General features: G+C 65.8%; 48 protein-coding genes and 1 pseudogene (2 of these 49 only partly in view). 24 read left to right on the top strand and 25 right to left on the bottom strand.

From position 1 onward, the window contains the following. The 3 genes in view from ACOOHB_RS09820 to ACOOHB_RS09810 are tightly spaced (at most 46 nt apart) and all read right to left on the bottom strand, a layout consistent with a single transcriptional unit that may run on beyond the window. Positions 1–232, bottom strand: the 5' portion of a protein-coding gene (locus ACOOHB_RS09820; protein WP_420444604.1) for a type II toxin-antitoxin system VapC family toxin. Its footprint begins 191 nt before the window's first position; the window shows 232 of its 423 coding nt (coding positions 1–232); the start codon lies at positions 230–232; the stop codon falls past the left edge of the window. A gap of 6 nt (positions 233–238) precedes the next feature. Beyond that, on the bottom strand, positions 239–499 hold the full coding sequence (locus ACOOHB_RS09815; RefSeq protein WP_420444603.1) for a type II toxin-antitoxin system Phd/YefM family antitoxin: 261 nt from the start codon (positions 497–499) through the stop codon (positions 239–241). 46 nt (positions 500–545) lie between these two features. Continuing rightward, a complete protein-coding gene (locus tag ACOOHB_RS09810) occupies positions 546–683 on the bottom strand; it encodes a hypothetical protein (protein WP_420444602.1) in 138 nt (45 codons plus the stop codon). Between ACOOHB_RS09810 and ACOOHB_RS09805 the strand changes: the two genes are divergently transcribed. Next, positions 682–885, top strand: coding sequence for a hypothetical protein (locus ACOOHB_RS09805; RefSeq protein WP_420444601.1), 204 nt, complete (start codon positions 682–684; stop codon positions 883–885). The two genes, ACOOHB_RS09810 and ACOOHB_RS09805, sit on opposite strands and share 2 nt — an antisense overlap. After that, positions 882–1271 carry a type II toxin-antitoxin system death-on-curing family toxin gene (locus ACOOHB_RS09800; RefSeq protein ID WP_420444600.1) on the top strand — a complete coding sequence of 130 codons (390 nt, stop codon included), beginning with the start codon at positions 882–884 and terminating at the stop codon, positions 1269–1271. The genes ACOOHB_RS09805 and ACOOHB_RS09800 overlap by 4 nt, the downstream gene beginning before the upstream one ends. Here ACOOHB_RS09800 and ACOOHB_RS09795 read toward each other — a convergent pair. Further along, positions 1245–1508 carry a HigA family addiction module antitoxin gene (locus ACOOHB_RS09795; RefSeq protein WP_420444599.1) on the bottom strand — a complete coding sequence of 88 codons (264 nt, stop codon included), beginning with the start codon at positions 1506–1508 and terminating at the stop codon, positions 1245–1247. The genes ACOOHB_RS09800 and ACOOHB_RS09795 overlap by 27 nt on opposite strands. Positions 1509–1695: 187 nt before the next feature. On the opposite strand from ACOOHB_RS09795, the gene ACOOHB_RS09790 reads away from it, so the two are divergent. The 5 genes from ACOOHB_RS09790 to ACOOHB_RS09770 all read left to right on the top strand — a co-directional run bounded on the left by ACOOHB_RS09790 (position 1696) and on the right by ACOOHB_RS09770 (position 8284). Continuing rightward, entirely contained in the window at positions 1696–4518 is a 2823-nt protein-coding gene (locus tag ACOOHB_RS09790; RefSeq protein ID WP_420444598.1) for a DEAD/DEAH box helicase family protein, read from the top strand. 190 nt (positions 4519–4708) lie between these two features. Then, a complete protein-coding gene (locus ACOOHB_RS09785; RefSeq protein ID WP_420444597.1) occupies positions 4709–4990 on the top strand; it encodes a hypothetical protein in 282 nt (93 codons plus the stop codon). Continuing rightward, positions 4987–5361 (top strand): clan AA aspartic protease, encoded by a 375-nt coding sequence (locus tag ACOOHB_RS09780; protein ID WP_420444596.1) that lies wholly within the window; start codon positions 4987–4989, stop codon positions 5359–5361. The genes ACOOHB_RS09785 and ACOOHB_RS09780 overlap by 4 nt, the downstream gene beginning before the upstream one ends. Before the next feature lie 22 nt (positions 5362–5383). Continuing rightward, positions 5384–6655, top strand: a complete 1272-nt coding sequence (locus tag ACOOHB_RS09775) for a restriction endonuclease subunit S (RefSeq protein WP_420444595.1) — start codon at positions 5384–5386, stop codon at positions 6653–6655. Between the two features lie 165 nt (positions 6656–6820). Continuing rightward, positions 6821–8284, top strand: a complete 1464-nt coding sequence (locus ACOOHB_RS09770; protein WP_420444594.1) for a hypothetical protein — start codon at positions 6821–6823, stop codon at positions 8282–8284. Between the two features lie 20 nt (positions 8285–8304). Here ACOOHB_RS09770 and ACOOHB_RS09765 read toward each other — a convergent pair whose 3' ends face one another. Beyond that, the gene (locus tag ACOOHB_RS09765; protein WP_420444593.1) at positions 8305–9654 is read right to left on the bottom strand and encodes a DNA cytosine methyltransferase; all 1350 of its coding nucleotides are present in this window, start codon (positions 9652–9654) and stop codon (positions 8305–8307) included. Position 9655: 1 nt separating this feature from the next. Next, on the bottom strand, positions 9656–11698 hold the full coding sequence (locus tag ACOOHB_RS09760) for an ATP-binding protein (protein ID WP_420444592.1): 2043 nt from the start codon (positions 11696–11698) through the stop codon (positions 9656–9658). 433 nt (positions 11699–12131) lie between these two features. On the opposite strand from ACOOHB_RS09760, the gene ACOOHB_RS09755 reads away from it, so the two are divergent. From ACOOHB_RS09755 to ACOOHB_RS09740, 4 genes and pseudogenes are all read left to right on the top strand, one after another. Next, positions 12132–13091, top strand: coding sequence for an AAA family ATPase (locus ACOOHB_RS09755; protein WP_420444591.1), 960 nt, complete (start codon positions 12132–12134; stop codon positions 13089–13091). A gap of 14 nt (positions 13092–13105) precedes the next feature. Continuing rightward, complete coding sequence (locus ACOOHB_RS09750) at positions 13106–14107, top strand: hypothetical protein (RefSeq protein ID WP_420444590.1); 1002 nt, start codon at positions 13106–13108, stop codon at positions 14105–14107. 895 nt (positions 14108–15002) lie between these two features. Further along, entirely contained in the window at positions 15003–16448 is a 1446-nt protein-coding gene (locus tag ACOOHB_RS09745) for an N-6 DNA methylase (RefSeq protein ID WP_420444589.1), read from the top strand. Next, a pseudogene (locus tag ACOOHB_RS09740) lies at positions 16445–16585 on the top strand (DUF5131 family protein); the annotation flags it as partial. The gene ACOOHB_RS09745 and the pseudogene ACOOHB_RS09740, both read left to right, overlap by 4 nt. A 101-nt stretch (positions 16586–16686) precedes the next feature. On the opposite strand, the gene ACOOHB_RS09735 reads toward ACOOHB_RS09740, so the two are convergent. The 9 genes from ACOOHB_RS09735 to ACOOHB_RS09695 form a co-directional block, all read right to left on the bottom strand. Beyond that, positions 16687–17670, bottom strand: a complete 984-nt coding sequence (locus ACOOHB_RS09735) for a DNA-processing protein DprA (RefSeq protein WP_420444588.1) — start codon at positions 17668–17670, stop codon at positions 16687–16689. Further along, positions 17667–19736 (bottom strand): RecQ family ATP-dependent DNA helicase, encoded by a 2070-nt coding sequence (locus tag ACOOHB_RS09730; RefSeq protein ID WP_420444587.1) that lies wholly within the window; start codon positions 19734–19736, stop codon positions 17667–17669. The genes ACOOHB_RS09735 and ACOOHB_RS09730 overlap by 4 nt, the downstream gene beginning before the upstream one ends. Then, positions 19736–20059, bottom strand: coding sequence for a type II toxin-antitoxin system PemK/MazF family toxin (locus tag ACOOHB_RS09725; RefSeq protein ID WP_420444586.1), 324 nt, complete (start codon positions 20057–20059; stop codon positions 19736–19738). Before ACOOHB_RS09725 ends, ACOOHB_RS09730 begins: the two co-directional genes overlap by 1 nt. Beyond that, complete coding sequence (locus ACOOHB_RS09720; protein WP_420444585.1) at positions 20053–20298, bottom strand: ribbon-helix-helix protein, CopG family; 246 nt, start codon at positions 20296–20298, stop codon at positions 20053–20055. The genes ACOOHB_RS09725 and ACOOHB_RS09720 overlap by 7 nt, the downstream gene beginning before the upstream one ends. Positions 20299–20356: 58 nt before the next feature. Beyond that, entirely contained in the window at positions 20357–20803 is a 447-nt protein-coding gene (locus tag ACOOHB_RS09715; protein ID WP_420444584.1) for a type II toxin-antitoxin system VapC family toxin, read from the bottom strand. 3 nt (positions 20804–20806) lie between these two features. Next, a complete protein-coding gene (locus ACOOHB_RS09710) occupies positions 20807–21070 on the bottom strand; it encodes a type II toxin-antitoxin system Phd/YefM family antitoxin (RefSeq protein WP_420444583.1) in 264 nt (87 codons plus the stop codon). Between the two features lie 142 nt (positions 21071–21212). After that, positions 21213–21473 (bottom strand): type II toxin-antitoxin system RelE family toxin, encoded by a 261-nt coding sequence (locus ACOOHB_RS09705; protein ID WP_420444582.1) that lies wholly within the window; start codon positions 21471–21473, stop codon positions 21213–21215. Next, positions 21451–21672 (bottom strand): YlcI/YnfO family protein, encoded by a 222-nt coding sequence (locus ACOOHB_RS09700; RefSeq protein ID WP_420444581.1) that lies wholly within the window; start codon positions 21670–21672, stop codon positions 21451–21453. Before ACOOHB_RS09700 ends, ACOOHB_RS09705 begins: the two co-directional genes overlap by 23 nt. Before the next feature lie 62 nt (positions 21673–21734). After that, positions 21735–21875, bottom strand: a complete 141-nt coding sequence (locus tag ACOOHB_RS09695) for a hypothetical protein (RefSeq protein ID WP_420444580.1) — start codon at positions 21873–21875, stop codon at positions 21735–21737. 116 nt (positions 21876–21991) lie between these two features. Here ACOOHB_RS09695 and ACOOHB_RS09690 point away from each other — a divergent pair, with 116 nt between their 5' ends. Further along, positions 21992–22312 carry a hypothetical protein gene (locus tag ACOOHB_RS09690; protein ID WP_420444579.1) on the top strand — a complete coding sequence of 107 codons (321 nt, stop codon included), beginning with the start codon at positions 21992–21994 and terminating at the stop codon, positions 22310–22312. 41 nt (positions 22313–22353) lie between these two features. Here the strand turns inward: ACOOHB_RS09690 and ACOOHB_RS09685 are convergent, their stop codons facing one another. Both ACOOHB_RS09685 and ACOOHB_RS09680 read right to left on the bottom strand, forming a co-directional pair. Continuing rightward, on the bottom strand, positions 22354–24102 hold the full coding sequence (locus ACOOHB_RS09685) for a replication-relaxation family protein (protein ID WP_420444578.1): 1749 nt from the start codon (positions 24100–24102) through the stop codon (positions 22354–22356). A gap of 266 nt (positions 24103–24368) precedes the next feature. Beyond that, complete coding sequence (locus tag ACOOHB_RS09680) at positions 24369–25589, bottom strand: fibronectin type III domain-containing protein (RefSeq protein ID WP_420444577.1); 1221 nt, start codon at positions 25587–25589, stop codon at positions 24369–24371. Positions 25590–26194: 605 nt separating this feature from the next. Here ACOOHB_RS09680 and ACOOHB_RS09675 point away from each other — a divergent pair. Together ACOOHB_RS09675 and ACOOHB_RS09670 are read left to right on the top strand one after the other, a co-directional pair. Then, positions 26195–27427 (top strand): Fic family protein, encoded by a 1233-nt coding sequence (locus tag ACOOHB_RS09675; RefSeq protein ID WP_420444576.1) that lies wholly within the window; start codon positions 26195–26197, stop codon positions 27425–27427. 189 nt (positions 27428–27616) lie between these two features. Then, positions 27617–27970, top strand: a complete 354-nt coding sequence (locus tag ACOOHB_RS09670; RefSeq protein ID WP_420444575.1) for a DUF2442 domain-containing protein — start codon at positions 27617–27619, stop codon at positions 27968–27970. On the opposite strand, the gene ACOOHB_RS09665 is transcribed toward ACOOHB_RS09670, so the two are convergent. Further along, positions 27923–30283 carry a fibronectin type III domain-containing protein gene (locus ACOOHB_RS09665; protein ID WP_420444574.1) on the bottom strand — a complete coding sequence of 787 codons (2361 nt, stop codon included), beginning with the start codon at positions 30281–30283 and terminating at the stop codon, positions 27923–27925. The genes ACOOHB_RS09670 and ACOOHB_RS09665 overlap by 48 nt on opposite strands. 385 nt (positions 30284–30668) lie before the next feature. After that, on the bottom strand, positions 30669–31952 hold the full coding sequence (locus ACOOHB_RS09660; protein ID WP_420444573.1) for an acyl-CoA dehydrogenase family protein: 1284 nt from the start codon (positions 31950–31952) through the stop codon (positions 30669–30671). Between the two features lie 92 nt (positions 31953–32044). Here ACOOHB_RS09660 and ACOOHB_RS09655 point away from each other — a divergent pair, with 92 nt between their 5' ends. The 5 genes from ACOOHB_RS09655 to ACOOHB_RS09635 all read left to right on the top strand — a co-directional run bounded on the left by ACOOHB_RS09655 (position 32045) and on the right by ACOOHB_RS09635 (position 44139). Then, positions 32045–32335: a hypothetical protein gene (locus ACOOHB_RS09655; RefSeq protein ID WP_420444572.1), complete on the top strand. Its 291-nt coding sequence runs from the start codon at positions 32045–32047 to the stop codon at positions 32333–32335. Between the two features lie 423 nt (positions 32336–32758). Continuing rightward, positions 32759–33646 carry a hypothetical protein gene (locus ACOOHB_RS09650; protein ID WP_420444571.1) on the top strand — a complete coding sequence of 296 codons (888 nt, stop codon included), beginning with the start codon at positions 32759–32761 and terminating at the stop codon, positions 33644–33646. A 78-nt stretch (positions 33647–33724) separates the two neighbouring features. Beyond that, entirely contained in the window at positions 33725–41569 is a 7845-nt protein-coding gene (locus tag ACOOHB_RS09645) for a cadherin domain-containing protein (RefSeq protein WP_420444570.1), read from the top strand. 154 nt (positions 41570–41723) lie between these two features. After that, complete coding sequence (locus ACOOHB_RS09640) at positions 41724–42503, top strand: hypothetical protein (RefSeq protein WP_420444569.1); 780 nt, start codon at positions 41724–41726, stop codon at positions 42501–42503. After that, positions 42493–44139 (top strand): DNA polymerase Y family protein, encoded by a 1647-nt coding sequence (locus ACOOHB_RS09635; protein WP_420444568.1) that lies wholly within the window; start codon positions 42493–42495, stop codon positions 44137–44139. The genes ACOOHB_RS09640 and ACOOHB_RS09635 overlap by 11 nt, the downstream gene beginning before the upstream one ends. A 45-nt stretch (positions 44140–44184) precedes the next feature. Here ACOOHB_RS09635 and ACOOHB_RS09630 read toward each other — a convergent pair whose 3' ends face one another. The 5 genes from ACOOHB_RS09630 to ACOOHB_RS09610 form a co-directional block, all read right to left on the bottom strand. Next, complete coding sequence (locus ACOOHB_RS09630) at positions 44185–45546, bottom strand: D-alanyl-D-alanine carboxypeptidase family protein (protein WP_420444567.1); 1362 nt, start codon at positions 45544–45546, stop codon at positions 44185–44187. Positions 45547–45768: 222 nt separating this feature from the next. Further along, positions 45769–46620 carry a fumarylacetoacetate hydrolase family protein gene (locus ACOOHB_RS09625; RefSeq protein WP_420444566.1) on the bottom strand — a complete coding sequence of 284 codons (852 nt, stop codon included), beginning with the start codon at positions 46618–46620 and terminating at the stop codon, positions 45769–45771. A gap of 71 nt (positions 46621–46691) precedes the next feature. Continuing rightward, positions 46692–47201, bottom strand: coding sequence for a hypothetical protein (locus ACOOHB_RS09620; protein WP_420444565.1), 510 nt, complete (start codon positions 47199–47201; stop codon positions 46692–46694). Then, positions 47198–48691, bottom strand: a complete 1494-nt coding sequence (locus ACOOHB_RS09615; RefSeq protein WP_420444564.1) for an amidase — start codon at positions 48689–48691, stop codon at positions 47198–47200. The genes ACOOHB_RS09620 and ACOOHB_RS09615 overlap by 4 nt, the downstream gene beginning before the upstream one ends. A 10-nt stretch (positions 48692–48701) precedes the next feature. Continuing rightward, the gene (locus tag ACOOHB_RS09610) at positions 48702–50198 is read right to left on the bottom strand and encodes an amidase (protein WP_420444563.1); all 1497 of its coding nucleotides are present in this window, start codon (positions 50196–50198) and stop codon (positions 48702–48704) included. Between the two features lie 142 nt (positions 50199–50340). Between ACOOHB_RS09610 and ACOOHB_RS09605 the strand changes: the two genes are divergently transcribed. The 3 genes from ACOOHB_RS09605 (at position 50341) to ACOOHB_RS09595 (ending at position 54525) form a co-directional block, all read left to right on the top strand. Continuing rightward, a complete protein-coding gene (locus tag ACOOHB_RS09605) occupies positions 50341–53856 on the top strand; it encodes an error-prone DNA polymerase (RefSeq protein ID WP_420444562.1) in 3516 nt (1171 codons plus the stop codon). 111 nt (positions 53857–53967) lie between these two features. Further along, positions 53968–54132, top strand: coding sequence for a type II toxin-antitoxin system RelE/ParE family toxin (locus tag ACOOHB_RS09600; protein ID WP_420444561.1), 165 nt, complete (start codon positions 53968–53970; stop codon positions 54130–54132). Positions 54133–54186: 54 nt separating this feature from the next. Continuing rightward, positions 54187–54525, top strand: coding sequence for a hypothetical protein (locus ACOOHB_RS09595; RefSeq protein ID WP_420444560.1), 339 nt, complete (start codon positions 54187–54189; stop codon positions 54523–54525). Between the two features lie 34 nt (positions 54526–54559). Here the strand turns inward: ACOOHB_RS09595 and ACOOHB_RS09590 are convergent, their stop codons facing one another. Next, the gene (locus ACOOHB_RS09590; protein WP_420444559.1) at positions 54560–55597 is read right to left on the bottom strand and encodes a hypothetical protein; all 1038 of its coding nucleotides are present in this window, start codon (positions 55595–55597) and stop codon (positions 54560–54562) included. A gap of 93 nt (positions 55598–55690) precedes the next feature. Between ACOOHB_RS09590 and ACOOHB_RS09585 the strand changes: the two genes are divergently transcribed. Next, positions 55691–56380, top strand: a complete 690-nt coding sequence (locus ACOOHB_RS09585) for a TlpA family protein disulfide reductase (RefSeq protein ID WP_420444558.1) — start codon at positions 55691–55693, stop codon at positions 56378–56380. A 213-nt stretch (positions 56381–56593) separates the two neighbouring features. After that, on the top strand, positions 56594–57671 hold the 5' portion of the coding sequence (locus tag ACOOHB_RS09580; protein WP_420444557.1) for a magnesium transporter. The gene runs 152 nt beyond the window's last position; the window shows 1078 of its 1230 coding nt (coding positions 1–1078); its start codon is at positions 56594–56596; its stop codon lies off the right edge, out of view.

Here is a 57671-nt window from a genome sequence, read left to right as displayed (position 1 = left end):
TCGACAAGATGTTGTGACCGTCGAGCACCTGCTCATCGAGCCATGCCTCGATCTCGTCTGCTTTTGCCTTGTCCTGCTCACGTGTGAGCTCGATGCCTGCCTGAATCTCGCCGATCGTCAACGCTGAGAGGAAGAGTTGCTCCGGTTGAACGTGTTCGAACCACCGGACGACAGCGACGTTCGGCCGGGGGCGTCGCAACTCCGACACCACATTGGTGTCGAGCAGGTACACAGGGAGCTACCCGAACTCGGGAGGCGGACGCAGAGCAAGCTCGCGTCGATCAGGGGTGAGTGCTTCGGTGCGTGCGCGTGGGTCGAGCAGCCAATCCCGCAGGTTCGGATGCGCCGCATCGCGTACGCGCTCCCACTGGTCGATCGGCACGAGTACGGCTGCGGGGATGCCGCGCCGGGTGACGACCTGGGGTCCCTCGGCCAGGCTCGATTCGAGGAACTCGCTGAATCGAGCCTTCGCCTCCTGTACTTGCCATGTGCCGCTCACTGATCCGCCTAACCCGCCGTTTGACCTTGACTGACTAGATATAAGACTAGTCTGCTGAGCCCTCCGCGATGCGGGCTCGCCGGCCCGGATCCAGGTGGACATTGGGGTTGACGCCCGATTGCTTGGCGCCATGCTCAAGATCGTCGAACGCCTCTTGGTATCGACTTGATACCATTCGTCTCATGGCGATGACACTGAGGCTCACCCCCGAAGAGCAAGACGCATTGCGGCGGCGAGCGGTTCTTGATGGCACCTCCATGCAAGAAGCAGCCCGGCGAGCGGTGCGGGAGTACGTCACCAAGGCCGAACACCGGGACCGCGTCACCTCGGCAGTCGATCTCATCATGGAACGTCATGGCGACGCACTCAGGCGCCTGGGCGAGTGAACCAGGGCTTTGAGTACCTCGACACCGAGGATCTCGTCGAGCTGGCGCGCCGGTTGCTCGGCGATCCGCCGCCGATTCGCGACATCGGCCTCCTTGGGGCGGCAGCGGCGCGACCGCAGGCTTCCGCGTTCGGCGAAGACGCCTACCCCGACATCTGGTCCAAGGCGGCGGCATTGCTGCACTCGGTGGTCAACAACCATCCGCTGGTCGATGGCAACAAGCGTCTCGGCTGGCTTGTCACGGCCGTGTTCTTGGAACTCAATGACGCAAGCGTGAGCGCCGCAGCCAACGACGCCGTCTACGACCTCGTCATGAGCGTTGCATCGAGCGACATCGGCGTGGAGGACATCGCAGCAGCGCTACGTGCCATGGGTGCGCGTGTGTAGCCGGTAGGTCTCTTCGAGGTTGAGCCACAGTTGGGTCGATGTGCCGAGAGCTACGGAGAGCGCTTGCGCCAGATCCGGCGTGATCTCAATTTGGGCCTCAACGATCTCCGAAACGACACGAGACGGTCGGCCCATCATCCCGGCCAGTTGTGCGACCGTCCAGCCACGCTCGGTGAACTCGTCACGCAGATGCTCACCCGGCGGAAACGCCTCTGCAGGAACAAATTTCGGTGGCATGGTGGCCCCTCCAACTACTGACAGCTAGTCGTCTCGACAAGGATCACGGTCGGTCCGGAACCACGGGTCCCGGCAGGACGACGTGAGGTGTCGTTGTTCGGGACATGCCGAGTGACGCTTCCGCCGGCCAGAGCGAGATCGTACGATGACCGCTGGTGCGGGTTGGTGATCGTGATCTGGGGACTTCGTGACTGACTACTTGGCCCCCGAACAGAAGGCCCGTCGCGACATCGACGAGCAGCTGGAGGCCTGCGGCTGGGTCGTGCAGGACTACAAGAGCGCGGCGGTGGCAGCGGCTCAGGGTGTTGCTGTTCGCGAGGTGCCGACCACGGCGGGGCCCGCCGACTACGTGCTCTACGTGGACAGCCAGGCGGTCGGCGTCATTGAGGCCAAGAAGGCCGGCATGACGCTCACGGGTGTTGAGCCACAGACTCGCAAGTATCAGGCGGCGTACCCGGAGGCGCTGCCTGCCATCGAGGTCGACGGGGCACTGCCTTTCGGCTACGAATCCACTGGCACCGAGACGCGGTTCACGTGCGGGCTGGACCCTTTGCCAACGAGTCGGCGGGTGTTCGCATTCCACCGTCCCGAGACCTTGGCTCGCTGGCACGAGGACCATACGGAGGGCGAGGGTCGCGCGCCTGGATTGCGTGCTGGCGCGCAGCTGCTGCCCGATCTCGGCACCGATGCGGCGCACCTTTGGCCTGCCCAGGCCGAGGCCATTCGCAATCTTGAGCAGTCGTTCCGCTCCAACCGCCCCCGGGCGCTCATCCAGATGGCCACGGGCTCAGGCAAGACCTTCACTGCCGCCAACGTCTGCTACCGCCTTCTGCGTCACGCCGGCGCCCAGCGGATTCTCTTCCTTGTTGATCGGGCGAATCTCGGACGTCAGGCGCTCCGGGAGTTCCAAGGCTTCTCCACACCGGACGATGGCCGCAAGTTCACTGAGCTCTACAACGTCCGGCATCTCACGTCGTCACGGCTTGAGATGGCTGATGAGGCCGCCACCAAGGTCCACATCTGCACGATCCAGAGGCTGCATTCGATCCTGCGTGGCGACGACGACTTCGACGAAGCCCTTGACGAAAAAAGCGGTTTCGACACCGCACCGGCCGCGCCTGTCGATGTCGTGTACAACCCGGCGGTGCCGATTGAGTCCTACGACCTGATCATCATCGACGAGTGCCACCGCTCCATATATGGCGTGTGGCGTCAGGTGCTCGAGTACTTCGATGCATTCCTCGTGGGCCTCACCGCAACACCTGGCAAGCAGACATTCGGGTTCTTCGATCAGAACCTCGTCATGGAGTACGGGCATGCCCAAGCGGTAGCCGACCGGGTGAACGTGGACTTCGACGTGTTTCGCATCCGCACCGAGATCACGGAGTCCGGCGGCACTGTCCCCGCCGAATTCGTAACCAAGTTCCGCGACCGCGACACACGCGAGCACCGCTTGGAGAAGATCGACGAGGACATCACCTACGACGCCAACCAGCTCGACAGACGAGTGGTGGCACCCGATCAGATCCGCACGGTCGTGCGCACGCTGCGCAATTCGCTGCCGGAGATATTCCCTGACCGCGAGCGCCGTGACGACGGCTTGCTGCGGCACATCCCCAAGACGTTGATCTTCGCCAAGGACGACAGCCACGCCGAGGACATCGTCAAGATCGTCCGGCAGGAGTTCGGGCTCGGCAACGAGGGGGCGGTGAAGATCACCTACCGCTCGGGAGACGCTGGCAACAAGCCCGAGGAGCTGCTGCAGCAGTTCCGAACCAGCTACACGACGCGAATTGCTGTGACTGTGGACATGATCGCCACCGGGACCGACGTGAAGCCGATCGAGTGCGTGGTGTTCATGCGCATGGTGCGCAGCCGCAACTTCTTCGAGCAGATGAAGGGGCGGGGCGTGCGGGTAATCGACAGCGATCAGCTGCGCGCGGTCACGCCCGATGCTGCCGCCAAGGATCGCTTCGTGATCGTGGACGCCGTCGGCGTAACCGAAGCCGAGCTTCATGACACCGTGCCGATGGACCGCCAGCGGACAGTGAGCTTTGACAAGCTGCTCAACAACATCGGACTTGGCTCGACCGATCCCGATGTGGTGTCGTCGGTCGCATCCCGGCTCACCCGGCTGAATCGGCGGATGACAGCAGCGGATCGTGCTGAGGTGGAGAACGTGGCAGGAGTCGGCCTGACGGACCTCGTGCGCGGCATGGTGGACGCCCTCGATGTCGATCGCCAGTACGAGGCTGCAGCGGCTGAAGCTGGTGGCGATCCCACACCCGATCAGGTCAAGGCCGCCGGCGCGGCGATGATCCGTGAGGCGGTGAAGCCGCTGGCAGGCAACTCCGCGTTGCGGGAGAAGCTGATCGATGTCAGGCGCAGCTACGAGCAGGTGATTGACACGGCGTCGAAGGACCAGGTGATCTCCGGTCGGTTCTCCCGGGAAGCGGCCGACCGTGCCCGAGCCCAGGTCGAATCGTGGCGGCAGTTCATCGACGCCAACAGGGACGAGATAACCGCGCTTCAGGTGCTGTACAGCCAGCCGTACGGCGGGGGCCTCGGCTATGACGACATCAAGGAACTGGCGAACGCAATCAAGCGACCGCCGCATCGCTGGACCCCGGAGGGGCTGTGGGAGGCCTACGAGACGCTCGACGCCTCGAAGGTGCGCGGTTCGGGCCACCGAGTCAGCACCGACTTGGTCAGCCTCGTCCGCTACACGCTCGGCGATGCCCAAGTGCTGGTGTCATACCCAGATCTGGTCGACGAGCGCTTCGAAGCGTGGTTGCTGCAGCAGTCGAACAATGGCCGCTCGTTCTCGCAGGAGCAAGCGGCGTACTTGGAGCTAGTGAAGGACCGCATCGCCACCAACCTCGGCATCGAGCCCACCGAATTGATGGCACCGCCCTTCAGCACCCAAGGCGGCCTCGGCAAAGCCCGCCAGCTCTTCGGCGACGAGCTTGACGCCCTGCTCGACGAACTCGCCACTGCCCTCGCCGCGTGACCGGTCGTCAGCGATGATCGGTGCGAGTGATGCCCGAGGCTGACCGGGTTCATGGTCGCCCTCGCCGCATAGTCGGCTGGCAAGGGCGTCCGGGGTGCGTCGCCCCGCGAGGGGCGAAAATCGGTTGGAGCCGATCAGCAAGCCAGAGTTAGTCTGGATCTGTCGGCGTGAGCGACGTGAGGTGATGACCGTGGCAGTTCGCAGCGCACCAGATACCGAACCGGAAGAAACGGCCCGCCGTGGCCACGAGATCTACGAGCGTGGCATCAAGCCGGCCCTTGCCGAAGACCAGCACGGCCGCTACGTGGCCATCGACATCGACAGCGGCTGCTGGACTATCGCCGACACCTTCCTCGGGGCCACCGACGATCTGTACGAGCGGCACCCTGATTCATGTGACGTCTGGATGCTGCGCGTCGGCTATCGGGCTGCGTTCAACCTCGGAGGCCGCCCGCTGCGGAGTTCTGAGTGATCGAAGGCCGCGTCAACGCCCGCCTCGAAGCCACCATTGTCTTCGACGTCAAGGGTCCCCGAGGACGGTCTCGCCTCATCGAGGCCGTCATCGACACCGGCTACAGCGAGTTCCTGACCCTGCCGCCGGCTCATGTGAGCGATTTGGGCCTGCCGCACAAGGCTCGCAGCAAAGTCGTATTGGCGAATGGTGCCGAAGAAGTCTTTGACTTCTACGATGCCGAGCTGGTCTGGGACGGTCAGCTCGTCGCTGTTGCCGTAGGCGCTGCAGAGGTCACGCCCCTTGTGGGCATGTCCTTGCTGGAAGGCCATGAGTTGCGGATCGAGGCTCGCAACGACGGCCGCGTCCTGATCGAGTCGCTCCCCGCATGACCGACCGTGCTGTCGACGCCGCATGATCGACGACCTCCCACCCGGCTGGGTACTGTCCACGCTCGGTGACATCGCCGATGTTCAGTTGGGCCGACAGCGCTCGCCGCAGCATCACAACGGCAGGCAGATGCGCCCGTACCTCCGCGCTGCCAATGTGACGTGGAACGGAGTCTCCTTGGATGATGTGAAGGAGATGAACTTCGACGACAACGACTTCGAGACCTATCGGCTCGAACCGGGGGACATGCTGCTGAACGAGGCTTCTGGCAGCCCGAATGAGGTCGGTAAGCCAGCCATCTGGCGGGGCGAGATTGAAGACTGCTGCTTTCAGAACACCCTGCTGCGGCTGCGTGCGCGCGCTGTCGATGTGGACTACCTCTACTGGTTCTGCTTGTTCTCGGCTCTGACCGGGCGCTTCGGCGAGGCAGGCCGCGGAGTCAACATCCGCCACCTCGGCAAGCAGGGATTGATGCGCTTCCCGATCGCAGTTGCCCCGCGCACGCAGCGGGGGCGAATCGTTGCCGCCATCGAAGAGCACTTCTCCCGCCTCGACGCCGCCAATGCCTCGCTTGATGCCGCGAAGTTGCGCTGCCAAGCACTCCTCAAGTCGATTCTCGTCGGAGCGATCCCGAGCGAACTGCCGCCCTGCTGGCGGATGACGACTGTGGACGAGGCGGGAGAAACTGGTCTCGGACGACAGAGGTCGCCGAAGTACCACAGCGGGCCGAACATGAAGCCGTATCTCCGGGTGGCGAATGTCTTCGAAGATCGCATCGACGCTTCAGACATCATGGAGATGCACTTTGACGCGACCGACTTCGACAAGTATCGACTTGAAGTGGGCGATGTCCTGCTGAATGAGGGTCAGAGTCCAGAGTTCCTTGGCCGTCCCGCGATCTATCGTGGTGATCCTCCGAATATCGCGTTCACCAACAGCCTGATCCGCTTCGTTCCAGGTCCGGACGTGATTTCGGAGTGGGCATTGCTCGTATTCCGTCGACACATGCACTCGGGGCGATTCATGAAGGAATCGCGTATCACGACGAACATTGCCCACCTTGCGCTCGGTCGCTTTCGTACCGTCGAGTTTCCTGTCCCTCCGTTGGAGGTTCAGGGCGCATTGGTGGCGGCGACTCGAGCCGCGCTCGATTCCGTGGACAGAACCTTGGAACAGATTCGTTCAGCAGTCGCGAGAACGGCGGCGCTGCGGCGTTCAGTCCTCGCTTCTGCTTTCGGGGGCCACCTTCTCCCGCAGGGCCCGGACGTCGAGCCGGCCGCGGACCTGACGGGTTGACTCTCAGGTGTGAGGCGCGCCCGATCACGTCGGCAGAGCATGGCCGCTGCCGGGTGCAGCAGCTGTGACGGGGACGGATGTCATACAGGCCAGTCACCGCTGCGACCAGCAGTATGGCTAGATTCGGTCGCTCGCGAGAGCGGCCTATGAACGGAGTGGTCGGACGTGATTCACGGCGAATGGTGGGTCGATAATCGCAAGCGGTATCCGCGCCCGTATATCCCGCCGCGACACACCGCGGCTGGCGCACTGTTCGATGAGGGCTTCACCGGCTGGCGGCTTGAAACCCTCGGTCCATTGCTGCCCGGATCGATTCACGCCATCGCTTCGAATGGCGACGCGGACGGCCCAAGCGAGCCATTGACTGTATGGGGCGCCGACCGTGATGGGTATTTCTACAGTCTGCTCGGTGTCCGCCATTCGCGGACACTGCACCAGTCCCCGAGCGTGCACGGCGGAGTGCAGGTCTGGCCTGTAGGCGCGATCGTCAAGTCACGCGACGCCTCGGTCAAGCCGGACGATCTCGTCGACCAAATCGATGTGTACTTCAGCGACTTGGACGCCTGGGCGTCAGATCCTTCGAAGCTCCACGCAGAGCATGACTGGGAATCTGAGAAGGTGTCGATCTCGTTGGAAACACACTCAGAGGCTGCGCTTGTAGGCGACTCAGAAGTCGAGATCAGGTGGGGCCGAGACATCAGTTCGTCGATCGAGCATGTGTCCGCCAGCCCCGGCGCACTCATCCGAATCGTCGACACGTTGCCAATCCATGCCGTTGCAGACAAATGGTCCCGGCCACTGAGCCATCTGATGTCGTTGTTGATGATGCGAACCAGCGTCGTGGCACGCATAAAAGCACGGCTCGCGGGGAAATCGGCAACGGATCGACCCGCATATCTGGACATACGGTTCCCGCAACCGCTGGACGCCAACAGGCAGTTCAACGCCGAGCCCAGCATCGTCGGGCGTCAGCACGAGATGCTGGTGACCCTGAAGGCACTGAGCAATCAGGGCACCACATGGGACCAGCTGCTGCCGATCTACTTCGCTGCTGTCAACGACGACGGGTTCGAGACGACCCTGTCATTGCTTATCGCTTCGCAGGAGAAAACCGAGGGCTTCAGATTCGACGACTCGCTCCTGTATGCCTTCAACGGAGTCGAGAGCCTCCACCGCACCAGATTCGACGGCAAAGTCATTGAGGAACCGCGGATAGCGACGGTATTGCGGGACCTGAAGCGGCAAGTCCCCCAAGGGTTCGAGGCAGTGATCAACCCGCGACTCGCGACGACCCGACATAAGCGGATGCGTGAGAAGTTCGACGACGTGTTGGGCATCTGCGACGGGACCGCCACGACCCTCCAAACGGCGTGCCCCGATCTGGTATCGGTGCTCAACGAAGCGCGGTTGGCCGTCGCGCACGCGCGAACCGAACAGATGAGCGTGCAGGGACAAGTCGATGCGCTGGTTTCGACACAATGGCTGCTGCGGCATGGATTGCTGCAAGCCCTTGGACTGAGCACCCAGGCGTGTGACCAGATCATCGAGCGTCATCTTGAGTTCAAGAATCATGTCCGAGGGCTGACCCAACGCCACAGTCCGCAGTCGCCCAACGGTCGATCGAACTGATGAGGCGGGGACGGTCGTAGCTAGCCGTGTGCGGATGAGTGCTGAGCGGGCACGCCGCGTTGCATGCGCTGGGTGGCTTTCGCCACACGGCGATCGTTCGCGGATGTGAGCCCTTCGGTGCGACCGTCCAGCAGCGCCGCGAGTACGCGTCCATGCATCTCGGTGAAGCGGGGCGGCACGGCCTCGCCAATCATCGCTCGTACAGCCGTTGTGCCCCAGTCGTTCAGTGCCGCTCCCCATTCGAAATCGTCGGGAATCGTCTGGAGATGGGCGCATTCCAAGGGGCTCAGGACGCGGTTCTCGACTGGATGAATGGTGTTGTCCGAGCCGACGTGTCCGCTTGCCGTGGTGATGGTCGGCGCCGGTGCATCGGGTCGCATTCGGGAATAGCTCGACCGGCGGAAACCTCGGACGAGGCGATAGCTGCCGTCTGTTTCGCAGACCACAGGCCTCAGAAGCGGGTTGCCACAGGTGGCGCACACGGCGTCATCTGCACCGACTGGGGAATCGCAGCGGGCTTCGCACACCGCCGTATCCCAAGCGCGCCCGCCAGAGCTGGGCGGAATCGCAGCAACCATGCGGTACTGATGATTGGAGCCCCACACCGGCACGGTGTGCATCGGCTGCGACGGGTCGCGCGCAGCGTCCTCACTCTTGGCATCAAGTGGCTTCGCGCCCAGTTGTGACAGCGCATCTTCGAGGGATGTCCAGTTTCCGTCCTCAGCCGAGGCGGTCGGCACTGGGTAGGGGACACACTCCGATTGGGCAAGTGAAGCGACGGCCGGCTCATCGCTCCGAATGAATGTCATGAAGGCCCGCACCCGGCGTTGCGGAACGCCGTAGTCGGCCAAGTCGGTCAAGAACGGGTAACACTCGTAGTGCGGATCGAGCAAGTCCCGTAGCAGCACAGCAGCCGAGATCGGCTCGTCGTTCCGAGGATCGAGCACTAGCCGCGAGAGAAAGGCGGCGACGTTCTCGACCACAACGATTCGTGGTCGAAGTCTGTTCGCGACTTGGGCAATTACTTCGACGAGCAAGTTGCGACCGTCACGACTGCCCGCTTCGGCGTCCTCCTCGCGACCTCGGCCGCCGCGTGCCGTGCTCATTCCCTGACACGGCGGGCACGCCGAGAGCAGCGCTGGCCGCTCCGGACCTGCGTCACTACGGAACGACTCAACGACCTCGCGCCATGTGAACCGAAGATCGCCCGGCACCCCGCATGCGTCCGGGTGATTCGCCAGCGCTACTGCCAAGCGGCGCTGCTCGATCTCCGCCATGACCTTGAAGGAGAAGTCTGCCTTCGCGTAACCGACATCCCCGGCTCCGCAATTGGAGAAGAGGCTCACCGCGTTCGGCGTTGCAGATTTCATCTCATGCGCCTTCGCCGTTAGGCGATCCGGGTTCATTGGCAGAGTGCAGCGACGCTTCGCGCGCTTCCAAGAAGTCGGCATTGGATCGTCTCGTCTTCGCCAACAAGTTGAACCAAGTCGAGTGAACCACAGTGCCCTCGTCGATATAGCGCCGGAGCAAGTCGGCTTGCATGTTGTCGGCAAGATCAATTTGGTCAACGATCAAGTGGAATATGCAGCCGCGGGCCCAGTGGCCGGTCAAGGCTTGCTCCTGCTCCCGCATGGAAGCGAAGACCGTGACGTAGTGGTAGAAGCGGGTGAAGTCTTCTCTCTTGAGTCCCGCGTGCGGCCGCTTGATCTCGATGCAATGGAGTTGGCCCGAAGTCTCCATCATGACGAAGTCGGGGCGGCGACGGAAATCCTCCGCAGGCAGCTCCAAGTCGCTTGGCCAACGTTCTTGAATCAGCGTGGCATATCGGTCAGCGAAAGTTCTCAGCGTTTGGTTGTCCGAGATGACTTCCCACTCTGGATTGATCAGCCAGGGCGCGCTGCGCAGGATCTCCTGCAGTCTTGATTCGTCAACCGGTTCCGAACGATCTCGCTCAAGGGCGGCTGCGAGACTCGAAATGGCTTCGATCCGACCCCTTGCTACCTGCGCATATGAGGCGAGTGCGGCAACCTCTGTACGTCGGAATAGCTCTACGAGCCGATCCAGCGCGTCAGAGTTGCCACCCGTCAGCTGTGCGAGATCGGCAAAACTCTCGACGAGCAGGTGATGAGGAGCGACAGACAGTACGAATTGGACGAGACGTTCCAGGTACTCCGCGTCGTTGAGCTTCTCCTCGGACACGGACCTGCCAAGCATCGTGGTGAGCTCGACGGCAGAATCGACGAGTTCGTCGTCGTTGAATTTATTTCGCGCTCTCGATTTGACTCTTGACCTCTCGAGTACGCGCGTGGCCATCGACTGCTCGTGCACCGGAATGGCCGACCGGGCAACTTCCTTCACCAACTGCTGGCCGTACAACTTGAGTGCTTCGCCCTCTTCGGAGTTCCAGAGGATGTCTTGCCGGTCAGTCCTGATGAGGTCGTCGTGGTCGTCGACATCGAGCCAGTCGGCCACTACCTCGCCCACGAGGTACGACCGGATGACGAACTCGCCGCTATAGCCGGAACTCTGTTCGAAGTCCCGGGTCGTGGCAACGATCTTGTTCCTCGCGTAGATGCGGACACCGACGTCTTCGTCGTTCTTGTAGGCACTCTTGGCCTTCGCAACCCAGCCGCTCACCGCCAATTCCCTGTCTCCGCACGGCACGGGGCGATTGTCCAGACGAACTCGTGTTTGCTCGTCAACCTCGATCTCGAATGGTGGCAGGGGTTGTGCCCCGAAGAGACGTTCCCTGAGGTTCAGTACCGCAATCTCGAAGCCAGTCGTGCCGCGGAACACGCGCGCAAGCTGGCGGAGGAACACTTCCGCAGGGGGAACCCGCTTTGGGAGGAACTGCCGCAGTGTCACCTTGGTGCCGCTGGTTTCTCGCCATGTCCGGTCGAATTCACCGGACGTCAGCGGGGCGGCGCCCGGCTCGTCCTTGATGATCTCGTCGTAATCCATGACGAAATGGCTCACCTGGTACTTGCCATCGATGCGTTCGCCGCCCGCCGAGAGAATCTCGATCTGGCGGCAGATGCCGAATGGTGCAAGCTTCCCGATTCCTTTGCGGCCCATCACTGGTCTGTCGAATCGAGGCGATCTCGGCCCGTTCACGGAGCGCGTCCGGCGATCGCTGCCGACATCGAGGAACAAGAGTTGCGCCTCTCCGGGACTCATTCCGTGACCGTCGTCTTCGACCACGATGTCCCACGGTTGACCGTCGATGTCGGCGTTGTCGAGCTGAGTTCCCATCGGCAGGCTCACAGTCACCTGAGTCGCGTCAGCGTCGTAGCTGTTGGCGATCAACTCGGCTACGACTGCGGACGCACGGTCGTAGAGCCTGACACCGAGCTTGTCGATCGTGAGCCGAGAGATGTTGAGCCTGTAGCCCTCATCGCTCTCGTCTGTGCTCATCGGCCGCACTCCCAAATGCCAAGCCTCGGCTCCACGGCTACTGCCGGGTCGAAGCTACTGCCTGGCCCCGCTGTGACCAGTGGAGTTTCGTGTGGGTCGGCAATCTTCGGCGGGTCAGCATCTGGCCGCTCAGGCTCACGCGAGCGAGCGGTACGACATGAGTGAGAGAAGCCTTCATGTCGCCATTTAGTGTGACAGGTTCCGGTGCTGCAGCCGTCGAGCCACGACACGCATGCCCGTCCGCCTGAGGTGCTTGTGCTGTCCACGGGTGTGGCTTTCGCAAACTTGCCTTGTCGGACATGTCGCACACATCGAACTGTATGATATGTGCGACATGTCACTACAGTCGCTCAGTCGGCGGCCCTTGACGGCATCGGCACGTGATCAAGAGTTCTTCATCCCAGGTCCAGAGCTGGATCAGTTACGGGGGGCCGTGCGCTTGGGCTTGAACGTCTACATCGGCGGTGGACCGGGTTCGGGCAAGACCACACTGCTGCGCCGCATCGAGCACGAGTTCGGGGGCACTGCCGTCTTCGTCAGGGCCGAGCCGTCATCTTCGGCGACCGCACTGCTCGAAGAGATTGCCGACGCGATTCGGCATCCGTCCAACGTCTACGCGTCGGAACGGACTTCCGGCACCGAACTTGATGTGCGGCTCCTCGAGGCCACCCTCAGCGTTGCAATTGACAGCTGGGACGATGGGTCGGGACAGCCCTCGGTGGTGCTCGTTGACGGGGCCGTTCACGAACACCTGCAAGTGCTCTTCGGCCGCTACCGAGATGCGCTGTGGGAACTGCCTCTGACGTGGATTGTCGCCAGCAGGCGCGCGAATCCACCTCGCCCGGCCGATGCATTCTTTGACCGTTCCGTCCAACTTGAACCGTGGTCCGAAGGTCGCATTCGGCGTCTCATCGAGACGCGCATGCCTGATTGGCCTGCCGAGTGGTGCGCGGATGTTGGCGCCATCTTGGGGCCGGCAACGCCGACACAAGCGCTCTTGGACCTGCAGTCGCTCGCACTGGGTGGGGACCGGACGGCGCTGATCGCCGCGTTGGCAGACGACCGGTCACGGGTCGCAGAGCTGCCCGATCGGTTGCGCAAGTTCTATTTGGCCCTCTGTCAGGCGGGGCCGACGCATGCCGGGGACGAGTGGCTGCTGGAGGCAGTGGGCGTCACCAGGTCGAGAGTCGTGCACTGGCTCAAGGAACTCGAGGCGCTCGGACTCGTAGAGGCTGAGCGGGATGGTCGACGGATGAACTACACCGCCCGCCGCTTCTCCTACTTGTCGAAGCTGCTCGGAAATCAGGCGGCCGGTCGAGCCGCTTCCGACCAAGATGCGGTCCGCAGTGTGGTCGAAGCATCTCGCGCAGTTGCTGAGGTCGACCCATTCTGAAGGGCGCCAAGCACATGAGCCTGTCCTTGGAAGTGCTCGCCGACGCGTATGCATTCGAGAGCAGTCCGAGGCGCATGGACCTGGGCGTGCTTCACGTTCCGTTCGACGAGTTGACTGACGGCGCCGGGACCGAGACTCGGCTGGATGCGTCGATTCGACGACGCGAGCCCATCGCCCTGATCGGAGCGAGCGGCTGCGGTAAGTCGAGCGTCATTGCCCACGTACTGGGTCCCACGGTGGAAGGGGTGGTGCCGGTGTATGTCCCGGTGGCTGCTGCGCCGGCCCAGACTGCCGACACTGCGGACCACCTGGCCGACCATCTGCTGACGACGTTTTCCCGGCTCGCTGAACCCGTTGCTGGACAAGTCGAGCGGGACTTAGCGCGATCGACCACCACAACGACTCGGGTACGCCGTCGTCGAGCGGGTTTCGCAGGCCGATGGCTCGGTGCCGATGTCGCCGGTGAGGTTCGGCATCAAACGCAGACCGAGCGAAACGCCACGCTCGCCGACAAGACCGACGCTCTGGTCCAAGTGCTCGCGATCGTCGCTGACGGGCACCTTGTGCCCGTGATCGTGTTCGACGACACAGATCGATGGCTCAGCAACGAGAACGCCCAGTTGGTAACCAACTTCTTCGCAGAGGGAGTGCGGTGGCTCCTGGAGTTGCCTGCAGCACTTGTCGTCGCGGTGCATCCCCACTACTTCGAGGTCACATCACATGCCGAGCTGCTGTGCTATCTCGACACGCGCATCAACATTCCCCGATTGGAGTCGGCAACTGCTGTCGATGCAATCCTGCGGAGGCGGATCGACAGGATTGTCGGCGCTCCGAATCCGAACTTGACTGATGTCCTTGCATCAGACGCTTCGGCAGCAGTCCTTGCGGTGTATCGAGAGTCCGGTTCGCTCCGGCGGGCGCTCCAGGTTTGCCACACGGCTCTGCACGACGCTCTCAGCGACGGTGCGGAACAGATCAGCGCTCGACATGTCGTAGCCGCTGCAAGTGCCGGATGAGTCGTGCATCGACGGGTTGCACCAACTGGCACTCCACACCCCAATAACGACAGAAACCGAGGCCAATGCCAGCGAGCCTCGTTTGGGACTACTGCAAAGCTGCCACGAGGCGCTTGCGTCGTTCGTGCCGGACATAGGCGAGGCGCTGGGGGGCGGAAGTTGGCCGCGGCGGGCGTGCCTGCTGTGCAGGCGCTCGGGAGTTCCCGTGTCCACCTCGTCGAGCCACGACATCGCCCGCACACCGGCACTCGGTCCGTCTCCGGTCACCAATCACAGGATGCGCGCCGGTGCCTGAAGCCCCGGTCGCCTCGCCATGTAGTAGGCGTTCTCTCTCGCTGTGGCGACCTCCTCCTAACATGAACCCCACCGAGCCCAGAAGCCCCGATCCCAAAAAAAGACGAAGGCTCGGTTTTTCTTGCGCCGGCGGGTCGGTGAGCGCAGGCCAGACTCAAAGAGCTGAATCCCTTCCAGCGGGCGCACCGCTCACGTCGCCGTTCAGCGCGACTCCACCACGTCGCTGTCTCAACTCTCTCGTCGGGATCGAGTTCCACCCGCGTCGCCATCATCCACCCCGAAACGAATATGCCCCGCCATTCCCGGAGAACCGGGAATGCGGGGAGCAGTGCCCAGACTGTAGCGCAAGCGACCACAAAGTCGTCCGCGACCTGCTCAATCCGACTCTCGGGATGTGTTCGCTCAAGTCGGTGCCGTCGATGGAGACCGCGAAGCAGCGGTCGCTCATGCCGCGGAAACGGCCAGTTCGACAGTCACCATGTCATCGGCGTCAAATGAGAGTTGCCTCGGAGCTTCCGGTTCCTCGATTGAGTCGAGGTCGATGATCTGGTGGTTCGGGTCGGAACTCGAGTATTCGACTCTCGCGGCGTAGCGTGAGCCGATGCCCGCTCAGGATCCGAAGGCGATGGTGCAGAAGCTGTGGGACTTCTGCGACGTGCTTCGCGACGACGGTTTGTCCTACGGCGACTATCTAGAACAGCTCACGTACCTGCTGTTCCTCAAGATGGCCGATGAGCAGTACGTGATGCTCGGAGGCGGCCGGATCGTCCCCGTCGAACACGACTGGCAGTCGCTGCTGAGCCGCTCGGGAGCGGAACTTGAAGCCCACTACAGCGAGTGCCTGTCGGCGTTGGGCACGAGCGAGGACATGCTCGGCGTGGTCTTCCACAAGGCCCGCAACCGCATCCAGACGCCGGCCAAGCTGGAACAGCTCATCAAGGAGTTCATCGACCAGCACGAGTGGATGAGCTACGACGCCGACCTCAAAGGCGACGCGTATGAGGGCCTGATCGAGAAGACCGCCCAGGAGGGTGCCAGGGGAGCGGGCCAGTACTTCACGCCACGGGCGCTCATCAACGCCATCGTCGATGTGATGGCGCCCGAGCCCGACCACCGCATCTGCGACCCCGCCTGCGGCACCGGCGGATTCTTCCTGGGCGCGTACCGGTCGATTGTCGAGCGGTTCCCGCACCTGGAGCCCGACCAGGTCGCTCATCTGCGCTCGGGTGCGTTCAGCGGTTGGGAGATCGCCGACCTGCCAGCCCGTCTGTGCGCCATGAACATGCTGCTGCACGGCATCGAGAGCCCCGAGTCCGACTCACCGATCGTCGTGGACGACGCCTTGCGGGACCCTCCTGGCAAGCCCTTCGACATGGTGCTGACCAACCCGCCGTTCGGCCGGTCGTCGTCGGACAGCTACGAGCGGGAGGATTTCTGGGCGACGACCCGCAACAAGCAGCTCAACTTCGTCCAGCATGTGGTGAGCCTGCTGAAGATCGGTGGGGATGCGGCAGTGGTGGTGCCCGACAACGTGCTGTTCGAGGCGGGCGCCGGCGAGACGATCCGCCGCCGGTTGCTGCACGACTGCGATGTCCACACCCTGCTGCGGCTGCCGACCGGGATCTTCTACGCCCAGGGCGTGAAGGCCAACGTGCTGTTCTTCCGCCGCCGCGAGGGTGCCGCAGAGCCGTGGACCCGAGAGCTGTGGGTGTACGACCTACGCACCAACAAGCACTTCACGCTCAAGCAGAACCCGTTGACTCGGGCCGATCTGGATGACTTCGTTGCCTGCTACCGGCCGGACGCCCGCCACAAGCGCAAGGAGTCCGAGCGCTTCAAGCGCTATGCCTACGACGACCTGATCGCCCGAGACAAAATCAGTCTCGACCTGTTCTGGCTCCGAGACGAGAGTCTCGAGGACGCCGACAACCTGCCGCCTCCAGATGTGCTGGCGACCGAGATCGCCGAGGACCTCGAAGCCGCCCTCGCCGAGATTCAAGCCTTGGCCGAGAGCCTCGCCGCATCGGCCGACGCGACCTCAGCATGAGCGACCGGACCGGGATCGAGTGGACCGAGGCGACGTGGAATCCCACCACCGGGTGTGACCGCACATCGGTGGGCTGCGACAACTGCTACGCGCTCACGCTGGCGAAACGCCTGAAAGCGATGGGCAATCCGCGCTACTAACGCGACGGTGTGCTGTACGACGCGATGCCTGAACCGATGACGATCGCTCGTGAGCACACCGTGCTCAAGGTGGTCTCGCAGCCTGCGCTTTCGGTTCTCTAGCTGAGTGCAGCGCCGAAGAGCGTTCCTTGCTCCATGGGGCTAGCGAGAGACGGGGCGTGGATGTTGGGATCGAATTCGTCATCGTCGAGCAGTAGTTCGAGCCGTTCGATCTCGGTGACTGGTACCGCGCCGCGTCGTTCGAGACCTGCGTTGCCTGGTCCTTCGCCCAGGCCACGCCAGACCGCGACGCGCCCGAATTGGTTGTCGAGCGCCTCGGTAGCGCCTGACCATGTGCCGCCCTTGTCCTTGTCGCTCGCCACTACGAAGGTGATTGCGGACTGCGCATAGATGAGCTTGTTGCGTCCCATTGCGTTGCCGGCACTGAAGCTGGCGTCGGGGCTGTAAGGCGCGCACATGACGGCTCGTCCATCATGGATCGCTGCGCGGACATCGGCGTTGCGGAGTTTGCGTGACAGCGAGTCCACCAGCACACCGACAACTGCGCCTCCCGAATCCAGTGCCGCATTCATTGCGAGCTGATCGACACCTCGAGCCCCGCCCGAAACGAGAGGAACCTTGCGAACTACTGCGCACTTGGCGGCCTCGACGGCAACCTCGGCGCCGGTCGGACTTACGTCGCGGCTGCCCACCACGCCGAGACCTGCGATATCGAGCAGTTCGATCGCACCAGCCGCATAGAGCAAGGGCGGCGCCTTGGGCCCGAGGCGCTCGGGCCAGCGTGTCGGGTAGTGCTGGTCGAACGGGGTGAGCGTTCGGATACCCGACTGCTCTAGCCGCTCCAACTCGAACGCGAGTGCCGTGGCTCGGCCCATCAGACCACCAATGCGTTGGGCGAAATCGCCTATGAAGTCGTGCACCGTTTCCAGATCGTCGGCACTCATTCCGAGCAGACAACTCGGTCCGGTGCCCAAGCGAGCTGACAGCTTCCAGAACTCCGATGCCTTCAGCGGCTGCACTCGGTCAGCACACAGCCGGCTGACGAGAGAGATCGTCGCCAGAGCGTCGTCTCCTCGCCTCACCCTCCCGCCCTCTCGGACGTCTCGGACAAAGCCAACGGGAACACACGACCCGCTCCGGCGGTTCGCAGCTGCGCTCCCACGACCGTCAGCGTCCAACGGGAATCGACCACATCGTCGACCAGGAGCACTGGGCCTTCGGGCACCGGGCCGCTGATATTGAACGCCCCGTCAACGTTGCGGAACTGCTGATGGCTGTTCCGCAACGACTTCTGTGGCTGCGTGTCGCGAACCTGCACGACCGCATCGTGACACGGCAGCCCGAGCGCGTCCGCAAGCCGCGTGGCGAAGTCGGAAACGAGTGTCGGGTAACGGCGCGATGGCACGAACGTGACCCAGGTGAGTGCGGGTTCGGGCTGCCACCTGTCGCTGATGAGTTCCGCGACAGCGTCCACCAAGCGGTCGTCGAATCGGCCATCCGACTGCTTGCCCTTGCGCACCAGGTTGCCCCAGCCGCCGTCACCCCATCGCGAAAGCGCTCGACCGTCTGCAAGTCGAAGCTCGGCCGGGATCGACTTGCCAGCCGCCCACTGCTTACGGGGCCCGATCACCATGGCCTCGCTGCGCAAGAACTCCACTGCCCGCTGCACCTCGGACGGATCGAACGTCAGCGCCATGGTGTCGCCGGTGCAGTTGTCGCACGAGCCGCACGGCTCGCTGACCGGATCGTCGAGATGCTGCCTCAGGAGCTGCATTCGACACTGGTCGGTGTCGATGTATTGGCGCACCTGTTCGAGTTCGGCGCGGCGCAACTCAGTGACTGCCTCAACTTTGGCGTGATCGAAGCTCCAAGGTCGCAGCGACCGTTGCCACCGGCTGCCGACGCGTTCGATGGCGCCATCCACTTCCAGGTTCTTCAGGAGATTCTCGAGACGCTTGTTGCCGACGTTCACCTCCGGGAGCAACTCGTTGAGCCGCATCGGCTCGTGGCGCTCTTCCAGCAGTCCGACGACATGCTCAGCGAGCCGGGGGTTGGGGAACGACGTCTCGATGAAATAGTTCTGAATGTCGGCGTCTTCGGTGCCCCGCAACACGATGCCCCACGACTCCGGCACTCCCCGGCCCGCCCGTCCGACCTGCTGGTAGTAGGCGACCGGCGATCCCGGCGACTGGTAGTGGATCACGAACGACAGGTCTGGCTTGTCGAAGCCCATGCCCAACGCGGAGGTCGCGACAACAGCCTTGACCGAATTCCCGAGCAGTGCCTGTTCGATCTCGGGTCGCCGGGACGATTCGGTCCCACCGCTGTAGGCCACAGCATCGATGCCTTCGCAGACCAGCCAGCCCGCGACTCGTTCGGTGTCTCGAATGGTGGAGCAGTACACGATGCCGGTGCCCGGCAGCTTCGCCAGCGTCGCCGCCAGCCATGTCAGACGCTCCGGTGGCGACAGGATCGTCAGGGCGTGCAATCGCAGACTGTCCCTGCCGAGCGGCCCGCGCACGGTCTCGAACTCGGACCCGAGTTGCGTGATGACATCGGCGACGACCCGGTCGTTGGCGGTTGCGGTGCAGCACAGCACCGGTATCTGTGGTGGCAGCAGATCGAGCACGCGAACGAGCCGTCGGTAGTCCGGCCGGAAGTCGTGGCCCCAGTCGGAGATGCAATGGGCCTCATCGACGACCAGCAGACCGCATCGCGCAGCTATGACCGGAAGCACCTCGCTGCGAAATTCGCGGTTCGCCAGCCGTTCGGGTGAGATCAGCACGACATCGGCTTCGTCGGCTTCGATCTGTGCGATGACCTCTTCCCATTCATCGCGGTTGGAACTGTTGATGGTGACGGCGCGTACGCCGAGACGTTCTGCCGCCTCGATCTGATTGCGCATCAATGCGAGCAGCGGCGATACCAGCAGCGTCGGGCCGGAGCCTGCGCTGCGCATCAGCCGGGTGGCGATGAAGTAGACCGCACTCTTGCCCCAGCCGGTTCGCTGCACCAGAAGTACTCGCGCCTGCTCCGCGACCAGGCCACGGATAACGCCGAGCTGTCCATCGCGGAATTCGGCCTGTGGGTCTCCGGTCAGCTTGCGAAGCAGGCCGAGCGCATCTTCGGTTTCCGGGACGGGGCTCATCAGTAGACGATGTCCAGTGCGTAGCGAAGTGCTTGGTCGAGTTGTGCCCGTTTGAGAGCATCGAGCCGGCCCATTGGTTCGGCATCCAGCCGGGCAATCGGCACGGTGACGATGTTGTCGCAGCTGATGACGCACGTCGCTGGCAGTCCCTCGTTAACGCCGATCTCCACCTCCGAGCGGATGCCGCGCATCGTGCGCGTGACGGGAGCGCAAGTGATTGCTGTCAGCACCGAAGCCGCCGCGTCCCTCGTCAGGACGCACAGGGGTCGTCGCCCGCCGGGCTCCCCGAGATCACCCCAATAGATCTCGTTGCGCGCTACCACGGCGGCGCTGTCTCGGCCGCCAATCGTGCTGCCGCCTCGACGAACGCCGGATCCTGCGGCTGGCGGCGATACGCAGCGATGAGCACTGCATCGGCGTCGGCCAGATCGGTGGCTTCGATCACAGCTCGTGCACCGCGACGAAGTAACGCAGACCTGTTCGTTCCCTCAGCGGTCGCGATCGCCGCAAGTCGTTCGATGAGTTCGTCGTCGAGCTGAACCAGTACTTCACGTCGAGCCATGGTCATATGGTAAGTCATATGGTGATGGAGGCGAACCAGATCTCAGGCTTCGCGGCTCTCAGTTGTTCGCCGGCCGTTGCAAGGTGGCAGGCACGACGGCTAGATGTTCGGCTACTGCGCCGTCGTGGAGGCGGCGATCCCATACCGCGACCACCAGGTCGGCGGTGTCGAGCACCAACGCACTCGCCAGATGGACGGCGTCGGCTCCGCGCAGCCTGTGGCGTTGCGCGAGCTGGCCAGCGGACTGTTCGACGCCCTCGCTGAGCTCGACTGGTTGGACGCTTGCCCAAATCTGTTGCCAGCGCTGCCCGCAGTCCACGACTTCTGACTCGCCGAGGTCGCCCCGCCGGCCAGCCGCGGCGAGCGCAGCACAGACTTCGGCGAACGCCAGCCTGCTGGACACGGCTGCGTCGCATCCGTCCCAGATCGCCTCTGCGATCTCGCTGCCGGGTTCGTCGACGACCAGCTTCACCAAAGCGCTGGCGTCGAAGTACGCGATGGCCACTGCTCAGCGGCGCTGATCGCTCACCAGATCCGACAAGGGCGAACGCGGGCGAGGACGCCGTTGTCCTGTCGCCTTGGGTCGGTCGCCTCGCACGGGTCGCGAGATCACGCCGTGCGCAGTCAGTCGCTCGATGGTCGGAGCCGAGTCGATACCCGAGAGCCTTGCGACAGGAACGCCACGTTCGGTGATGACCACCTCTTCGCCAGAGCGGGCGCAGTCCAGCCAGTGACGCAACCTGGCTCGGAATTCCGTGGCTGCAACGTTCATATTCAGATCGTACCAGCGGAATCGAAATGTACAAAAAGAATTTTCTGAATTGTACATAAGAGGCCGCGCGGATGGGCGACCAGGTGGACGGCGAGGTGTCCGACACGACGCTGCGCAGCCGCCGCGACGAGTGGATCGCCGCCTACCTGCGGCGGTACGCCTCTCGTCGGTGGGCGACACGTACGACGAGCACAACGAGTTCTGCGTCGAGCAACTCGTACACCACCCGGTGATCGCCGACGCGGATCCGGCGCAGACCCCGCAGACCACCCTTGAGAGGGCTGCCAGCAAGCGGCTGCGTGGCGAGCAGGTCGATTGCAGCGACGATGCGCTGGCGTTGCGGGCGAGGAATACCGGCGAGTTCTCGCTCGGCGCTGCGCTTAATCCGAATCGAGTAGTGCACGCTTGGCTTGGTCCCAATCGATCACCGGATCGGACGGGTCGCGCAGGCGCTGCAGTGCGATGTCGAGGTCGTCGAAGTCCTCCAGGTAGCGCTCCAGCGCGTGTCGAACGACTTCGGCACGACTGCGCTTGAGCTGAGCCGCGGCGGAATCCAACGCTGCTACCAGTTCGTCAGGTACTCGGGCGGTGATCTGGCTCATGTCCTTCTCCCAAGCAGCAAGGCTGCTTCACGGACTATACAGTCATCGACTTCATCTGACATTCAACCAATGTCGAGGGCGTAGCTCTGCGTCAATCCGGCGCGGTGCCCGACGATCGCTTCGTCGACGTCAACTACACCCAGCTCGTCACCGACCCGCTGGCTGCCCTCGGTCCTGCCCTCGAACAAATGGGCTTGCCGCATCCCGAACAGCCCTCGCAGAGCTCATCGACACGCTGCGTGAAGCCGACGAGCGCTGGATCTCGCCCGAGTGGAACCTGCATACCGCCGACGACGCGGTCGAGGCGCACCGCGCCCTCATGCACTACCTGCAGTGGGGGCTGGTCGGGCTGTTCGAACGCGACCCATCCGCCCCCCGGTTCCAGCGCTTGCTAACGCCGAGTCGAAAACTGCTGGGCGACAACCCCGACACCGTTTACTTCGAGGACATCACGCACGCGGCCACCGATCCCCACTGTGTGCCTGCAATGCAGATCGAAGTCATCGACGGCACGCCCCCGCCCCGACCGTCCGATGCCTCGGTCAGCGCCGGTATCCGGCGGGTCGCCGCCATGGTGCGCGAGCTCACCGTGGACCGCCCGCCGATGATCGACGGCGAACCCCGCTCGCCGAAGCGCTGATGCTTGTCGGCTGAGCCGCATCATGCGCCAGCGTTGATCTGTCAGCGGCAGTGCAGCGACACCGTCTCGCCCTTGTGTGTCCACACCGTGGCGTCGCCGGTCAATCGTCCTGCCATCACCGCCTCCAGATGGGTCGCGAGCAGCGGCAGGCCGGAGATGGTGTTCTGGAAGTTGCCGACGGCCCTCTCCGTCTCGCAGATCACCAGCGCCGGAAGCGGTTGCCCCTGCCACGCACACTTGCGATATGGACCCAGCTTTCGATGCACCTCGGTCAGCGAGACAGCCGTGCGCTCGTATTCGACGCAGTAGGCCCCTGTGCCGAAGGGACCCTCGCTGACCAAGATGACAAAGTCTGGTTTGACCTGCGTGATGTCAGGCAGATTGACCTCGGCACGCCATCCGCCGAAAGCTTCGACCCCTTCGCGTGTGAACTGCACGACAAGCTGATTCATCCCGTCGTTATGCATCGACTCACGCTGTCGATGTCCAGCTTCGAGCAGAGATGCATGACGGCTGTGAATCACCGATGACAACACGCGGCTCAGGTTTGCCGCACGCAGCATGCCCCGCTCAGCGAGATAGAACCGCCCGTCGTCTTCGGCGACAAGCTGAAGATCTGCGAATCGAGCGAGCACCCTGGCGACCACATCGGAAGACTCGCGGGCCAGCTCTGTGATCCATGCCGCACGCATTGCCGGAAATTGTGCGATCGTCGTGAAGATCCGGTACGCGTCCACACCGTCGATTGCTTCTAGGTCGCGGTTGGCAGACCGCCAGCCTCGGTTGACTTCTGCTTGTCCGAGCTGAGGATGTCCGGCTGGGTCCGATACTCGATCCCGAGATGGTCGTATCTCCACGGAGTCACCCCACGCCCCGTCGACGGTGTAGACGACGGTGGGTGCTGTCTCATCGAGAGTGCGGCGAGCCAGATCTGCTGCCCACCCATCAGCGGCGACAATGACCTGTGCCGCCGGCTCGACCGTTTGTTCTGGATCTTCGTAGAAGACCCGGTTTTCGATTCGGAAATAGCGGTCTTGGTCAGCGACGTAGCAATCGAGTCCCCAGAAGCGGTGCTGCTGCTTGCGTCTCAGTATTCGCTCCGTTGCATGCAAGCCCACATAGGTGAAGGTCACCCAGATCGGATCGCCGTAGCGGGCGATCGCATGGTAGAAGCCGCCGTTTCGCAACAGCCGGAAGTCGGTCATGTGCGTCTCGGCATCCGCTGGTACGCCGTCGGAAGGCCAGGCGATGGCACCGCTGCGCATCAGGTCCGGCGCGATCGGGTACAACGCTTCGAGCATCGGCAGACGTCGCAGGCATGTTCGGATGCCACGTGCAGTCGCCGTCCACGGCGGATGCTCATGGAATGCAGCCGGAACGTCACCGCCGACTGCTGTGGGGACGAACGGCGAGAAGAGCGGCTCCTCGAGATGTGGCAGGTGCTCATGATCGGGTATGAGAGGTTCCGCCGGGCCATCGTGTGCATTCGCGGCCGAACCTCGGCCAGCCCGGCCGCGAGCTCGAGCTGCTTCTCGCGGACTGGGATGCTTGTGGTCGGTCGCAAACAGCACTTGGACCGACTGGCTCGTCAAGAACCAGCGATCCTGCGGGCGTTGGCTCATCCCGCGCCGAAATGACGCAACGAGGCCCGCGTTCTGCAATGAGACCAGCTGTCGGCGGAGTTGCGGCGCCGCTGCATCAAGCATCGGTGCCAGATCCTCGGCGCTCGCGAGCGGCATCCGGCCGATGATCCTCAGCAGGCGCTGCTGCCCCTCGTCCGTACCGGTCACGCATTGCCGGAGCGCCCGTGCGTCTCAACAGCACCGAGCCGTGCGGGATGCTGTCGCGATCAGCACGTAGCCACTTGCGTCCGGCGGCGCGGGATCGTCTGAATCGCCGCTTTCGGAAGCTAAGTGTCAGCCGACCGCGAGAAGCCGGTAAACGACGACGAGTTCGTGAGCATCTCGCACGTCTGGAATGAGTGCCTCGTTATGTGCCGCTTGTGGCTCTATGGAGCCATCGCTTGGGGTCTTGACCCACGACCCTGATTCGTCAGCTATTGGGCGGCGTCGTGTTCGCGGTGGACCCAGGAGCTCGCTGACAGTCGGCTGCCGAAGTCGCGGTCGATGACGATGTTACCTCCGACGATGTTCCCGCCCGTTGCGTACAGGGCGCGTATTTGGTAGTTGTGTCGGCGCGGTCCGACCAGCGCGTCGTGGCTCCGGTCGGTGAACCTTGTGGTGCCGGCGATGACGGTGTCGATCAGGTAGGGCTGGCTGTCCGAGAGCAGCTCCACGGTGCCGCCGCCGCGGTGCACATGCCCGAACGAGGTGCGGTAGATCTCAAAGCCTTGAATTTCGCGCCGGTCGATGCATCTGAAGCCGCCGCCGGTCTCTGTCACTTCCCAGGTGTTGTAGCCGCTGGGGTGGGTGACCTTTTTCAAGGTGCGGGTGCCGGGCACCCGTTCGTACTCGGCGCATGCGGCCCCCTGATTCGGGTTTCTCCATGTCAGCGTGATGCCGTCGGAAGTCAACGACGCTGTGACGTCGCGAGGCCAGAAGTGCTTGTAGGTAAACGTCGCCAGGAACGTGGAGGACTCGATCCCGTGGCCAACGCGGCCGAGCGCGTTGGGGTGGCTGGCCGGCAGGCCCGACAGTTCGGAGCGGTCCTGGAACTGGGCCGAGTCGGTGTTCTGGAGCGAGGACCGCGGCACGAGGATTTCGCCCTCGTCCTCATCGGGCGTGGGCACGATCTGCTTGTTGTTCTGCTGGTCGTTCGCGTCCGACTTGACCGACACCGCCGAATCAGTAACACCCTCGGCGCCGACACCGTCACCGCCGTTGTCGTTGTCGGTGGGTGCGCCGGTGTCGGGGTCGCAGCCGGTCTGCGGGTCGGGGGACACGTAGTCGGCGGCGAGGTCGACGCGTGAGTAGTTGCCCCAGCGGCTGAGCTGGTCGCCGCGGCGCGCTTTGACCCGGTAGGTGTATTTGGTGTTGGCCTGGTCCGCGCAGCGGTCAACAAAAGAGGTCTCGGCGCTGGCGGTGTCCTCGGCGACAACATGGAACGTCCCGACCGCGTCCACCCCGGGACGGCGGCGCAGCACCTGATAGCCCGTCACCGAGCCGGCGTCGTCGACAGGCGCGGTCCAGCTCAAAGTGACCGTCCCGTCCACCAGCGACGCGGACAGCCCCTTGGGATGCAGCGAGCTAGCAGACGCCCCCACAGCAGGAGACAAGACTGCTGCTGCGAGCGCCATCGCCACCAGCGCTGCGGGCACAGACCATCTGCGCCTGCGGGGCCCTATTCCGGGGGGGGGGGGGGGTATGGAAACGCAGTGCGTCAGAGGCCACGGGCTTCACTCCAAGACGGCCTTGGGACCCTGGCTCGAAGCGGCTCGTGACCGCACAGCACTGGGGACCCGAACTGATTGCTGCCCACGGAACCCTACACGACTTATCCACAAACACTCAACTACACATGAGTGTCATGCATGTATCCAGAGCACACAAGAAAGGCCCACCTCGTTGACAGCTGTGCGGTGCCTCAGCCGCCGACGAATCCGACCAGCACCTGATTCGCCTCCAAGGCATGCCTCCTCGAAGTGGCATTTGGCGTGGTACGAGAGTTCGTTGCTGTTCGCGTCGACTGGCCACATGAACAGCCGAGGCGCGTACCCATATAGCCCATGCGGCCATATAGCAACGTTTTCGCGTCGCCAGCAACGGTCGAGTAGCTCATACGACCAGATATGATCGGCGGGTGGGCAGATATGTCGATGCCGAAGGGTGGCTGGCTAGCCCGACCGGTTTCGGGCGAAGGGCATATCGCGCCTTCGTACCGCACCCGTTAGCAGGATGGGATCCCAGCCTAGGCGTCGATTCCATGAACGCAGTCACCGCCGCCGACAGGGCGCTCGTTGCGACCGCGGCACTGCCTCATACGACTCTGGGCGGCACGCTTGCAGACTGGATGATGGCTCGCGACGAGAGCATCCGCTCGAGCGTCATGGAGGGCGTCGCGGCCACGGAGCCAGGCCTCGAGTGGGCGCTCTATCTGAGTCGGGCCGGCAGGCCTGTGGACGATGAGAACGATGCGCTCACGCTCGGTGCGGCAAAACAGGTAGCAGCGGCAGTGGAACTCGGGCAGAAGATGCGTGCTGGAAGCATGTCCACGCTGGAGGACATCGTTGATGTTCACGGGTGTCTCTTCGCCGAGACACGCGAACACGACGTCGGAGGGGTCTTTCGCGACGAACCGATATGGATCGGACCTCCTGGGTGCCTTGTGGACGATGCGTCGTTTGTGCCGGCGCCTGCCGAGCATGTGCCCGAGCTCATGAGCGATCTTGTTGATTATCTCAACACCAGCGACCACCCAGCGGTGTTGCGGGCGGCGGTCATTCATGCCCAGTTCGAGACGATCCATCCCTTCGAAGACGGCAACGGCCGAACGGGTCGTGCTCTCGTCCACACCGTCTTGGTCGCTGCTGGCGTGACACGCGCAGCGGTTCCGATCAGCGCTGCGCTGAGCCATGACCGCTCCGGTTACTACGACGCGCTCAACGCGACACGGGTCGTATGCGAATCCCATGACACAGCAGCCCGCAGCTTTGCCATACACGACTGGTTGAGAGTGTTCAGCAACTCATGCGAACAAGCCAACCGGCAAGCGGCATCTGTCACACAGACCGTCGAAGGCATGATCGCCAGATGGCAGCAGGCTGCGACCTTCCGCCGCGACAGCACAGCGGCGATACTCCTAGAGGCGCTCCCGTCGATGCCGGTGCTCGATGCCCGAATGGCCTCCCAGAGGCTGGGCATGACTGAAAGGGCCGCGCGGGCGGCACTGACATCTCTCGATGCAGCGGGCATTGTCAGTCCCACAGGTGGCCGCCGCAATCGGAGATACACAGTCCCCGACATGGTCGGCATGCTGCGACGCATGACCCCGGACGGCGGACTGCCTCATCACCGCGGCACCGCACTGAGCGCGCCGTCGCCGTCGCCGCAGACACCGCCTGCGCACACAGCATGCGGCTACCTCGGCCCGCGCTCCAACAAACGCTGCCGGCTCCCCAAAGGCCACATCGGCCAGCACCGCTATCCACCGCGCTAGAACCAAGAACAGGGCCTCAGCGGTGTCGGCAGTGCCGGTAGCCAGGCCCCCCAACGATGACGTACGCGTCGTCGGCGTGCATGCCGATGCAGGTGTTCTGTCCCCATCCTCGCGTGCTCGCATTAGGATTTGGCGTGAGCGAGGCGAGTGTCAGCATTTCATCGACAGAGGTTCTCAAGGGAAGTCATGATGTCGGCTGAGCAGCTGCATCCCGTCGCGATTGAGGCTCGGAACGGCTACCGCCTGTGGGTCCGTTTCGATGACGGCGCCGAAGGCGAGATAGACCTGTCTGAGCGCGCCGGTCGGGGTGTCTTCAAGATTTGGAACCAGCGCGGGGTGTTCGAGTCCGCGACCATCTCGCCGCATCGCACGATCCGCTGGTCTGGCGACGCGGAACTGTGCGCCGATGCCCTGTACGCGGAAGTCACTGGCTGCGCCCCTGAGGAGATCATGCCGGGCCTGCGGGGCAGGGTTCGGCTGTTGCCGATTGTTCGGTTATGGGTCGGTGGTGAAGGTGACTGTGCCGACGAGGTGTGCGGGTGACCAGATGCCGCCGGGGTAGAAGCCGCCGTCCCAGGTGGGGATGAAGTTCTCGGGTTTGACGCCGGCGCCTTGGCCGCCGATGTATTGCTCTTCGCTTATGAGTCGGAAGAGGGCTTCGGCGGTGTAGGCGGTGCCGGGAGTCAGGCCGCTGACGGTGACGTACGCGTCGTCGGTGTGCATGCATCCCTCGCTGCCGAACAGCCGGGCGAATTGGGCGCCGTACAGGTTGTACTGGGCGCTATCGGGCTTGACCGGACCGCTGCTGACGTAGTCGGCGAGCTGTCGTTTGATGTCGGCGGCGAGCCAGTCGTCGATCGTCTGGCGTGCGTTCGCGATTTGCTGGGTTGTCGCGATGTCGGCGTTGGGGAAGAACCCCAAGGCCTCCAATGCTTTCGGTGAGAGGTCTCGGCTGCCGGGGTTGCCGATGCAGGTGTTGTGTCCCCAGCCTGTGGCGCCGATGCCGACGTGGAGGAGCCGGTTCTCTTTGTGCTGGTTCGGTGCGGCCAGGGCGAGGTGGTACTTGGCGTGGTCGGACAGCCCGGTGCCGGTCATGTTGACCCGGATGGTGGCGCCGGTGCGCCATTTGTCGGTGACGGTGAGCAGGCCTGCTGCGGGGAGTTGGCGCTCCGAATCGGTGGATGCCGCGGCGGAGGGGTTGCTGCGGCCGGTGCCGCGCACCGCGATCACCCGGTAGGAGAACTGCGTGAGCGGCGCGATCTCGCCGTATGTGTCGGTGCGCACAGAGTCGCCGGCGTTGTCGTAAACCAACGTGCGCACGGTCGTGGTGACGTCGTCGCCGGTGTCGGCCCACGAGGTGACGTTCCTGGCGTTAGTGCCGGTGATGGTGTGGATGTCCGCGAACGGCAGCGCACGGTCGCTCTGTGTGACAAGACGCCGCTGGATCACATAGCCGGTGATCGAGGAAGAGGAACCATCCTGTGTGGGCGGGTCCCAGTCCAGCTCGATGCCCAGGGTGGTGCCGTCGTGGACGGCTTGCTTAGTGGGGATCGACACCGTCAGGTTCTGCGGGGAGCGCGCATCGGGCCGCGCAGCGTCGCGCTCGCGAAAGACATGCACGCCCTCGCTCAGCCGGCTGCCGAAATCGCGGTCGTTGGCGAAGAGATTCTCATTGGCGTCGTACAGGGTGCGCATCTGGTAAATGTGCCGACGCGGGCCGACCAGCGCATCACGGCTGGTGTCGGTGAAGCTGAAGATGCCCTCCCGTCCAATGACGGTGCCGACCAGGTAGGGCTGGCTGTCCGACAGGTTGACGATGCTGCCGTCGCGGTACACGTGCCCGAACGAGGTGCGGTAGATCTCAAAGCCGGCTATGGCGCGCCGGTCGACGCAGGTGTACTTGTAGTAGGCGCCGGTCTCTGTCACCTCCCAAGTGCTGTAACCGCTGGGGTGGTTGACCTTGTTCAAGCTGCGGGTGCCGGGCACCCGCTCGATGTCGTAGCCGGCGCATGCCCGCCACTCCGGGCGCTCCGGCCGTTGCCAGCTGATCAAGATGCCGTCATCGGTCAGCTCCGCGGTGACGTTGCGGGGCGCGAAGCCCGAAGCGTCATGGCCGGCGACCTGTTCGGCACGGGCGAACGCAGGGGGAGCGCCGGGGTCGAAGCCGAGCGTGTTGGGGTGGCTGGCGGGCAGGCCCGACAGTTCGGAGCGGTCCTGGAACTGGGCCGAGTCGGTGTTCTGGAGCGAGGACCGCGGCACGACGCTTTCGCCCTCGTCCTCATCGGGCGTGGGCACGATCTGCTTGTTGTTCTGCTGGTCGTTCGCGTCCGACTTGACCGACACCGCCGAATCAGCAACAACACCCTCGCCGCCGTCGGGATCGCCGTCGCCGTTCCCGCCGTCGTCGCTGTTGCCTGGGTCGGGGTCGGTGGGGGGTGCGCCGGTGTCGGGATCACAGCCGGTCTGCGGGTCAGCCGACACGTAGTCGGCGGCCAGGTCGACGCGTGAGTAGTTCCCCCAGCGGCTGAGCTGGTCGCCGCGGCGCGCTTTGACTCGATAGGTGTATTTGGTGTTGGCCTGGTCCGCGCAGCGGTCAACAAAAGAGGTCTCGGCGCTGGCGGTGTCCTCGGCGACAACATGGAACGTCCCGACCGCGTCCACCCCGGGACGGCGACGCAGCACCTGATAGCCCGTCACCGAGCCGGCGTCGTCGATGGGCGCGGTCCAGCTCAAAGTGACCGTCCCGTCCACCAGCGACGCGGACAGCCCCTTGGGATGCAGCGAGCTAGCAGACGCCCCCACAGCAGGAGACAAGACTGCTGCTGCGAGCGCCATCGCCACCAGCGCTGCGGGCACAGACCATCTGCGCCTGCGGGGCCCTATTCCGCAGGGGGGGGGTATGGAAACGCAGTGCGTCAGAGGCCACGGGCTTCACTCCTAGAGGGCTTTGGGGCCTGCTGCAGGCCCACAACAGCTCGCTGCCGCACAGCACCACGCCGACGACCCGAACTGACATTGACTGAATAACGTGTGGACGATAGCGCATGTAAACATGCATTTGAGTCACATATGCAGGCCGCAGATGCTCGGTTCACCAACGCGCGTCGGGGAGCACACCCAAGAGCGCTGTGACCTCGCACGATGGGCACAACTCGGCGACGCCGAGAGAGAACCGCTCAGACAGCCTTCCTGGGCGGTGAGGAAATCGAAGGAGTGCCGCTGTTAGCGGCGGCCGTGCTGACTATTCGACGCGCTGGGTGCCGACCCTCAGATCACGGAACGGGCTGGTGGTGTCGATGCCGGGCTCCTTGGGCAGCCCCAGCACGCGCTCGCCGACGATGTTGCGCATCACTTCGTCTGAGCCGCCGGCGATGCGCATGGCCGGGAAGCCCAGCACGTAGCCGGCCCACGAAAAGGTTCCCCACTCGCCGGTATTGACCGCCAGCTTTTCCCCCAACGTGTTGCTGACGAAGTTGCAGGTGGCGTTCATCTGGCGGATCAGCCCCATCTTCGACAGCGACATCTCTGGCCCGGGCGTGCGACCAGCCCGCAGCGCATCCATCGTGCGCTGGTTCGACCAGCCCAGCACCTTGCCGTGGGTGTAGATCTCGGCGAGCCTTTGGCGGGTCAAGGCGTCACCGTTCACGCCGTAGTGGGTCGCCATGGCTGCCAGCTTGGTGAAGCTGCCGCCGCCGCCGGACCCTCCGCCGATCGCCGCGCGTTCGTTCATGAGCGTCGTCAGCGCCACACCCCAGCCCTGGTTCACGTCGCCGAGGCGGTGCGAGTCGGGCACGCGGACGTCGGTGAAGTACACCTCGTTGAAGTTCGCCCCGCCGGTCATCTGCCGCAGCGGCCGCACGTCCACGCCGGGTGCGTTCATGTCCACGATGAACCCGGTCAGGCCCTGGTGCTTGGGCAGATCGAAGTCGGAACGGGCGATCACCTCGCCGATCTCGGAATAGTGCGCGCCCGAGGTCCAGACCTTCTGGCCGTTGAGGATCCATTCCTCGCCGTCGCGGTCGGCCCGCATCTGCAGGCTGGCCAGGTCGGATCCCGCACCCGGCTCGGAGAACAACTGGCAGCCCACGATGTCGGCTCGGAACATCTTGGGCAGCACCTCAGCAGACAGCTCAGGATTGGCGTGCGTCAGGATCGTGGGGGCCACCATGCCCAGGCCGATGCCGAAGAATCCGCCGTCGGGCGTGTCGAACTGGCCCTCGAGCTGGTTCCAGATGCGCTCGTACTTGCGGGGCAGGGCGCTGCCGCCCAGCTCGACCGGCCCGCCGATCCAGCCGTAGCCGGCGTCGTACTTGGTGGCTCGCCACGCCTTGGCCTCGTCAAGTTCCTGCTCCTCGCGCTCGCGGTCGATCTCTTCGAAGAGTGCCGCATTGTCGGGCCCCTCGCCCCAGAGGAACTCGCGCCGTTCGGCCTTGCGCTTGGCATTGGCCTCGAGGAACGCTGTTGCCTCGTCGGTGAACTGTTCCTCGGTGATCTCGGTGATCTCGGCGGTGTCGGCAGCGGCCATGTCGGGCTCCTGTTTCGTAGGAAGGATTGCGGGGGAAGTCCGGCTTGCGAGCAGCCCCAAGCTAGTGGTTTGTCTCGCTACGCTCATCGGCCATGGGCCAGCCCGTTCGAGTAGCAGAGCGACCGTCCACCGCACGTCCGGGCACGGTGCGTTTCGAGACCAACCGTCCGCTGACAGGGGCGGGCCACCGCTACTACAACAGCGCCGACGATGCGGCCAGCGCCGAGGATCCGGCCGACCTGCTGGCGTGGCGCCTGTTCCAGCGCGGTGGCGTCGACCACGTACACGTCTACGGCAACGTGGCCACGATCGACATCTCGCGGGGCCACACCTCAGACGGCATCACCGAACTCATCGAAGAGCTGTTTGCCCACTACCGCTAGCTCGCTAGCGGTAGCGACAAGCACAGTCGCTAGCTCGCAGCAGTCGTGTACATCGTGGCCAGGTACAAGATGCTGTCCAAAGGCGATTCATGGCCTTGGTTCCCTCGTAGTTCTCTGCAAGAGGCTCTTCCCTCCGACTTCACCGCCTGACAAGCCCACGGGGGGAGTGCCACCACTCGCCAATTAGACTTCTTCATTGAAATAGCCAATGTGTTTCATGTCGGCATAGCCCATAGGCGAATGCGGCAATCCACAGTGGGCAGGCGGGTGTGCCTGTGCTGCTGAGGCGCAGGAGGTTGATGGTGGAGGCGTCACCGACGGCGACCCGAACGATCGTGCCATCTGCCGGACACGCTCGGCGAGCGTCTCGAGCCGCACTTGCAGGTTGAACGCCCGCCCGCCCGACATCGCCCCGCTGCGGCCATGGGAAAGCGCACGGGCGGCACTACGCCGAGTCTCGGCACGAATCGCTTTGCGGCGGGCGCACTCGCGACCGTGCTGGTTCTGGCTGCCAGCTCGGCTGCCGCTTGCGGCGACGCTGAGCGCGCTGCGCACAGTGCCGCAGATTCCGGGGTAGTCGTCGCGGCGGCGTCGAGCAGCCGCGGCGATGCAGCCGCTCGCACCGTCACCGCAGCAGACGCATTCTCAACAACAAGTGAGAATGTGCAGCCACCGCACGGTCGAGCTGCACCGCTAACAGCGTCCGCACGATCGCCGCAAGCGACATGGGGCCAAGATCAGGAGCAGCCACAGCAACGAGAGCAGGCTCAGCAGCCGGGCCAGCTCGATGGGCAGAGCACGCGTTCGATCCCCGAGTGGTCCATCCCCGCCGAAGCCGAGCCCGACACCTGGCAGGACGGCGAACGAACGCTGGACGTCTGGCTCGATCCCTCCTTGGAGGTCCGCGCCTCCGCTGACGGCGTGCCCCAAGGCGATGTGGTGGTCCAGTCGAGTCTCGGCGTCATCATTCGCGTCGATTCCGAGATCGCTTCCCGTGGCACGGCAAGCGAGCAGGACCCCAAGGCCAAGAGCTATCCGGTCTTCAGATCCGACTCGGGTCAGTTGATGATGCTGCCCGGGGGCGTGCTGATCAGCCTCGACCCTGCTTGGAATGCCGATGACGTCGCAGCATTCTTCGAGCGCAACAGCATCGACCCTGATCTGGCCGCCGAACTGGACTACCTCCCCAACGGCTACTTCATCGAGACCGAGCCAGGGTTCGCATCGCTTGATCTCGCGAATGCGCTGGTCGCCATGCCCGGCGTCGAGCTGGCCGTTCCCAACTGGGCCTCAGAGCTGAGCACGCAGTGACCGCGCTGCGACAACGATTGACCACTCCTGGGGGGCCAGCCGACCAGGCCACCGAACCCTGCAACCGGTGACGGCACAGTGAGCCGGCAACACTCCAGCCTGACAGGCGGCGCCAGGGGAGTCCGGCACGTCGGGGCTGACGCGACCGGGGCCCGCCCGGCCCGCCGCCGGACCGTCAGCCTCAGGCGCGGCATACGACGGCAGGTGATCGCGGCGCTGGTCGTGCTGGTCGCCGCGGCCGCAGCCGTGACGACCCTGCCGAACTACATCGCAGCAGCACAGACGCTCGCAGCGCCCGCCATCGACCATGTCGTGGCCGGTGAAGCAGCACTGAGCGTCGTGTGGAGCGCTCCCGACGGCGTCGATACTGCTGACATCGTCGAGTACGACGTGCGCTACATCGAGACCAGCGCCACTGACAAGTCCGACGCCATGTGGACCGTCGTCGACGCGGCTTGGACTGCTGCGGAGGCCGGATCCGATTCCGGCGGCCTGCACGCCATCGTGAGCGGCCTGGCGAACGACGCGTCCTACGACATAGGGGTGCGTGCGGAGACCACGGTGGAGGGGAGCTGGTCGGCGACTGCGACCGGCACACCCGCGGAAGCTGCCGCGACCCTCGAAGACGCCACGCCGATCGTCATGGACGTGCCGGTACCGGCAGCGATCGACAGCACGGACGACGAGGACTATTTCACCTTCACGCCGCCGCTGAACAGCAAGTACGTGGTGCTCACCGAGGGCGGCCTCGACACCGCCGGCACGCTGTACGCCATCGGCAGCGGCCGCCCGCTCGAAGCGAGCGGTGACGCAAGGCTGCCGCCCAACGGACGGGCGATGCTGCTGATCGCGGACGCCGCGCTGGTGCAGTCCGAGCAGGAATCGGGAGAGATCGCCGTCGCGGTCCGCGGCCAGCGTGCCGCCACGGGCGCCTACACACTGCTGGTGCGCTCGATAGCGGACCCCTCGAGCAGCGCGGATGCGCTGAGCCTCCAGCTAGGAACGCCCGTTCTCGGCATGCTGCACAACTGGGACAACGAGGACTGGTACCGGCTGGTGCTCACCGAGCAGACCGACGTCTTCATCCGCGGCGGGGGCGTGCTGGATTCGGCGGCGGGAACAGACGACTACGACATCGACCTCCTGCACGGCTTTGACACCAAGGTCCAGATACTGGACTCGGACGGAAATCAAGTGGCCGCCAACGACGACGGAGACCTGTTCCCTCGCTACGGGTTCGCCGTGAAGGAGACGCTCGACGCCGGCACCTATTCCGTCGTCGTCGAACCGGTCGTCTCCGGCATCATCACAGGGATCCTGTCGGTGCTGGGAGTGACCGGGTTCGGACGCGGCTGGTACACGATTCAGGCCGATGTCGCGCCGACGCCCGGCACCACCGATGCCACTGCCGGCACGCTGCACGTCGGGAGCGGCAGCGGCGGGACCCTGGATTCGGCCACCGACGTGCACTACTACACCTTCACGCTGGACGATCCGGCGAGCATGCAACTGCGCGTCATCGGCAAGCCCTTCTTCGACGTGGAACTGCAGCATTCTGACGGCACCGCGGTCGACGTCCCGCATTACATGCTCGAACGCCCGACGCACCTGGTGGGCAGGGATGCAACCATCCGGGGCCACCTCGACGCAGGCACGTACCTGGTGCGGATCGAGGCCGAGACCACCGACAGCGGCCATTTCGTGCAGGGCGACTATCTCATGCACCTCACGCACGGGTTCGAGTACGAGTACTTCATGCCGTACTGCGGCGATCCGCCCGCAGGCATCGAGGATCCGGCGTTCGGATGCCAATGGCACCTCTCCAACACGGGGCAGTTCGGTGCGACGGCGGGCGAGGACATCAACCTCGGCTCGGTCTGGGACACCAACAAGGGAGACGGCATCAACATCGCTGTCGTGGACGACGGCTTCGACTACCTCCACGACGACCTGAGCGACAACGTGGTGCTCAGCAGCAATCACAGCTACTCCGCACCGGACGGGGACATCTTGGCCGTCGACGCGCAGCACGGGACGGCGGTGGCCGGTCTCATCGCAGCAAGCGACAACAGCCGCGGCGTGCGCGGCGTGGCGCCGAGAGCGTCGATCTACGGCTACGACCTGCTCGCCGACCAGCTCGGCAGCGACACGGCCATGGCCGAGCACCTGCGGTCGGCGGACGCGATGAGACGCAATCACGAGACGACCTCGGTGTCGAACAACTCCTGGGGATCGGTGAGCGGACCCGGTCTGCGGCGCGCGAGCAGCGTCTGGAGACAGGCGGTCATCCATGGGCTCATCAACGGTGACGGCGGCCGGGGCGTGGTGTACGTGTGGTCCGCAGGCAACTCGCGAGACGAAGGCGGGTGGGGCCCGCTGGACGAGTACAAGACCCACTACGGATCGGTCGCGGTGTGCAGCGTCGACCCTGAGGGCACGTCGTCGATCTATTCGGTCCATGGCCCGAATCTGTGGGTGTGCGCCCCCAGCGACTCGGGTGACGGCGACGTCGGCATCACGACCACCGCGCGCTACAACGGCTACATCGACGGCTTCGGCGGGACCAGCGCCGCTGCGCCGATCGTCTCGGGGGTCGTGGCGCTCATCCGTGCGGCGAACCGGGCCTTGACCTGGCGTGACGTGAAACTCATCTTGGCGGCGTCGGCGCGCCAGAACGATCCCGCCGATGCGGGCTGGCAGGCAGGTGCGCCGCGCTACGACGGCGACACCGGCCTGTACAGCTTCAACGAGCAGTACGGCTTCGGCGTCGTCGACGCGTCGGCGGCCGTCGAGATAGCGCAGGTTTGGCCCAACGTGCCCGCCATGGTGACCGCAGAATGGGGCTACTCGGGCGGCACCAAGAATCTCGGCCAGTCCAGCGCCGCCAACCCGGCCGACACCAGCGTCGAGATCTCGACCGAGATGGACTTCGTGGAATACGTCGAAGTCGACGTGGACGCCAACGCCCGGCGGTTCCGCGACCTGCGGATGCAGCTCATCTCGCCCGCCGGCACCGTGTCCGACCTGTCCGTGCCGAACAACACCGATTGCAATCTGTTCTCCTGCTCGCTGTCGGGCCGCTTCAACTTCGGCACCGCCAAGCACCTCGGTGAGGACCCGAACGGGCGCTGGACGCTGAGGTTCATCGACGAGCTGAGGGGCCGAGGGACAAAACAGTTGAAGAGCTGGAGGCTGAGGCTGTACGGGCACCGGCACGGACCCACGGCGACGCAGATGGACTCGGTCACGCCCGGCGCCACGTCGCTCACGGTGGCATGGACAGCCCCCGACGACAGCGGCGCGCGCCCTCTCAGCGGCTATGACGTGAGGCACGTTCGCAGCGATGCCGCCGACAAGTCGGACTCGCAGTGGACCGTCATCTCCGGCGCAGGCACCGACAGCGACAGCAGCTACACGATCTCGGGCCTGATGCACGGCGTGCGCTATGACGTGCAGGTGCGAGCGGTCAACAGCCGCAATGGGGGGCCGTGGTCGGTGATCGCTCGGGGCGTGCCAGGCACCACCGACAGCGAGCCGTTCTTCGTGGACGGCGCGGCGGCACGGCGTGAGATCGCCGAGTTCTCCGCGGACGGCGCCTCGGTCGGCGCCCCGATTGCGGCCCGTGACGCAGAGGGCGACACAATGACCTATGCACTCAGCGGCACGGACGCGTCCTCGTTCGAGATCGACGGCGACGGGCAGATCCTGCTGCGAACCGCCTTGGACTACGAGACGCGCCGTTCCTACGACGTGACCGTCTCGGTCCACGACGGCAAGGACGGCAACGGCGCCGCGGACACGACCGCTGATGTGAGCATCGACGTGGACGTGGGGGTGCTCGACGTCAACGAAGCACCGACCATCACCGGCGACATGTCGCTGACCCGGACCGAATTCCAGTTCGGCGAGTTCGGGAGCTGGCAGGCGAGCGATCCCGAACGCGACGATGTCGAGCAGTGGTCGCTGGAAGGACCCGACGGCACGCAGTTCTCGTGGGAGCAGGACGCCAACGATGCGAACCGCGGCCAGATCCGGTTCCGTGCGCTGCGCGACTTCGAGGAGCCTCAAGACGTCGGGCACAACAATGTCTACGACGTGACGATCGTCGCCAGCGACGGCGAGGCCCGTGGAACCTTCGACGTGCAGGTCACCGTCACCGACATCGACGAGGATCTCGTCGTGGACGGCCCGACCGATCCCATGCCCGCCGAGGAGACGACCGAGCCGATCGGCACCTACACCGTCACCGACCCGCTCGGCTCGCTCTACTCCAATGTCCCGATCACCTTCGAGCTCAGCGGGCCCGATGCGTCACGCGTCGAGCTCGCTTCGAGGAACAGCAGCACGCGCACGCTCAGCTTCGTCGAGGTTCCCGACCACGAGCAGCCTGCCGATGCCGACGGCGACAACGTCTACGAGGTGGTGCTCACCGTCGCGAGGAGTCGGGCCTCGGGGCCGCGCGAGACGGTCGTGAACCTCAGCATCACCGTGGTCGCCGTGAATGAGCCGCCGCAGATCAGCGGACCCGCTGCGGTCGACGTGGTGGAGAACCGCGGCGGGACAGTCGCCTCCTTCGCCGCCAACGATCCTGAGAGCGGCGAGTCGGTGACCTGGTCGCTGTCAGGCCGCGACCGCTCGTTGTTCTCGATCGACGCAGCGGGACGTCTGTCGTTCGACAGCCCGCCCGACCACGAGGCCGGCCGCGGCGACACCTACAGGGTCACCGTGAACGCCGCCGACGAGACGCTGTCGGACTCCCAAGCGGTGACGGTGACGGTGACCGACGAGAACGAGCCGCCCCGGATCACCGGACCGCCGACGGTCAACGTGGTGGAGAACCGCGGCGGGACAGTCGCCTCCTTCGCCGCCAACGATCCCGAGAGCGGCGAGTCGGTGACCTGGTCGCTGTCGAGCCCCGACGGCTCGTTCTTCTCGATCGACACAGCGGGACGCCTGTCGTTCGACAGCCCGCCTGACCACGAGGCCCGCCGCGGCAATACCTACTACGTCACGGTGCATGCCGCGGACAGCATGCAGCTCACCGACTCGCGTTCGGTGACCGTGACAGTGACCAACATCGACGAGATGCCCGTCATCACCTCGGGGCCGGCGAGCGTGACGGTCACCGAGGGCCCCGTCGGCAGTCTCGCCGCATACGAGGCGTTCGACCCCGACGTTGCGGACACGGTGTCGTGGACGCTGACCGGAAACGACCATGGCGCTCTTCGGATCGGCCGCGACACCGGCGTGTTGGAATTCGTGAACGAACCCGACTTCGAGCAGCCCGCCGACGCTGACCGGAACAGCATCTACCAGGTCACGGTGAATGCCACGGGCGGCAGCAAGTTGGCGACGCTGGCTGTAACCGTGACGGTGAACAACGCCGACGAGCCGGGCAGGTTGATTCCCTCGTCGGAGCAGCCGCAGGACTTCACGATGCTGGCGATGATGCTCAGCGACCCCGATGGCGTGGTGGGCGGGGCTGCCTGGCTGTGGGAGCTGTCCGCCGACTCGGCGACATGGATGCCGATCAGCGGCAACACGACATCGTCGTACACGCCGCAGTTTGCCGACATCGGGCAGTACCTGCGCGTCACGGCCACCTATCGGGACCGCCACGGCAGCGGCAAGTCGGTCAGCATCGTGCTGGCCAACCCCGTGAGGCTCGCGCCCGATGTCAACCACGCTCCGGGCTTTCCGGCCACCGAGACCGGCACCCGGACTGTTGCCGAGGACGCCGCGGTGGGCGCCAGCCTGGGCGCGCCGGTCGCTGCGATCGACGTCGACGCCGATGTGCTCGGCTACACGCTGAGCGGCTCGGATGCATCGGCATTCGAGATCGACGCCACAAACGGTCAGATCCGCATTCGTGCGGGGCTGGACTACGAGACGAAACAGACGCATCGGGTCTCGGTGACCGCAGCGGACCCGTCGGGGAAGCGGGCGACGCAGCCGGTGGTGATCACCGTCGAGGACGTGAACGAGCCGCCGCTGCTCGGCGGGCCGGTTGCGGTGAACTACGGCGAGCATCGCAGCGACCCAGTCGCGTCGTTCTCAGCGCGCGACCCCGAAGGCGAGACGATCTTGTGGTCGCTGGAGGGGCCCGACAGCACGGCGTTCGACATCGACGAGTCCGGCGTGGTGCGCTTCGGCGGTCCGCCGGACTACGAGCCGCCCGATTACGAGTCTCCTGCTGACGTCGGCGGCGACGGCGTCTACGAGATTGTGGTGGTGGCCGACGACGGCGTGAGAGCGGCTCGGCACAGCGTGCATGTGACGGTGACAGACACTAACGAGCAGCCGGTGATCAGCGGCCCTGCGGCTGCGCTGTTCGTGGAAGGGGACACGGGAGTCGTGGCGGACTACAGCGCGTCGGATCCCGAGGGCGTGCCGGTGACGTGGTCGCTTGGGGGGCGGGACCGGGAAGCCTTCGAGATTGACGCCGACGGTTCGGTTCGCTTCAAGACGCCGCCCGATTTCGAGCAGCCTGGGGACATCGGTCGCGCCAACGACTACGAGCTGGAGATCCGTGCGTTTGACGGGCAGACGACCGGGACGGCGGATCTCGTGGTCACGGTGTCCGACGTGGATGAGCCCGGAGTGGTGGAGCTGACCCCTGCGGTGCCGCGTGCAGGCTCGACGGTGAGTGCCGCACTGGCTGAGCCTGACGGTGGGCTGCGCGACCAAGTGTGGGTGTGGGAGCGCTCGTCGGCCGGTGCGGGATGGGAACGGATCGACGGTGCCAGCGGGTCGAGCTATGTGCCCTCGACGCAGGACATCGGCTTCAGGCTGCGAGTGACGTTGAGCTATGCCGATGTGCACGGCGGGGTCAAGACGCTGACAGCGGAGTCGTCGGGTGCGGTGCAGGTGAGGAGGGCGAGCAGTGCGGGCCCGGGCGGGAGGACTGTGGGTGGCGGCGGTTCTGGCGGCGGCGGTTCTGGTGGCGGCGAGCTGGATGTGGGTGTGGCGACGCTGGTGGTGGCCAATGGCTGGTCGCCTGCGGATGTGGGTGTGGCGTCGGTGCTGGCGGCACGCACTGATGGCGCGGCGGTGGTCTACACGGCGGGCGAGGAGCTGTCAGAGGAGACGAGGGCGCTTTTGCGGGAGGCCTCGCCCGCTGAGGCGATCATCGTGGGCGGGACAGCGGCGGTATCGCGTGATGTCCGGACCCAGATCCGTTCTGCGTCGCCTGATTCGGGCACGTCGCGAGTCTTTGGCGCGGATCGTGCCGACACTGCAGCAGGCGTGGCGCGGCGCATCCTGGGCAATCCTTCGGGAGCGGGCCGGGTGACGCTGATCGTCGCAAGTGGCTGGTCTCCGCCCGACATCGGTGCCGCAGCAGCGCTTGCTGCGCGCAGCGGGCGGGCCGCAGTTCTGTACACCCACCCAGGCAAGCTGCCTGAAGCGTCTGCGGCGTTGCTGCGCGACTACGAAGTGGCGCGGGTGGTCCTGGTCGGGGGCACCGCTGTGATCGACAACAGCGTGCAGGACGCGATCGCGGACGCGGCGAGCGCCGCCAGCATCTCGCGTCTCACGGGCGCTGACCGTGTCGGCACCGCTGCGCAGGCAGCGCGGCGCGTGCTGGGCAATCCCGCCGCCGCGCCCGACGGCATCACCCTGGTGATCGCAAACGGCTGGTCTCCGCCTGATGTCGGCGTGGCGGCAGCACTGGCAGCAGCTAGCGAGAATGCCGCAGTCGCTTACACATCGCAAGGCATGTTGCCGGAGGCGACGGCTGCGCTGATACGCGACTACCGGCCGAGCCAGGTCATCATCGTGGGCGGCCGTGCAGCAGTCGCCGACGACGTACGAGCAGCCGCCACCGAAACAGCTCTCAGCAGCGCCGACGTGCGGCGCATTGCCGGCCAGACCCGAACCGACACCGCCGCGCGAGCAGCGCGGCGCATCCTCGCAAGTTCCTGACCATCGGTTGGGGCTCACCGACGAGACCCGGGTCATGGGGGTGGGGGACTGGTGCGAGGTTTCCGCCGGCACGCTGCACAGCGAGCAGGCGGGCCCAGTCGGCGGCCCGCAAGGAAAGCACTCCTAGAAACGATTGTTCGTCTAGTCTGTCGCGATGGCAGTGCAGCTTCAAGATGTCAAGCGTGCGGTGGACCTCGGGCACGATGAACGGCTGCTGCCCGTCGCCGACGAGCTGGCGCCGCTGCTGACACAACCAGGCCTCGTGCGGGGGTCGGTGCTGGCCGCTCAGGGGCCGGGAGCATTGACCTTGGCAACGGCTTTCGCGGCGGAGGTCTTGCGCACGGGCGGATGGGTGACCGCGGTGGGCCTGGGACGGATGGGCGTCTCGGCAGTGGCAGAACGGGGGGCGTCGCTGGACCGGTGGGTGTTCGTGGACGAGCCCGGCGATGTCGCAGCCGAGGTGCTGAACGCCCTGATCGGCAACGTCGATGTGATCCTGCTGGCTGCCGGTGTGCGGCTGGCAGGCGCACACAGCCGGCGCCTGCGCACCCGCTTGCGGGAGCGGGGGACCGTGGTGATCGAAGTCGCCGAGGGGGATGCCCGTGGGGTCGGCGCATTCAGCCCAGACGTGACCCTGACGGTGGAACGTGCGGCGTGGACCGGTCTCGGGCACGGGCACGGTCGGCTGCGCGAACGTCGGGCCGAGGTGGTCGCAGTGGGCCGCGGTGCGGCGTCGCTGCCGCGGCGGGCTGTCCTGTGGCTGCCCGATGCCACCGGACGCATTGCCCCCGTCTGTGGTGCCATTGACACTGTCTCCTGGCCTGCCTCTTCCTGGCCTGCCCCGGCCGATTCCTCCCAGGCCGGCATCTCGGCGGCTGGCATCTCGGGAACCGGCACCGATGTGGTCGTCCCCTTGCAGCGCCGTGCGGGATAACCGAGCTCACCTCGCCGACATCCCACCGCGGATGCTGGTGGTGGAGGTCGAGCACTGGTCTGCGATCGCGGCGGGACTCGACCCGGCCACGCCTGCAGCGGTGGTGTCTGCCGAGCGGATCACCGCGCTGACGCCCGCTGCCGCCGCGGCCGGGGTCCGCACGGAAATGCGCCGCCGCCAAGCCCAATCCGAATGTCCCGCCTTGGAGCTCGTCGAACACGATCCTGACCTCGACGCTCGACGCTTCGCTCCCGTAGTCACTGCGCTGGAAGACCTGACGCCAAGGGTCGAAGTGCTGGCACCTGGATGCTGCGTCGTCGCCACTCGAGGCCCATCGCGCTACTACGGCGGCGACGAGGCCTTGGCCGAGCTGGTGCGCCAGACCGTCGCCGGGGTGCTGATTGACGCACAGGCTGACGCGCCTGCCAGCGCAACCGTCCGCGTCGGCATCGCCGACGGCCTGTTCGCCGCCGGTCTCGCCGCCAGGCTGGCATCGGCCCGAGACCCATCGACGCAGGTGCTGGTGGTGCCTGCGGGCGCCAGTGCAGCCTTCCTCAGCCGGCTGTCGCAGCGAACCCTGGCCGGAGCGTTCTCGCCGCTGGGAGACGACCCTGACGCAGCCGCCGACTTCACCGATGTGCTCGGGCGGCTGGGCTTGCGCACCTTGGGCGACATGGCGGCCCTGCCCCCCAGCGACCTCATCGGCAGGTTCGGCACACAGGGCGAATGGGCGCACCGCCTGGCCAGCGGGCGTGATTTCCGCCTGAGTCAACCTGCCGCTGCGGGGCCCGAGCTCAGCGTCGAAACCGAGATCGATCCGCCAGCGGACCGGCTCGACACGGTGGCGTTCGCAGCGAAGTCCCTGGCAGATCAGCTCGACGCCCAGCTGACCCGGGAGGGCCAGGCGCTGGTGTGCGTGGAGATCAGCGTCGAGACCGAGCACGGCGAGACTGCCAGCCGCCGATGGCGTCACGGGTTCCGTTTCAGCCCGCCCGATGTGGTCGACCGTGTGCGCTGGCAGCTCGATGGCTGGCGCAGCGACAATCGCAGCCGACCCAGCGGCCGTATCTCGCTCATCGGGCTGGCAGTGGCCGAGACAGCTCCCGATGAAGGGCGACAGCTCGGCTTCTGGGGCGGTCAGTCCGAGGCTGACGAGCGGGCCGAGCGAGCCATGGGTCGGGTACAGGCGCTGGTGGGCTTCGACGGGGTCACCGTGGGCCGCCTGGGTTCTGGCCGCCGCTTTGCCGATCTCGAACAGCGCCTCCCGTTCGGCACCACTGGTCAAGCCGATGCCGGCGCATCAAGTACCACACTTCCGTGGCCGGGACGGCTGGGTGCACCGGCCCCTGCTGAAGTGCTGGCTGAACCCGAGCCGCTCGTGGTGCTCGATGCGAACGGCGAGCCGGTGGGCGTGAGCGGCAGGGCGCAGGTCAGCGCGCCTCCCGCCGTGCTGCGCCGAGCCGATGGGCGTGCCAGCGGCATCACGGCATGGGCAGGACCCTGGCCGCTGGACGAACGCTGGTGGAGCTCCAGATCACGGCGCCAGGCACGATTCCAGTTAGTGCTCGACGACGGCACCGCCCATCTCTGCGCTGTCGAAGGCGGCCGCTGGCAGCGCGAAGCCACCTACGACTGAGCCCACGAGCGCAGAGACGCCGCAGCCATACGCAACCTTGGCAGGTCAGTTGCCGTTGGTGGACCAGTGCCAGGGTTCACTGGGCAGGTTGTGGAGGCCATACGTTGCTGCGTTGGCCTTCAGCCAGCGGAATGCTGTCGAGTTGCGGCTGCTAATCCCGCGGCCGTTGTGCTGGAAGTCGATGGCGAGCCCGCGTTCGTGCATGGATCGTCCGGGCCGGGCGGTGGGCGGGCGGCACTGGTAGGCCGGTTTCTGGTAGATCGCCCACTGGCTTGTGCCGCAGTTTGCCCGGCGCACCGCGATCTGCCGTGCGGCACTTCGATAGCCGCCGCCGGTCAGCCTGATCCCGTCGCGGGCAGCGTGCTCCAGCAGGTCCTGCACCTTGTTCGCGATCGATACATGCACTCGGATGCCGCCCACCCAAGCGAGATCGCTGGCAGGAATGTTGTTGCTGGTGGGCTGCCCGACGGTACCTTCGAGTTCCCGGCGCCTCCGCTCTTCGGCTTCGCGCCGGCGTCGCTCCTCTTCTGCCTTGCGACGTTTCAGCTCCGACTCGATGCGCCTTTGCTCAGATATGGCACTGGTGACACGGTCGGCCGTCTCGGCGACGTCTGCAGCAGCGGCATCGTTCCACTCCTGCAGCGCCTGCTGCTCGTACAGCAAGTTCTCGAGCTCGTGCTCGAGTTGCGCGAGCACGGTCGCCTCTTGTTCCACGACGTCGAGCAGATCCTCCAGCGCCCGCTCGGACTCGGTGCGGCGGATGTCTCGAAGCTCCTCGGCGCGCTGGAATTCGCGCACTGCCAGCTCTGCATCGATCGTGAGCGCCCGCAACTGGTCAGCGGTTGCGTTCAAGTCCCCAAGCGCAGCGCCGATCAGCACGCGAAGGCGAGCGGCGTCGTAAATGTCGCCGGTGCGCACCAAGCCATAGGAACCCTCCACCGAGGCGTCGTGCCCGATATAGGTCTGCACGATGAGGTCGATGACCCGCTGGCCCAGCTCACCGTGCTGGGCATCAAGCGAGGTAACCCGCCCGATCGCGGCCTCCACAGATGCCTCGGCAGCAGCGAGGGCCAACTCGGCCCGGTCGAGATCGGCACGCTGCTCGTTCACCAGCAGCTTGAGCTGGTCGAAGGCCTCCAGGATCTCATTGACATCAGCCTGCGCCAAGTCGACGTCGCCGATCTTCGCAAGCAGCTCCGCCTGGGCCTCGTCACGGATGCGCCGCTCCTCCGCCAATTGGGCTTCCAGATCCTTCTGCTGCTGTTCCAGCTGCTCTTGGCGCTTCTTCAGCTCAGCGTCAGACGGCTGGGACTGCGCGCCGGTACCGGCGATAGGCACAACGCTCAGCAAGAGGGCAAACGCGAATGCCGCCGAATAGCGGCGTGCCACCCCAAAGCGGCGTGCCACCCCAACGCGTGCCACCCCTCGGTGTGACAGTCGCCGTGAACCTCGCAACGGAGCGTCCTTGCTGAAGCCGGCGCGGGCCAGCCTCGTCGTCGAGTCATGGCCGTCGCGGGCGATGACAGGAACCTTCGGTCCAAGGTACCGATGCGCGGTCAGCTGCGGGTGTCGCCCGGCGAATTCTCAGGCTGATCTCATGCGGCTTGGGTCAGGTCGGGCCGCGTGGGGCTATTCGTCGATCACTTGATTGGCCAGGACGCCGATTCCGGGGACCTCAAAGGCGATCTCGTCGCCCGCCTTCAGCCAGCGCGGCGGTTCGTGCGACCCGCCGGTGCCTTCGGGTGAGCCTGTGGCGATGACGTCGCCAGGTTCGAGCGGCATCACCCGCGACATGTACGAGATGATCTCGGCGACCGAGAAGATCATCTCGCTGACGCTGGACCGCTGTCGTTCCTCGCCGTTCACACGGCAGATGACTTCCAGCGCCGCAGGGTCGGCGATCTCGTCAGCGGTGGTGATCCACGGACCCATTGAACCGGAGCGGAAGAAATTCTTGCCCGCGGCCACGCTGTGGCGCTGCCAGTCGCGCACCGAGCCGTCATTGAGCACCGAGTAGCCACCGACGTGGCTGAGCGCGTCAGCGATGTCGATGTGACGGCCCGCCCGACCGATGATCACCGCCAGCTCCACCTCGTAGTCGAACTGGATCGACACCGACGGCCTGATGAGGCCCTCGCCGTGGGCGACGAGGGTGCCGGGAGGCTTGTTGAAGTAGACCGGCTGAGCCGGAGCCTGCACGTTGCCGCCCAGCGGGTACTTCTTGTGGTAGTTCGCCCCGGCACACAGCATGCGGGTGCCGGGATCGATCGGGACGGCGAACGTGATGCCGTCCCAGGCGTGCCCGACTGGTACCTGTGCGAGTGCTGCCGGATCAGCCAGGGCGACGGCGATCGCCTCTCCGATGGTGGTGATCGGCTCGCCGCCCGCTTCGAGGCCGTCAAGCTGCGCCACGCCATCGGCGGTCGCAAGGCCAATGCGGGTGGAGCTTTCCTCGGCAATCCTGTAGCGCAGCAGTCTCACGGCGCGTCACCGTACTTGTTGACTGCTCCGAATCTGGGGTCGTCCAACGTGGCTGCGGTGCCCAGCAAGACTCAGTCGGTCGCTGTTCGGCGAAGCGGTTCGCCGCCGGCCGCCCGGATCGTGGTCTCGAAGACGCCAAGGTCGGTTCCGCTCACGTATCCGGTCCAAGGCTCGCCGACACCCCTGCCGTCCACCGGTGGCTCGACGTGCACCTCCACCCGCGGGCTGTCCGTGCGCAGTACCGACGTGGCGTCGGTACCGGCGAGCCAGCGGGCGACGATGACAGCCCGGCGGAAGCTGATGTCTGCGAGGACCAGACCTTCGTCGGTGGCCGCCAGCAGGCGTTGCACGTTGAACAGCAGTTGGTGAGCGACGACCGCAGCCACAATCAGCAGCCAGCCGATGCCCCATGCAATCGCCAGCGCGGCGCCGAGAGCGAATGCGGCAACCCGGACGATCATGATGCGCCGGTGGGCTCGGGCGGTCTCTGCATCGGTGACCACCACCGCGTTGCGCACCCTCACGCCGGCCTCGTCGAGCAGCTCGACTGCTCGGGCGAGGGCCCGGTCTGAGGGGATCACGACAGTTCCTGCGCCAGGTTGCCGAGGGGGATCAGGCCGCCGGCATCGGCGATTTGCTGGGCGACCGCGAGCAAGAGTTGCTCATTGCCGTACCCGGCATGCAGCTGCACTCCCAGCGGCAGGCCGTCGGGGTCGAGCGCAGTCGGCAGTGAGATGGCCGGCTGCCCGCTCACGTTGGCCTGGTTCACGAATGCGGTCAGGTCTGCAATGCGCCGGGCGCCGTCGGCCGGATCAGCCAGGTAGCCCAGCGGGGGTGTGACATCGGCGAGCACCGGTGTGAGCAGGAGGTCGAAACCGTTCTGGCCGCTTGGGCGACGCATGCCCTGGTCCCAGAACGACATGACGCGCCGGCGCCAGCGGGCGAGTCCTTCGTGCGCCTGCACATAGGCCCAAGCCGGCAGCGACCTGCCCAGCTCTGCTGACCACCAGTTGGCCGGCTCGATGTCGTCGGCGGTCATCGGGCGGCCCAGCCGTTGCGCCCACCCGGCCATCTCGGTGGCCATGGCGACTGTGCGCACGACGATCATGTCGTCGGCGATGTCGGGGCTGTACCAACCGTCAGGTGCCGTGTCGGGCTCGATGCGATGGCCCAATTCGCCCAACAGCGCCGCTGCCTCTTCGGTGGCCCGCCGCACCGGTTCGCTGGCACGACCGCGACTGCCAGTCGACACTGCGATGCGCAGCGGTGCCAACGAAGTTGTCAGAGCGTCGGCGAAAGACGCGCCCGGCCGCAGCGGGGGAGCGATATAGGGATCCCCGGGAGCCGGGCGGCTGATGACATCAAGGCACCGTGCGGCGTCGCGGACCGTCCGGGCCAGCATCCCGTCGACTGCGAAGCCGCCGCGGTGCTCGCCGAGTCGTGGCGCAGTCGACACCCGTCCGCGGGACGGCTTGAGACCCACGAGGCCGCAGGCCGCTGCCGGAACACGGATCGAGCCGCCGCCATCGTTCCCGTGCGCCACCGGCACGATGCCTGCCGCCACAGCGGCCGCCGAGCCGCCGCTGGACCCGCCCGGCGAGCGGTTCAGGTCCCACGGATTCGCCGTGGGGCCGTAGGCGGCCGGTTCGGTCGTGATGGTGGTGCCGAACTCGGGCGTGTTGGTGCGCCCGACCGAGATCATCCCCGCGCCGCGCAGCAGCCGGTACAGATGGCTGTCGAGCGTGCCGCGCCAATCCAGATCGACGAGGAATCGCGCCCCAGCGTGATGAAATTCGCCCGCCTGCTCGCAGCCGAGGTCCTTGACCGCCATCGGCACGCCGTCGAATGAGAACTCACGTGGCTCCGCGCGCCGTTCCGCCCAGCGATGCGACGCCTCGCCAGCCTCGGCCAGCGCTCGTTCGGGACGGGGATGGATCACCGCGTTCAAGGCAGGGTTCAGCCGCTCCAACCGGTCGAGCGCAGCCTGCATTGCCTCGACCGGATCTGTCTCGCCGGCTGCAAATGCCGCTGCCAGCGCTGTGGCGTCGTGGTCGCGGCGGTCAGCAGGCATGTCGGCTGCGTCAGCCGGTCCCGGCCCACACGGGCGGCGTGCGGCCCGCCCATGGGGCCGCCTGTTCAAGCTGACCGGCCAGTGACAGCAGCATCTCCTCGCTGGCATGAGGGCCCACGAACTGCACGCCCACCGGCAGGCCGTTTGCGGTCCAGTGCAGCGGCACCGACATCGCCGGCTGCCCGGCCACGTTCCACTGCGCCGTGAACTGCAGAAGGTCGTTCAGCCGGCCGCGGCCGGTCTCTGGGTTGCGCAGCTCGCCCAGCTTCGGCGGCGGCTCGGCCATGATCGGCGAGACCAGGACGTCATGGTCGTCCCACCATTGCGACAGCCGCCGAGTCCATGCATGGCTCCACTCGACTGCCGACACGTATTGCAAGCCCGTCACTTCCCGGCCCATCTGCATCAGCGCCCAGGTGTCGCCTTCGGTGTCGGCGCGCGCCATGGGCCGGCCCAGCGCGGCTTCGAAGCCGGCCAGCATTGCCACGTTGCACGCCGACACGATTGTGCGGAAGTGCTCGAAGAATTCTTCGTGGAACAGCTCGTCGGGCACCGAGTAGTCGACCTGATGGCCGAGGCTCTCGAGTAGCTGTCCGGCGTTGCTGACTGCCCCGATGCACTCGGAATCCACCGGGCCCCACTCTGAGTGTGCGCACAGACCTATCCGGAGCGCTTGGGGTTCGCGCCCCGCTGCGGACTCAAACGTGCCCGACGGTGGCGGTGCCCAGTAGGGATCGCCCGGCCACGGGCTGGCGATGCCGTCGAGCACGCGGGCGCTGTCGCGCACACTGCGGCTGACCACGCCGTCGACGGTGAACCCGGACCAGCCGTCGCCCGAATCGGGTCCCAGCGAGACCCGCCCCCGATTCGGCTTCAGCCCGAACAGCCCGCAGTTTGCAGCAGGCACGCGAATGGAGCCGCCCCCGTCGTTTGCGTGGGCGATGGGCACGATGCCCCCAGCAACCGCCCCGGCGGACCCGCCGCTGGACCCGCCCGTCGAATGACCGGTGCTCCAGGGGTTGGCGGTGGGGCCGTACGCGAGCGGTTCGGTGGTGATGGTCAGGCCGAACTCGGGCGTGTTGGTGCGTCCGAAGTTCACCAGGCCCAGCTCGGCGAACATGGTGGCGAGGTGAGCGGTGCTCGATGCGGTGTGGCTGGCCTCTTTGAGTGCCGCGTTGCCGGCGTGATAGGGCTGGCCTTCGGTCGTGCAGGTCAGGTCTTTGGTGAGGAACGGGACGCCTGCCAGCGAACCGCCCGCCTCGCCCGCGTCGCGTGCGGCATCGAGCCGTTCAGCCGCTCGGCGTGCGCTGTCGTCGAGTCGCCCGATGATGGCGTTGATCTCGGGGTTCACCCGATCGGCCCGGACGATGGCCTCGTCGAGCAATTCGACAGCTGAGGCCTTTCCCGAGGCGAACAGCTCGGCGATGGCTACGCCGTCGGGCAGGTCTCCGGCCGGTGCGCCAGTAGATGTGCCAGTGGATGCGCCAGCGGGTGATGTCTCAGCCATGGGCGCAACGTAGTTCGGTTCGGTCTTGGGGTCACGAGGCGAGGTGACCGTGCCGAGGTGGCCGCGCCGAGGCATGCGAGACGATAGAACTTCTGTTCTGAGAACTGTTGTTCTGAGAACTGTTGTTCGTTAGTGTGACGCCGTGGGTTTCACGAATCCGGGAATTTCCTGGCGGGAACTGGAGCGGCGGCTGTCCGACCGGCCACCACCCCACGGCCGGCCCAGTAAGGGCCAGCGCATTGAGCACAGTCATGGCAAGAGCGTCGCTGTCGACGGCGAGCGGTTCGAACTTGCCGCTCGGCCGCAAGCCCCGCCTTCGGTGGTGCCGTATGCGGAATTGCACGCTCACTCGAACTTCAGCTTCCTGGACGGGTCGTCGAGCCCGGCTGAGCTGGTGGACGAAGCAGTGCGGCTGGGGCTCGACGCGCTGGCGCTGACCGATCACAACGGGTTCTACGGCGTGGTGCGCTTTGCGGAGGCTGCCGCCGAGGCCGGACTGCCGACGGTGTTCGGTGCTGAGCTGACGCTCGACGCATACGGCGTCGGCGAGTTGATGCCCGGCACTCAGCGCCGAGTACAGCCGCAGCGCACTGGGTGCGCCGACCCTGCGGGATCCCACGTGGTGGTGCTGGCGCGTTCGCCGGCCGGCTACGCCTCGCTGGGCGAGCTGATCTCGGCAGCGCAGATGGCGGGCCGCAAGCACGCCCCGCGCCTCGACACGAACGAGTTCCTGGCAGCCGCAGCGACACACCGCGACGAGTGGGCGATCCTCACCGGGCACCGCAAGGGCGCCGTCCCCGCAGCACTCATCGCTGAAGGGCCGCGTGCTGCGGCAGCCCAGCTTGACCGGCTCGTCGAAGCGGCTGGCCGCCACAACGTCTTCGTCGAGCTGTGGGATCACGGCGACCCGCTTGACAGCGAGCGCAACGACGCATTGGCTTCGGTGGCCATCAGGGCCGGGGTCGAGCCGATCTGCACCAACGGTGTTCACTACGCCACTCCCACAGGGCGGCGGCTGGCCACCGCCGTGGCCGCCGTGCGTGCCCGGCGCAGCCTCGACGAGCTGGATGGATGGCTGCCGCCGTCGGCCACGGCGCACCTGCGATCCGGCGCCGAGCAGGCCCGCCGGTTCGCCCGCTGGCCGGGCGTGGTGGCCGCGGCCTCGCAGCTCGGCCGCGACTGCGCGTTCAGCCTGTCGCTGATCGCGCCGAATCTGCCGCCATATCGGTGTCCCGACGGCCACGACGAGATGTCGTACCTGCGGCATCTCACCTCCCAAGGTGCACTGGAGCGCTACGGCCCCCCGGAGGTCGAACGGGTGCCGGGCGCTTGGGCGCAGATCCGCCACGAGCTCGACCTCATCGACCAGCTCGGCTTCGCCGGCTACTTCCTGGTCGTGTCCGACATCGTCTTGTTTTGCCGCAGCCGCGACATCTACTGCCAGGGCCGCGGCTCGGCCTCGAACTCGGCGGTCTGCTACGCGCTCGGCATCACCAATGTCGACTCGGTTGCGCTGGGGCTGCTGTTCGAGCGCTTCCTGTCGCCCGAGCGCGACGGGCCGCCCGACATCGACGTCGACATCGAGAGCGATCGCCGCGAGGAGGCCATCCAGTACGTGTACGAGCGATACGGCCGCGCTCACACAGCGCAGGTGGCGAACGTCATCACCTACCGGGCGCGCTCGTCGGTGCGTGACATGGCCCGAGCGCTGGGGTGGGAACCCGGCCAGGCCGATGCATGGTCGAAATCGTTGGACCGCTACAGCCCGTTGCCTGTCTCGCCCAGCGCTGCGAATGGCATCTCGAGTGGCGGCTCCGCCAGCACCTCGGACAGCGCCCCGAACGGGTTCGCTGCCCAGCGCCGTCCCGCAGGCCGCCCGCGTGCACGTGACTGGCGCGATGCGGGACCCGAGCCGACCGCCAGCCACCCCAGCCCCAGCGCGTCCAGTTCCAGCGCGCCCAGCATTCCCGCCGACGTGGCAGAGCTGGCCGCTGCACTCGAAGGAGCGCCGCGCCACTTGGGCATCCACTCGGGCGGCATGGTCATCTGCGACCGGCCGGTCACACAGGTCTGTCCCACCGAATGGGCCACCATGGTCGACCGCTCGGTGCTGCAGTGGGACAAGGACGACTGCGCGGCGATCGGGCTGGTGAAGTTCGACCTGCTGGGGCTGGGGATGCTGTCGGCCCTGCACTACGCCGTCGACCTGATCGCCGACGCGCACGGCGTCACCGTCGACCTCGGCAGGCTCCCGCAGGAAGACGAGGTCTACGACATGCTCTGCCGAGCCGACAGCATCGGCGTTTTCCAGGTGGAGTCACGCGCCCAGATGGCCACCTTGCCGCGGCTGCGTCCTCGCTGCTTCTACGACTTGGTGGTGGAGGTGGCGCTCATCCGCCCCGGCCCCATCCAGGGCGGCTCGGTGCACCCCTACATCCGGCGGCGCAACGGCACCGAGCAGGTCACCTACTTGCATCCCCTGCTCGAGAACTCGCTGGCCAAGACATTGGGCATCCCGCTGTTCCAGGAGCAGCTCATGCAGATGGCCATCGACGCCGCCGGGTTCACCGCGGCCGAGGCCGACAAGCTGCGCCAGGCCATGGGGGCCAAGCGATCCCGCGAGCGGATGGGCCGCCTGCGTAAGCGTCTCTTTGCGGGGATGGCCGAACGGGGGCTGGTCGACGACGTGGCCGAGCGGGTCTGGGAGAAGATGGTTGCCTTCGCCGACTACGGCTTCCCCGAGAGCCACTCGGTGTCGTTCGCCCACCTGGTGTACGCCTCGGCGTGGATCAAGCTGTACTACCCGGCGGCATTCTGTGCAGCCCTGCTGAACGCGCAGCCGATGGGGTTCTACTCGCCGCACTCGCTGTGCCAGGACGCTCGCCGCCACGGCGTGGTGGTGCGCACGCCCTGCATCAATGCATCGGCCGAGGTCGCCACGCTGGAGCCCTGCGAGAGTTCCACCGGTGCGGTGGCGGTGCGGCTGGGGCTGTCGTCGGTGCGGGGGATCGGCGACGACGCGGCCCGCCGGATTGCCGAGGCCGGTCCCTACGCCAGCATGGAAGACCTGTGCCGCCGGACTGATGTTCCGCTGGCGGCGTTGGAGGCGCTGGCCACCGCTGGAGCGTTCGACTGCTTTGGGCTGTCGCGGCGTGAGGCGCTGTGGGCGGCGGGAGCGGTGGCCCAGTCGCGGCCCGGCCGGCTGCCGGGCATCGTCACCGGTGCCGAGCCGCCGCAGCTGGCAGCGCTCACCGAGCCCGAGACCGCTGCGGCAGACCTGTGGGCGACCGGTGTTTCTCCCAATGGTCACCCCACGCGATTTCTGCGTGACGGGCTGTCAGCGGCAGGGATTCGCACGGCAGCGGAACTGCTCTCTTGTCCAGCGGGCAAGATCCGCGTCGCCGGTTTGGTCACGCATCGCCAGCGCCCGATGACGGCGGGCGGCACGACATTCCTGAGCCTCGAGGACGAGACGGGGCTGGTGAACGTGGTGGTGTCGCGGGGCTGCTGGATCCGGTACCGCACCGAGGTACGCGACCTGCCTGCGCTGGTGGTGTCAGGGCGATTAGAGCGACATGAGGGCGCTGTCAACGTGATCGCCGAGAAACTCGAAGCCCTCGATGTGGCTGCTTCGGTGGCCAGCCGCGACTTCCGCTAGTTCGCAGACCGAGCAATCGCAGTACGCGGAAATTGGACGCTTGCTCTGTCTCACCCCTTCCTTCAGTGGCGAGCTTGTGTGGGAAGTGCTCGACACCCAGGAATACCGGGAATGGCGCGCCTCACTCTTCGGGGGTTCTTTGCATTCGACGCTCAACAAAGAGCGATCCTGCTGTGCGGCGGGGACAAGGCGCGCCGAGGTGGCAAACGCTCTTGGTACAAGCAGATGATCCGTCGGGCTGACGCTCTGTTCGACAGACATGAGAACTCGAAGTAGAGGATCGGACGGATGCTGCGCCTCAAGTTGCCTTTTGGCGTTAGCGTGACGGTGATGGCGATACTCCGCAGGCGCCGGCCGCTTGACCTCCGTCCCGCTGCCGAATGGCATGAGAAGTTCGTCCGAGAGCATCCCAATGCCGAAGAACTGCTTGCGGAAGCAGCCGAGTATTTCGAACAGCGCGAGGCCGAGTACGAGCGCGACTTGGAGCAGCGAGCCGAAGCCGATTCGGCACTCCTGGAGGAACGCGCTCGCAAAGCGATTTCGACGGCTGCGAAGCAAACTGTGGGCACAGGTACCTGCGGAGCCCCGACGAAGAACGGAACTCAGTGCACGAATTTGGTAGCTCCCGGTGCCAAGAAATGCTCGGCTGGGCATAGGCCGCGTCGATAGATCACGTCCGTGGCGACGGGCGTTCAGCAACGGGTCAGCCCAGCGGCCGGCCGAACGGCAGCTTGTCCTGCCAAGTCTTCAGAAAGGCCTCAGCCCGGTAACAGGCGGCCATGAACGGACCGTCGTCATGGCCGACGGTCTCTGACATGACCGCATTGACGGTGTCAGCGGTAGCGGCACGCAGGTCGTCATATGTGAGCGCTGGGTCAGCCCACCACCCCAGCGCCGGTCCCGCAGCGGCAACGAAGTCAGCAGCCACCGGGGTGCCTGCTGCACGCAGCACTGCCAGCGCCTTCGACGACACCGCCGCAGCGGAGAACGCGACCACTGGTGTGGCGCCCGCCATCGATGCGCCGTCGCCGGACATCGCCGCAGGCTTCGAGCCGCAGAACAGCACGTCCACGTCGTCTTTCCAGATGGTCCAAGGCTTGGCAGGTTCCCCGTCGCCTGACAGGGTGGCCACGCACATGTCGCCGTCGGCCAGCCACGCTTCGGCGAGCGCCACCGGGTCGAGTTGGCCGTTCGCACAGCCCTTCGCCGTGGCGACCCGCGCAATCGTGGCCCCGGCGGCGGCAGCTTCGCGTGCGATGCCGAGACCGGCCGGACCGAATCCCTCGATGGCGATGCGCTTGCCGTCGAGGCCGCCTACGAGGCCGGCTGCCGCCGCAGTGGCGCCGACGCCGATGAGCTCGCTGTTGAACGAGATGCCGTCTCGGTCGTCGTTGCCGATGAGGTTGCGCTGGTCGTGCGCGAGCACCGGTGCGAGCAGCTTGGCGTCAAGGCGCAGGCCCGGCCCGGTCGAGAGTTTGCCGCTGGTGAAATCGTCGACCAGCTCGGTCGCCAGAGCCTCGACGGCGTTGGCGGCGTCGGACGGGTCGGACTTCAAGCCGACACTGGCACCGCTGCGCTGTTGCTCGAGAGTGGCGAACACGTAGGTGATGTGCCGCACCAGCATCGTCGCGTTGCCGGGAATGAGGCGGCTGCCGAGGCGGGTCTCCCCGACGTAGTGCTGGGCGCCGGGCAGGTCATAGATGACGAAGCCGGGTGTCGATTCGAGCTGGCGGGTCTCCACGGGCCAAGTCTGCCATCGGCCGTCCATCAACCCCCGGGCTCCCGTGTCTCGTCCGAGGGGGCGCCGTCGATGTGGTGCCTAACCTTGACCGTTGTGCGGCGAGCCTTGATCGGTCTGTGTGCGTTGGCGTTTGCAGCGGCCTGCGGTGGTGGAGAGACGGTGTCACCGCCGGAGTCACCGGCTGCGACCGAGGCCTCTCCTGTTGACCCTCCGGCCTCTGACGCGCCGATCACATCGATGGAAGACACGCCGACCACATCGGTGGAAGACGCGCCATCGGGTCTGACGCAAGTGTCCGGCACGGCGCTGCCGAAGTTCGAGCAACTCGAAGACGACACCGCCGTCGGCCGCACACCGCCGGTCGTGGTCGGCACCGACCTGCTCACCGGCGAAGCAGTGCGCATCGAGAGCCAGGGCCGTCCGATGGTCATCGCCTTCTACGCCCACTGGTGTCCGCACTGCCAAGCCGAGGTGGCCGATCTCACGGAGTGGCTGGAGACAAACGAGTTGCCTGCCGGCGTGGATTTCTTCACCGTATCGGTGCTTGAAGACGCCACCCGCGGCAATCACCCGCCCGAGAAATGGCTGCGCGACCAAGGCTGGCAATACCCAGTCGTCGCCGACACGCCGGCGCTGTCGGTCGTTGAGGCATTCGGCCTGACGTCGGTGCCGTACCTCGTGGCCATCGATGCGGACAACGCTGTGGTGTTGCGGTTCGCCGGCAATGTCGGGCCGACCGAAATCGCCGCCTTCTTTGCGGCGCTGCTCGAGCCTTCCGCCTGATTCTCACTCGACCGCTCATACCGCCCCGACCGCGACTTCCCGACGGCCGGGATCACATCTCGCGCGTCGGGTCCCGCGGCTGCCACCCTTTGGCGTATGGCCGAAGGCGATTCCGCGCCGCGCCGCGCCCCGAAGCGCACCAGCAGGCAGAAGCGGCGCGCCGTTGCGGGGGCCGCCCGTAGGCGGCCTGCAGGCCGTGCCCCGCTTCGCCCGGTGGCCAGGCTGCACCCGTTGGGCTTCCTGCGCGGCTTGCTCGGCCCCGACTTCACTGGCGCCCGCCAGAGCCTCACTGCGCTCGCCGTCAGCAGCCTGACTGCCACCGCCGCCGGTGTGCTGCTGGCGGCGGCCACCGGCACCCTCGAGCGCCTGCCGGGTTTGCTCGTGCTGGTTCCCGCTGCTATCGGCATGCGCGGCGACATCTTCGGCGCACTCGGCAGCCGGCTCGCCACGACAATTCACGCAGGGACATTCCGACCGACAGCTCGCCGCGACACCATCGTCGGCCAGAACGTCATTGCCGCGGCCGTGCTGACGCTCGTGACGGCCGTGACGCTCGGCGTGATGACGAAGGTGCTGGCCCCGGTCTTCGGGCTGCCGAACATCATCGGTATCACCGATCTCATCATGGTGTCGGTCGTCGGGGCCGAGCTGGCATCGGTCGTCGTGCTCGTTGTCACGCTCGGGCTCGCGACAAGCTCCACGCGGCGCGGATGGGATCTCGACAACGTCAGCGCCCCACTCATCTCCGCAGTGGGCGACGTCGTCACGCTGCCGGCGCTGTTCTTGGCCAGCTACCTGGTGGGAATCACCGCCCTCACGCCGCTCATTGCGGTAGCCAGCGTCATCGGGGCGGTCGCCGCAATGGTCTGGGCGTGGCGATCAGGACTGGAACAACTCTGGGCGATCCTGCGCGAGTCGGTACCCGTTCTGAGCGTGGGCGGCCTGGTGCTCATCGTGGCGGGCGTCGTGATCGAGCACCGCCTTGAGGATTTCGTGGAAAAACGGGCGGTGCTCATCCTGGTGCCTGCTTGTCTCGCGGCTGCCGGCGCCATCGGCGGCATCCTGTCGAGCCGGCTGTCGAGCAAGCTGCATCTCGGCGTCATCGAGCCCCGAGCGCTTCCGCAGCGAGGTGCCCGCCTCGACATCCTGTTCGCCTTCACCCTCACGGTTCCGGTATTCGTGCTGAACGGGGTGCTCGCCAACGTCTTCGCCTTTGTGTTCTCGATGTCGTCGCCGGGCCTGTACCGGCTCGTGGCGATCTCGCTGATCGGGGGCATGATCGCCACGGCGC

Source organism: Candidatus Poriferisodalis sp. (assembly GCF_965215815.1).
Classification (GTDB): Bacteria; Actinomycetota; Acidimicrobiia; order Acidimicrobiales; family Poriferisodalaceae; genus Poriferisodalis.
This window is presented reverse-complemented; position numbering and strand designations above follow the sequence as displayed.

Bases quoted from the DNA above. Each gene is read 5' to 3' on its own strand.
- ACOOHB_RS09660 (WP_420444573.1), bottom strand. From the start codon at position 31,952: ATGGCCGCTGCCGACACCGCCGAGATCACCGAGATCACCGAGGAACAG.
- ACOOHB_RS09640 (WP_420444569.1), top strand. From the start codon at position 41,724: ATGGCAGTGCAGCTTCAAGATGTCAAGCGTGCGGTGGACCTCGGGCAC.
- ACOOHB_RS09675 (WP_420444576.1), top strand. From the start codon at position 26,195: ATGAACGCAGTCACCGCCGCCGACAGGGCGCTCGTTGCGACCGCGGCA.
- ACOOHB_RS09595 (WP_420444560.1), top strand. From the start codon at position 54,187: ATGGCGATACTCCGCAGGCGCCGGCCGCTTGACCTCCGTCCCGCTGCC.
- ACOOHB_RS09765 (WP_420444593.1), bottom strand. From the start codon at position 9,654: ATGAAATCTGCAACGCCGAACGCGGTGAGCCTCTTCTCCAATTGCGGA.
- ACOOHB_RS09745 (WP_420444589.1), top strand. From the start codon at position 15,003: ATGCCCGCTCAGGATCCGAAGGCGATGGTGCAGAAGCTGTGGGACTTC.
- ACOOHB_RS09810 (WP_420444602.1), bottom strand. From the start codon at position 683: ATGAGACGAATGGTATCAAGTCGATACCAAGAGGCGTTCGACGATCTT.
- ACOOHB_RS09690 (WP_420444579.1), top strand. From the start codon at position 21,992: ATGCACTACCTGCAGTGGGGGCTGGTCGGGCTGTTCGAACGCGACCCA.
- ACOOHB_RS09670 (WP_420444575.1), top strand. From the start codon at position 27,617: ATGTCGGCTGAGCAGCTGCATCCCGTCGCGATTGAGGCTCGGAACGGC.
- ACOOHB_RS09750 (WP_420444590.1), top strand. From the start codon at position 13,106: ATGAGCCTGTCCTTGGAAGTGCTCGCCGACGCGTATGCATTCGAGAGC.
- ACOOHB_RS09615 (WP_420444564.1), bottom strand. From the start codon at position 48,691: ATGCCTGCTGACCGCCGCGACCACGACGCCACAGCGCTGGCAGCGGCA.
- ACOOHB_RS09760 (WP_420444592.1), bottom strand. From the start codon at position 11,698: ATGAGCACAGACGAGAGCGATGAGGGCTACAGGCTCAACATCTCTCGG.
- ACOOHB_RS09730 (WP_420444587.1), bottom strand. From the start codon at position 19,736: ATGAGCCCCGTCCCGGAAACCGAAGATGCGCTCGGCCTGCTTCGCAAG.
- ACOOHB_RS09720 (WP_420444585.1), bottom strand. From the start codon at position 20,298: ATGGCTCGACGTGAAGTACTGGTTCAGCTCGACGACGAACTCATCGAA.
- ACOOHB_RS09710 (WP_420444583.1), bottom strand. From the start codon at position 21,070: ATGAACGTTGCAGCCACGGAATTCCGAGCCAGGTTGCGTCACTGGCTG.
- ACOOHB_RS09700 (WP_420444581.1), bottom strand. From the start codon at position 21,672: ATGAGCCAGATCACCGCCCGAGTACCTGACGAACTGGTAGCAGCGTTG.
- ACOOHB_RS09600 (WP_420444561.1), top strand. From the start codon at position 53,968: ATGGCGCGCCTCACTCTTCGGGGGTTCTTTGCATTCGACGCTCAACAA.
- ACOOHB_RS09610 (WP_420444563.1), bottom strand. From the start codon at position 50,198: ATGGCTGAGACATCACCCGCTGGCGCATCCACTGGCACATCTACTGGC.
- ACOOHB_RS09805 (WP_420444601.1), top strand. From the start codon at position 682: ATGGCGATGACACTGAGGCTCACCCCCGAAGAGCAAGACGCATTGCGG.
- ACOOHB_RS09655 (WP_420444572.1), top strand. From the start codon at position 32,045: ATGGGCCAGCCCGTTCGAGTAGCAGAGCGACCGTCCACCGCACGTCCG.
- ACOOHB_RS09650 (WP_420444571.1), top strand. From the start codon at position 32,759: ATGGGAAAGCGCACGGGCGGCACTACGCCGAGTCTCGGCACGAATCGC.
- ACOOHB_RS09795 (WP_420444599.1), bottom strand. From the start codon at position 1,508: ATGCCACCGAAATTTGTTCCTGCAGAGGCGTTTCCGCCGGGTGAGCAT.
- ACOOHB_RS09775 (WP_420444595.1), top strand. From the start codon at position 5,384: ATGATCGACGACCTCCCACCCGGCTGGGTACTGTCCACGCTCGGTGAC.
- ACOOHB_RS09695 (WP_420444580.1), bottom strand. From the start codon at position 21,875: ATGCGGCAAGCCCATTTGTTCGAGGGCAGGACCGAGGGCAGCCAGCGG.